Genomic DNA, 57,671 nt, shown 5'->3' with positions numbered 1-57,671 from the left:
TTGAATCGAGGCTCCCTGACGCTGCAAACGATGCGCTTGCCTAGTCAAGCTGCCCGTATGGCATGGATCGCACAGCAGCTCAACTCACTACCAGGACACGGCATCATTTATACCCTTACTATCCGCGATGCTAATCAGCTAGCAGATTGGCTCAAGGCCAAGGGCTTTGCAGTAGAAGCCTACACAGGTAAGACGGGTGATCGGCGTGAGGAGCTGGAGCAAGCGCTGCAAGAGAATCGGGTTAAGGCCCTTGTGGCGACCACCGCGTTGGGCATGGGCTATGACAAGCCGGACCTGGCGTTCGTTATCCATTTTCAGATGCCTGGCTCAGTTGTCGCCTATTACCAGCAAGTTGGGCGGGCGGGAAGAGCGCTGAAATCTGCATATGGCGTGCTATTGAGCGGCGATGAGGAAGAGGGAATTACGGATTGGTTTATCCGTAGCGCATTCCCAACTCGCGAAGAGGTTGACGATGTCTTGGGGGCACTTGATGAAGCGCCGGAAGGACTTTCAATACCTGACCTCATGACCTGCGTGAACATGAGTAAAAGCCGCATCGAGAAGACTATCACGGCACTCTCTCTCGAATCTCCAGCGCCGATCGCCAAGCAAGGTACGAAGTGGCAGCTTACTGCAGCCGAGCTAGGAGACGGATTCTGGGCGCGAGCAGACCGGCTCACCAAATTGAGGCGTGCCGAACTCCAGCAAATGCAGGAATACGTCTCTCGGCCTTTCGGGCAGCATATGGGCTTTCTGATTGATGCGCTTGATGGCGATTCAAGCACTGTCAGCCCACCGTCGTTGCCGCCGCTGTCAGAGGACTTAGATCAGCTGCTGGTTCGGGAAGCTGAGGAGTTTCTTTGTCGCACAAGTCTGCCCATCGAGCCTCGCAAAAAATGGCCCGTGGGGGGAATGCCGCAGTACGGAATTCACACCGCATCCACCATTCCCTATCAAGCACAGCCCGGCAAAGCACTTTGCGTCTGGGGCGATGCCGGTTGGGGTGGCTTGGTTAGACAGGGCAAATACCACGATGGTCGTTTTTCTGACGACCTCGTTGCGGCGTGCGTGAAGATGATTCAGGAGTGGAGTCCTCAGCCGGGTCCGGCCTGGGTGACCTGCGTTCCATCGCTTCGCCATCCCGACTTGGTACCAGATTTCGCTCAGCGCTTGGCTGCTGCCCTGGATCTACCGTTTCACATGGTCATCGCAAAAACAGACGCAAGGCCCGAACAGAAGACGATGGCAAACAGTACGCAACAGGCGCGCAACATCGATGGTTCGCTCGCCCTCAACGGTCAGCCTATTCCTCCCGGCCCAGTCCTCTTGGTGGATGATATGGTCGACTCCCGCTGGACGCTGACGGTGTCTGCTTGGCTGCTGCGCAAGAATGGAAGTGGAGAGGTATGGCCGATGGCCCTTTCACAGACGGGGCACGACGAATGACGCCAATCCTCTCACCAAACACCAAAGCGATCTTGCTGCTGACGGCGCCGCTCATTGCCGGTCGTGGCACGGCATCATCGGATCTGCTCACGCCCGGTGAATACAAACGTCTCGCGCGTCATTTGCGCGAGATCCAGCGCCAGCCTGCGGATCTGCTCTCGCCGGACGCAGCTGAGATCCTGCATGCGTGTCAACCGGTGATTGATGAAAGCCGCCTGCAGAAATTGCTAGGGCGCGGATTTCTGCTGAGCCAAGTTGTCGAGCGCTGGCAAGCACGTGCTATCTGGGTAGTCAGCCGCGCGGATGCAGAGTATCCGCGCCGCCTGAAAGCGCGCCTTCGTGAAGATGCTCCGGCAGTGCTCTACGGTTGTGGCGATATGGCTTTGCTTGAAACCGGTGGGCTTGCCGTTGTTGGATCGCGCCATGTGGACGAGGCCCTCACCGACTACACAATGGCAGTTGGCCGGCTCGCTGCTCGGGCAGGTAGAACGCTTGTCTCCGGCGGTGCCAAAGGCATCGATCAGGCCGCCATGCGTGGCGCCCTTGAGGCGGGCGGAAAAGTTTGCGGCGTGCTGGCGGACAGTCTGGAAAAGACCACCATGAACCGCGAGCACCGCAACCTTCTGCTCGATGGTCAATTGGTGCTGATTTCACCTTACGACCCGAGTGCGGGGTTCAATGTCGGCCACGCGATGCAGCGGAACAAGCTGATTTATGCATTGGCAGACACCTCACTGGTGGTAAGTTCCGACCTCAACAAAGGCGGTACTTGGAGCGGTGCTGTCGAGCAGCTCGACAAACTCAAGTTTGTTCCGGTCTTCATTCGATCGACGGGTGAGTCTTCCACCGGATTGGAGGGTTTGCGGAAGAAAGGTGCGCTTCCCTGGCCTAACCCGCAAGACGTAGATGCCTTCGAGGATGTGTTCAACGTGTCGGTTTCGACACCGACGGCATCCCCACAGACTGGTCTAGCGCTGTTTTCGAACGACGAGTCAACGCCGGCTAATGCCAAGCCAGCGGTGTCTGAACAATGCGAAACCGCGCCATCCCCCCAGGCCGAGAGCGAACCATCGGTGCCGGTCGACGTTATTTCTGCTACGCAGCCCACCGCTGATGTATCCGAAGAACTTTCGCCAGTTAGACCAGAAGTCGCAGCGCCGATAGACGCCGCCAAGGAATCTACGCAGCCGGCATCGACCCCTGCCGAAGTACTCTTCGCGGCCGTTCGCGCAGCGATTCAGCAGCTATTGAGTGTGCCCATGAAGGACACCGAAATAGCGGCCGGGCTAGACGTCTCCAGCGCACAGGCCAAGGTATGGCTACAGCGTCTGGTCGACGAAGGCATATTGGAAAAGCAGAAGAAGCCTGCGGGCTACGTCGTCAAGCAAAAGCGGCTATTTGAGTAACCGATGAATACCAAGCAAGAACATAAGCCGCAGTGTGACGGCATTGATATAGAAGGGTCATGCGTTTGAGCACCCAACAAATCACCCTCGGCCAGCTCGAAAATCACCTCTGGGAATCCGCCAATATCCTGCGTGGTCCGGTGGATGCGGCTGACTTCAAGACCTACATCTTCCCGCTGCTGTTCTTCAAGCGTATCTGCGACGTTTGGGATGAGGAGTACCAAGAGATCGTCGACGAGACTGGTGATGACCAGCTCGGCTGGTTCCCTGAGTCGCATCGATTCCAGATCCCGGATTACTGCCACTGGGAGCACGTGCGTGAAAAGTCGATCAACGTAGGGGCTGCATTGCAGTGGGCAATGCGAGAGATCGAGAAGGCCAACCCTGACACCCTTTATGGTGTCTTCGGCGATGCCCAGTGGTCGAATAAAGAGCGGTTGTCCGATGCCTTGCTCAAGGACCTGATCGAGCACTTCTCCAGGCTGCCGTTGGGCAACAAGAACATCAACTCGGATTTGCTTGGCGACGCCTACGAATACCTGATCAAGAAGTTCGCCGACGCCACCAACAAGAAGGCCGGCGAGTTCTATACCCCACGCAGTGTCGTGCGGCTGATGATCGACATGCTCGATCCCAAGGAGGCCGAGACCATCTACGACCCGGCCTGCGGTACTGGCGGCATGTTGCTAGCTGCCGTGCAGCACGTCAAAGAGATGCACGGCGACGTGAAGCGGCTCTGGGGCAAGCTGTACGGGCAAGAGAAAAACCTCACCACCTCATCCATCGCGCGGATGAACTTGTTCCTCCACGGCATCGAGGACTTCCAGGTAGTGCGCGGTGACACACTGCGTAACCCAGCCTTCTTTGAGGGCGATCGATTAGCCACGTTCGACTGCGTGATCGCCAATCCGCCATTTTCGTTGGAAAAGTGGGGCGAAGAGTTGTGGCTGAATGATCCCTTTGGCCGTAATTTTGCTGGCCTGCCGCCGTCATCCAGCGGTGACTTCGCGTGGGTACAGCACATGGTCAAATCGATGGCTCATGTGAGTGGCCGAATGGCTGTGGTGCTGCCCCAAGGCGCGCTGTTTCGTAAGGGAGTCGAAGGCAGTATTCGCCAGAAGTTGCTGGAAATGGATCTGGTCGAGGCCGTGATCGGATTGGCTCCCAATCTGTTCTACGGCGCCGGCCTCGCTGCGTGCATTCTTGTGCTGCGCAAGCACAAGTCGGCTGAGTACAAAAAGAAAGTGCTGATCGCTGATGCCTCGCGGCTATTCCGCCGGGGGCGTGCACAAAATTTTCTGGAGTCTGAGCACGCTGCTGAAATCCTTGGTTGGTATCGCGGCTTCTCTGATGTGCAGGATGCGGTCCGCGTGGTCAGTCTCGATCAGATCAAGGCCGAGGACTGGACGCTGAACATCTCGCGCTACGTCCTGCCACCACTGCAAGAAGATATTCTGCCGTTACCCGACGCTATCACTGCGTTCAAGGAGGTGCTTGTTCGTTGTCGCGAGGCTGAAGAGCGGTTTGCGCAGGTCATGACTGAAGGGGGATGGCTGAAATGAGTCACCCAAGCAACCGCATTAGCCAACAAGAACTCGAAAGGTATCTGTGGGGCGCCGCCGTCCTGCTGCGCGGCCTGATTGACGCTGGCGACTACAAGCAGTTCATCTTTCCGCTGTTGTTCTACAAGCGCGTTTCTGATGTTTGGAATGAGGAGTACCAGGCGGCACTGGCCGATTCGAACGGTGATTTATCATACGCGCAGTTCGCCGAGAATCATCGTTTCCAGATCCCTGAGGGGGCGCACTGGAACGATGTTAGGCAGACCCCGAAGAGCGTGGGCGCGGCCATTCAGAAAGCGATGCGCGCCATCGAATCTGCCAACCCAGATATGCTCGACGGCATCTTCGGTGATGCGCCCTGGACCAATCGCGAGCGCCTGCCCGATGAAACACTGAAAAACCTAATCGAGCACTTCTCGACGCAGACGCTGTCAGTGGCCAATGTGCCTGAGGACGAGCTCGGCAACGCCTACGAGTACCTGATCAAAAAGTTTGCGGACGACTCAGGCCACACCGCCGCCGAGTTCTATACCAACCGCACCGTTGTCCACCTGATGACGCAACTTTTGGCACCTCAGGCGGGTGAGTCGATCTACGACCCTACATGCGGTACTGGTGGCATGTTGATCTCGGCGCTGGACGAAGTGAAGCGCTCGGGCGGCGAGTACCGCTCGCTCAAGCTCTACGGGCAAGAGCGGAACCTGATTACCTCATCCATCGCTCGAATGAACTTGTTCCTGCACGGTGTAGAGGACTTCGAGATCATTCGGGGCGACACTCTGGCCGAACCGAAGCACATTGAAGGCGACCGCCTGCGCCAGTTCGATGTGATCCTGGCTAACCCGCCGTACTCGATCAAGCAATGGAACCGCGAGGCTTGGACCAGTGACAAGTGGGGCCGCAACTCTCTGGGTACGCCCCCGCAGGGCCGTGCTGATTACGCCTTCCAGCAGCATATCCTGACCAGCCTGACCGCAAAGGGGCGTAGTGCCGTGCTTTGGCCGCACGGCGTGCTGTTCCGTAACGAAGAACAGGCTATGCGCGCCAAGATGGTCGAGCAGGACTGGGTCGAGGCCGTCATCGGCTTGGGCCCTAACCTGTTCTACAACTCCCCGATGGAGTCGTGCATCGTCATCTGCAACCGCAAGAAGAGCGCTGCACGCCAGGGTAAGGTGATCTTCATCGATGCTGTGAGCGAGGTCACTCGTGAGCGGGCGCAGAGCTTTCTCAAGCCTGAGCACCAGCAGCGCATCCTGAGCGCATACAAGACCTTTGCGGATATACCCGGTTTCGCCAAGGTTGCCACCCTGGCCGAAATCGGTGCCAATGCGGCCAATCTCTCTATCCCGCTGTATGTGAAGCGCATTGCTTCAGCCATCGCCACTGACAGCAATGGCGACGCGATAACGCTGCGTTCAGCTTGGGACCAATGGCTAACCGATGGGCGTGCCTTCTGGCAACAGATGGACGCGCTGGTGGAAACGCTGGATGGACTGATTATGGAGGACATCGAGCGTGTCTGATAACAACAACTTGAAGCCTGGTTGGAAAGTCTGGCGTTTTGACCAGATGGCAACCAACGTCAATGTCCGCATCGACAACCCATCCGAATCCGGGATGGAGCACTACGTTGGCCTTGAACACCTGGATGCGGACTCACTCAAGATTCGTCGTTGGGGCTCCCCTGATGATGTGGAAGCTACCAAGCTGCTGTTCAAGAAGGGAGACATCATCTTTGGTCGCCGCAGGGCTTACCAGCGGAAGCTCGGCGTAGCTGAGTTCGATGGTATCTGCTCAGCACACGCGATGGTACTGCGCGCCAAGTCTGAAGTAGTGCTGCCCGAGTTTCTGCCGTTCTTTATGCAGAGCGACCTGTTCATGAAGCGAGCAGTGGAAATCTCCGTGGGCTCTCTCTCTCCGACGATTAACTGGAAAACGATGGCGATGCAGGAATTTGCGTTGCCGCCAATCCATGAACAGCAAATCATGGTAGTGGCACTGGCCGCGCTCCAAGAGACTTCCGCTGCATATGCTGATTCACTTGAGGAATCACGTCGGCTTCTGGCGAATATCCGTGACCGTGTTCTTTGGGAAGGTGAGGGGCAAAACCTGCAAGAAACATCAATTGGGTCTATACCAGCTGGCTGGCTGGCAAAAAAACTTGGCGATGTCGTTGACTTCCAAGGTGGCACCCAGCCTCCAGCGAAAGTTTTTGAGTTCGCCCCCTCTCCCACAAATATTCGGCTGATTCAGATCCGCGACTATAAAAGCGATGAATTTAAAACATATATTCCGAGGGCGTTGGCAAGAAAATTTTGTAGTGTTGACGATGTGATGATCGGGCGATATGGGCCTCCTGTATTCCAGATTTTGCGGGGTCTTGACGGTGCATACAACGTCGCGCTGATTAAGGCGCAACCAAGAGATGGGCTCGAAAAGGGATATCTCTATCACTTTTTAAAAGAGCGAGCGCTATTGCAGATGATTGAAGGTTTGTCTCGCAGAAGTTCAGGGCAATCTGGGGTTGATATGGATAAGTTGAAGGCCTATCCCATTCCGCTTCCTCCACTGGAAACCCAGAAACGCCTGAGTCGGTTGTTTGACTCGATGGAGTATTCGCTGGAAGGCATTCAAGCAAGATTGAGTGCCCTTATCCCTCTGCGTGAGCAAATTCTTTCAGCAACAAGGACAGACTAGTGTTCAACGAATCAAACACCGTCGAAGCCTACGTCCGCGACCTGCTCGCCGGCCCCGTCAAGGTTGCTCCTGCTAACAGCGTCCAAGAACCTCAAACCAGCTACGGTCCCAGTCCAAAAGGCATTGGCTGGCGCTACGCCGCCCCGACTGAGGTGCCGCGCCAGATTCAGGAAGTGCTGGTAGAACCTTGGCTGCGTGAGGCACTGATCCGCCTTAACCCCGAGATTACCGCCCAGCCCGACCGCGCCGACGAGGTGCTCTATAAGCTGCGCGCCATCGTGCTGTCGGTGCGCTCGGATGGCCTGATCCGCGCCAACGAGGAAATGACCGCGTGGATGCGCGGCGAGCGCTCGATGCCTTTTGGCATCAATAACGAGCATGTGCCGGTGCGCTTGATCGACCTGGACGACCTCGCGCAGAATCAGTACATCGTCACCCAGCAGTACACCTACCGTGCCGGTCCCACGGAGCGCCGAGCCGATCTAGTGATGTTGGTGAACGGCTTGCCGCTGGTACTGATCGAGGCCAAGACGCCGGTCAAGAAGTGCATCAGTTGGGTTGACGGTGCTGTACAGGTGCACGACGACTACGAGAAGTTCGTGCCGGAACTGTTCGTTTGCAACGTGTTCTCGGTGGCCACTGAGGGCAAGGCTTACCGCTACGGCTCCATCGGCCTGCCGGTAAAAGATTGGGGCCCTTGGCATCTAGATGGTGACGGCGACGATGGCCAGCACCATCCTCTGAAATCCCTCAAGCTGTCCGCTGAGAGCATGTTGCGTCCGCATGTGGTGTTGGACATCCTCGGCAGCTTCACTCTATTCGCCACCAATAAGAAAAAGCAGCGCATCAAGATCATCTGCCGTTACCAGCAGTTTGAAGCGGCCAACAAGATCGTCGAGCGAGTGCTGGCGGGTTACCCCAGGAAGGGCCTGATCTGGCACTTCCAGGGTTCGGGAAAGTCACTATTGATGGTGTTTGCCGCGCAGAAGCTGCGCATGCATGCCGGCTTGAAGAACCCCACCGTGCTGATCGTGGTAGACCGGATCGATCTCGACAGCCAGATCACGGGTACGTTCACCGGAGCGGACATTCCTAATCTGGAAAAGGCGGATAGCCGCGAGAAGCTGCAGCAGCTGCTGGCGCAGGACGTGCGCAAGATCATCATCACCACGATCTTCAAGTTCGGCGATGCCACAGGCAGCCTGAACGACCGCAGCAATATTATCGCCCTAGTCGACGAGGCCCACCGCACGCAAGAAGGCGACCTGGGCCGCAAGATGCGCGAGGCCCTGCCCAACGCGTTTCTGTTCGGCCTGACCGGTACGCCGATCAACCGTGCTGACCGCAATACCTTTTACGCCTTCGGCGCCGACGAAGATGAGAAGGGCTACATGAGCCGTTACGGTTTCGAGGAGTCGATCCGCGACGGCGCGACGCTGAAGCTGCACTTCGAACCGCGACTGATCGACCTGCACATCGACAAGGCGGCACTGGATGCCGCCTACAAAGACCTGACCGGCGGCCTGTCGGATCTGGACAAGGATAACCTCGCCAAGACCGCCGCCAAGATGGCTGTGCTGGTCAAGACGCCCGAGCGCATCCGTAAGGTCTGCGAGGACATCGTCCAGCACTATCAGACCAAGGTGGAACCCAACGGCTTCAAGGGGCAGATCGTCACCTTCGACCGGGAGTCCTGCCTGCTATTCAAGGCCGAGTTGGACAAGCTGCTGCCGCCGGAGGCCACCGATATCGTGATGTCGGTGCAGGCGTCCGACAAGAAGGAGCACCCAGAGTATGCGCCCTACGACCGAAGCCGCGACGAGGAGGAGCGACTGCTGGATCGCTTCCGCGACCCGTCCGACCCACTGAAGCTGATCATCGTCACGGCCAAACTGCTGACGGGGTTCGATGCTCCCATCCTGCAGGCCATGTACCTGGACAAGCCGCTGCGGGACCACACGCTGCTGCAGGCCATCTGCCGGGTCAACCGCACTTACTCCGAGCAGAAGACCCATGGCCTGATCGTCGACTACCTCGGCATCTTTGATGATGTGGCGGCGGCGCTGGAATTCGACGACCAGAGCGTCAAGCAGGTGGTCAGCAACATCCAGGAACTGAAAGACAAACTGCCAGAAGCCATGCAGAAATGCCTGGCCTTCTTTACCGGCTGCGACCGTACATTGGAGGGTTACGAGGGTCTGATCGCCGCCCAGCAGTGCCTGCCCAACAATGCAGTGCGGGACAATTTTGCCGCTGAGTACAGCGTGCTCAACAAGATCTGGGAGGCGCTGTCACCGGACACGGTTTTGGGCCCCTTCGAGAAGGACTATAAGTGGCTGTCGCAGGTATATCAGTCGGTGCAGCCCTCCAGTGGTCACGGCAAGTTGATTTGGCACTCGCTGGGTGCCAAGACCATCGAGCTGATCCATCAGAACGTGCATGTGGACGCCGTGCGGGATGACCTAGACACGCTGGTACTGGACGCCGATCTGCTGGAGGCTGTGCTGTCGAACCCTGACCCTAAGAAGGCCAAGGAGATCGAGATCAAACTGAGTCGGCGTATGCGCAAGCACGCAGGCAACCCAAAGTTCAAACAGCTCTCCGAGCGGTTGGACGCGCTGAAAGACCGCTTCGAGTCTGGGCAGGTCAACAGCGTTGAATTTCTCAAGCAACTGCTGGAGATCGCCAAGGAGACGCTGCAGGCCGAGAAGGAAGTGCCGCCCGAGGAAGATGAAGATCGGGGAAAAGCGGCGTTAACTGAGCTGTTCAACGAGGTGAAGACCTACGAGACGCCGATCTTGGTTGAGCGTGTGGTCGCGGATATCGACGAGATCGTGCGCTTGGTCCGCTTCCCCGGCTGGCAGGGCACGCAGTCTGGCGAGCGCGAGGTCAAAAAAGCGTTACGAAAGGCTCTCTTCAAATACAAGCTGCATGCGGATGAGGAACTGTTCGAAAAGGCTTACAGCTATATCCGCCAGTATTACTAAAAGAGAGCAGGCATGGACGACAAGAAAAACAGCCCGTCTACCAGTACTACCTGGTTCGTCGGCGCGAGCTACGGCAGCAAAGATGACCAGATGCCACGGTTCCTAGAGAAAGGCATCTGGGAGAATGGCTACGACGATAAACTGCTCGACATGGTCCGCGCTATGCAGCCGGGAGAGCGAATCGCCATCAAGGCGGCCTACACGCGCAAGCATGGTCTGCCCTTCGATAATCGGGACCGTACCGTCTCAGTGATGGGCATCAAGGCGATTGGCACGATCACCGAAAATCTGAATGACGGCAAACGGGTGAAAGTGGATTGGGCTCAAGCCGGGCCCGTACGCGAGTGGTATTTCTACACTCATCGGGGAACAGTCTGGCGCGTTCAGCCTGGTGACTGGATGAACGATGCGCTGATTGCATTCGCGTTTGACGGTGTCCCGCAGGATGTGGATCGCTTTCGCAATGAGCCTTTTTGGCGAGAGCGTTACGGTACGATTTCTCCTGAAAAGCAGCGCTTCGCGTGGACGGACTTCTACGAAGCGGTGGCAGAAAAACTGCTGTCCTACAAAGAGAATCGTACTCCACTCATAGAGAGCATCCACGAGATCGCTTCCCGTGTGCCGGGGCTGACCTATCTTCAAGACAAATTTCCCGATGGAACCAGTGGCCCACTTCAGGATATTTGTCCGTTCACTGCGATGGGCACCTTTAACCGGTCCATGACCGATGCCAACCGCAAGAGCATCGCGGGTGAACTTGCCAAGTTTCTGGGTGTGACGGTGCCAGTGCCGCCTTCATTCGAAGGCATTCCTGTTCTGAACAACCAGCGCTCTTGGTTTTTTTCCTATGCCGACAAGCGTGGCGCTGGTGACATTGATGCCTTGTGGCATGTCTTCGCTGCCGCCAGTAAGTTGGAGGAGAGCGATCAATCGGAAGACAGAGACGCATTCATCCAAGCCTATGATGCTGCTACTCAGGTGTGGGGCGTGGCATGGAATCTTTCAACTGGCCTGTACTGGGCGCATCCCTGGGATTTCTTGACTCTTGATAGTCAGTCACGTCACTACATCAATAAGCGGCTTGGATTGAATATCGAGATCACTGCTCAACAAGGTCCCTGCGATGGGCAGGCTTATCTGAAGCTACTCGACAACTTGCGTTCGCGCTTCAGTGAGGACGACTATCCCGTCCACAGTTTCCCGGACCTCTCGCTTGCGTCCTGGATGTACAAGGATCCGGTCGACGAGTCTGTATCTACTGGCGATGGCGGTAGCACCGCCACAGAAGAGCAGCAAGCTGAGGGGGGCGTTCATGAAGCCTTCCAGGTGGCCGCGCCCATCGTCCCTTACTCAGTGGAAGATATTCTCAAGGAGGGCTGCTTCCTTGATCGGGCCGAAATCGATCTTCTGCTCGACCGCCTACGAACCAAGAAAAATCTAATCCTGCAAGGGCCTCCGGGCACCGGTAAGACTTGGCTGGCCAAGCGACTGGCGTTTGCCTTGATGGGGCAGAAGGACGACAGCAAAGTCCGGGCAGTGCAATTCCACCCGAATCTGTCCTACGAAGATTTTGTGCGTGGCTGGCGCCCAACTGGTGAGGGAAAATTGTCCCTTGCTGATGGGGTGTTCATGGAAGCCATCAAGGCTGCTCGAAAGGAGCCGTCATCTAAGTTCCTCGTCGTGATCGAGGAGATCAACCGTGGCAATCCTGCCCAGATCTTCGGCGAGTTGCTGACGCTGTTAGAGGCAGGGAAACGCACACCCAGCGAGGCGCTTGAGTTGTGTTACCCGGACGCCGATGGCGTGCGACGACCGGTTCATATCCCTGAGAACCTGTACGTAATCGGTACGATGAACATTGCAGACCGTTCGCTGGCACTGGTGGATTTAGCGCTGCGCCGTCGTTTTGCATTCGTCGGACTGGAGCCAAGACTGGGCTCGGTTTGGCGACAGTGGGTGGTCAAGTCGTGCGGCATTGATGAAGCACTGGTAACCGAAATTGAACAACGTATTGCCGATCTGAATGAGCGTATCGTGTCAGATGCTCGGCTTGGGAAGCAGTTCCGTATCGGCCACAGCTATGTAACACCAGTACATCGTGTTGAAGCCGGGGATACCAAAAAATGGTTCCGGCAAGTAGTGGAAACGGAGATTGGTCCGCTGCTGGAAGAGTATTGGTTCGACGCGCCCGATGAAGCACATAAGGCGACTGCGCAGTTGATACAGGGATGGTAATGACTGCCGTTGCAGAGCAGGTAGAAAACTTACCTATAACCCCTGAGGGGTTCATCGGGCGTATTCCGGTGCGTAACCTCTGGCTGCTGATGCTCTATGCCTCTGACCTGTTTCGCACCAGCGGCATCGGCAAGGTCGGCTTGGAAGATAGCCCAGACGAGTTACCGGATTTAGTTGCGGAGATTCTTGCTCATGCGGTTGAGGAGCGACAGCGGCGCAGCTTGAGTCTTGGATATCGATCTCGTAACGCGGTGATCAATCGTGTGCGTGGCCGGATCGATGTGCTGGCTACCGAGCGCCACCAGTTGATGGACAGAGGTCTTGTGGCGTGTCGATTCGATGAACTTACCATCAATACTGCACGAAATCGTTTCGTGCGCGCAGCATTGGAGTCTATCTCCAGAATCGTGAGCAGGAAGGATATTGCACATCGGTGTCGTGCTCTTGCGGCTGGCATGAAGGCGATGGGTGTATCGGGCGACGCGCCGACCCGCGCCCAGATGAGCACCGATCGCTTTAGCCGTAACGATGCGGACGACCGGTTCATGGTGGCGGCCGCAAAGCTGGCATTCGATTTAGTGCTACCTACGGAGGCCTCGGGTACGAATGTGCTCTCCCTGCCAGATCGAGAAGTAACTTGGGTGCGCCGCTTGTTTGAGCAGGCGGTGGGCGGCTTCTACGAGGTTGTGTTGAGCCCGTTCGGCTGGAAGGTGCTGCGCGGCGGCAAGATGAACTGGCAAATCGAGCAGAAGACGACGGGAATCGACAAGATTCTGCCGACGATGCGAACTGACGTCGTGCTCGACCACCCGTCAACCGGGCAGCGGATCGTCATCGATACCAAGTTCACCTCGATTGTGACGAGCGGTTGGTACCGTGAGGAAACTCTGCGCAGTGGATACGTGTACCAGATCTACGCCTATCTGCGCTCTCAGGTTGGGTGCGGCGATGCGCTTGCAGATCGCGCGAGCGGATTGTTGTTGCATCCTGCGATCGGTCAGATGGTCGACGAGACAGTAGTAATCCAGGGGCACAGCATTCGATTCGCTACCGTGGATCTGACGGCGTCGACGGCAGATATTCGCTTACAACTGCTACGGTTCTTTGTCCCGATTAAGTCAATGATGACGAGCCCATGAAAAGCATCCGCTTGATCGACATTGGGCAAGCATCGGCGCATAAAGCTCAAGCACTTATTCTGGGATCGCCTTAAGCTGCGATTCAGTGTGTTGCCCAAAGGCATTAGAGGGAACCTTCCAGTGACTGTCATCACTACCCCCGAATTCTTGAAATGCCGGCAAGCCTGTCATCAGCGTTTGCGCCAAGCGCTGGGGCTGACTGCGCTCGGGCTGCTGATGGTCGCAGCCATGCAGTTGCTCCCTGCGAAACCCATCCTAGCGGTTGTCCAGCAGATCGATCTTCGCTGGCTAATTGCGTTGCTACCAGCCTTTTTGCTGCTGCTTGGGTTACTCGCATGGTGCGTCTTTTTTTTTCACTGGATGCATCTGCGGAGTTATGCGGGGGTAGTCGATTCACTTCAGAAAGCCCTCGCCACCCGTGAACTGTCGACGGCTCGACATGCGCTGGACATCATCCGGAAGCAGGCCGGGCAGAGCCCACTGAACAGAAGTGTGCTGCAGGTACTTCAGCCACAGCTGGAGCAGCACCTAGACGGACTGACCCGGCAGCACCTTCAGCGGCACCTGGCAGTCGATGTGGAAAACGCACGCAGCCAGTACCGGCAGCATCTACAAGCCATCCGTAGCCGGAAACCACTGATCCAGACGGAAACCACTGTGCGCGAAACCCTGCAGCGCCTGCAGCAGCGTTACGAGCAGCTTAGTGACCAGTGGGATGAGGCTTACGAGAAGTTTTCCTGGTGGAACAAGATTAAGTATTCCGATGGCCCAGATTTCAGCGAAATCGACCAGGCCATCAGGCAGCTCAAAAAGATGCATGAACGGTTGAAAGCTGATTACGCCGACGAATTTATCCGCCTCGATAAGCACTTTACTGAGCTCGAGAACCGTGCCGAAGCACGCATCAAGGCTAGCGAGCACGAGATTGAGCAGTTCATTGCCCATGGAGTAACACGGGAGCAGGAGAAGGAACTGCCGCTCAGGGCCGGGTTTATGCTCTCAGCCATGTCGGTACCGTTTTCCCTGTGGGGTGACCTCGCCACCGCTGGCAATATTTACGATGCCCTGCGAAGGGTCAACGGCAACTATGTTGACATGAGTGATGGCGAAATCTGGTTGGAAACCCTGTTTATGCCTGGTGAGAGCCTGGCCGGACTGACCTCGCTAGCAAAGGGGGCCTATTTTGAACAGCTGGTGGCGGCTGATAGCGGCGGTGCTCTGTTCGAACACTTCAATAATCCCGGAACCGATATTGTCATCGACGGAGTGGCTTACCAGCTTAAATCCACTTCCAGTGCCGCCTATGTCAACAGCGTTGACGTCGACATCCCAATCATTGCCACCTCGGAAGTAGCCGAGCAGACCCGTGCGATCGACTCAGGCTTCAGTAATATTGAGTTGGAGCATTCCGTAGACCTCGCACTCGGTGGCTCAGTGATTGACACCAAGGACACCGCCCTTGATGCACTGCTTACTGGCGTCGGCGGGCTCGGTATGTTTGCCACCATCCAGGGTATCAATCATGCTGCAGAACTCTACGAAAACGGCGGCGACGGTGTAGAGTCGCTTTTTGCCGGTGCAGGTGTTGCTATTGAAGGTACCGCGCGTGCGCTGGTTGGTACTGCAGAGCTGGGCTACAAGGTACTCGCCTCAGCCCCCAGCCGTTTTGTCGGCCGCACATTGCTTGCCGGATTGAAAAGGCTCGATGACAAAATGATGGAGGCTGGCTCTAAGTCCGAATGAGTAGCCCCGCCTATGAGCGACCCAATCGGCTAGTAAATGGCGCCAATCAGAATAATGGCAATAGCGATGAGCTTGATGTACGTCACAGAGCGGCACTTCAAGGCGTCGAAACTCATTTCTTGCCTGCAAAAAATAAAACGACTGGTGTCAGTGCGAGCGGCATTCCGCCGCCCGCTCCGGTGCATTGCCATCCTCAGTGAGATTTTTTATCTGTGGTTTGCACTAGTCGGTTAAGGATCCAACACGCAAGTGCTACTGCAGCCAGCAACAGCGGAAAGCGCACCATCAAAATCACTAGCAGTATTATCGTCAGGCAGCCAGCCAGGATCCCGGCAAACATGAGCGCGGCTGCGAACGTGCGTAGCAGTAGCTTCATATCGCCTCCTTACAGGTAGCCCAGTTCTGCCAGTGACACGCAGTCTTCGTCCCCCACCACAATGTGATCGAGCGTGCGCACACCGACGAGATTCAGCGCGTCCTGCAGTTTCGTGGTGAGGTTTCGATCCGCCATGCTGGGCTCAGGGTCACCCGAAGGGTGGTTGTGCACCAGGATCAGGGCGGCGGCGTTGTGCTCCAGGGCGAGCTTCACGACTTCCCTGGGATACACGCTGGCGCCATCGAGAGACCCCCTGAACAGCTCCTCGAACGCAATCACCCGGTGCCGGCTGTCGAGCATGAGCAGGGCGAACACCTCGTGCTCATAATCAGCCAGCAGCGCCTGCAGATGACAGAACACCTCCTTAGGCGACGTCAGGGCGCGTCCCTTGCGTAGGCGCAGACTGGCCAGTTGCTTGGCCATCAGCAGGATGTCGTTTTCCGTCACCGGCGACTCGACCAGGTAGGTGCCGATCGTGTCACTGGCTTTCAGCTTGTGCAGGCGCATGTAGGCCTCCTTGGTCTTGGTCTGTGGGTGGTGTTTGACGAGCAGCCTGTGCATCGAGCTTTTCAGCCAGGCTAGGTTTGGTGGGATTGGGTGGGCAGTGCGTTGCTGCAGCCTGTGCTTCACCTTCGACGTAGAACTCTTCAACGATGGCGCTGGCATCCTCTTCGCTATCTTCGAACGCACCGTTGCCAAAGCCTCGCCTTGCTGCCTCATCCAAAGCGGCTTGATCAAAGCCCGCAGCTTGCCGGCGTGAGTCGAGTTCATTGGCGGTCACCAGTGCTTCAGCCATGTCCATGCCGCCGCGTACCGTCAGGTATGTGTAGAAGATCGGTGTGCCATGGCTTTGGCGAGTCGATTTGCCACGCAGGCGCAGCTCCAACGGCAGACAGGCCAGGCGGTTGCCCGAGATGGCCTGGAAGTAATGCAGGCGAGCAGCTAGGGTGCGGATGCTGTTGAAACCGGTGGTGCGAAACACAAAGCTGCCCAGCGGATCCTCATCGCCAATGACCACGTTCAGTCGGCCATAGGGCTTGCAGGCACCGCCTTTCGCCAGCGGGCAGGCATCGGGTGAAGGACAAGGCATCGACTGCATGCCGTCCTGGGTGACCCGCTTGCAGGTTTCACCGTTGCCCACGCAGACAGGGCGTCCAGACTGTCGATCGAACAGGGTGTAGTCGGCCCGAAAATTCAGCTCGGGTTCGTTGAACAGCAGCCGTACAGGAATGCTGCGCAGCTTGTCGTCCTTGCCCTGACGCAGTTCGTCATTGAGCGGGTGCAGCAGCCAGCCGTCCTTACCCTGTACCTGGGACGTGATCGTGAACTGATCATCCTTCTCCGGCAGGCGCTTGCCGTTCTTTTCGATGACCTTGCCGATGGAAATGCGCCCGAGTACCGGTGGAGTGATTGCCAGACCTTTGAGCATGGTGAGTCTCCTGGAAATGGAAAAAGGCCAGCCACGCAGCGCGAACTGCATGGACTGGCCAAGAGGAGGGAAGGGATGGAAGTGTTGGTTTTCAGCCGACCAGGAAGCGTCGCGCACCTGGTTTGAGCAGTGGGTACTTGGCCTGCAGGTAGGGCTTTTCCTGGAGCAGTTGAGCGACATTTAGGCCGATACTGTCCTTGGTCTTGCGCCAGGAGACGTAGCCGCTGGAAAACTCCGCCCGGCTGGCGTCGCCCATGGCCTGCTGCAGCATCTGCTTGAGCTCGGCCTCGCGCTTTTCCCTGTCGGCAATCGACTGACGAACGGCCTTCAGCTCGATGTATGCAGCAGAGAGTCCTGCATGCTGACTGAAGTCGACGACCTGGCCGTTGTCCTCCGGGTAGAGGCAGCGCAGGGCTGATTCAGCGGAAGCCGTGCCATCGGCTGGCGGTGGCGTATCAGTCTCCACGTGCTGCCAGAACTTTCGCTCCAGCTCGATCAGGCGAGCGATCATCTGCTCGTCCCGCTCGATGCGGTGGATCTCCAAAGTCTGGCCACCCAGCAGTACCGCTACATCCGCCGCCTGCTTGCCGGTGACGGCGAGCTGGTGCATCACCTGCAGCTGCACATACTCAGGCACGCCCTCTTTCCAGAGGCGTGCCCCGTTTATGCCGGCTGTCTTGCATTCGAGGATCTGCACATCGTCGGCCCCGATTACCTCGCGGTCGATGTTGGCCAGCATCCAAGGCAGCTCAGGATCCGGGTGCTGCAGCACGGCATTGATGCGCCGTACCTTGTTCTTTGTGCGCTTGCTGTAGTGCCAGGCCACGATGGGCTCCAGGACGTTGCCCCAGTACATCGGGCTTTCCTCATCATGCGGATCAGCCTTTGGCAGGCCGGCATCGCGGCCGGTCTTCTCCATCCAGAGCTCCAGCTGCGACTTATAGGGGTTGAGGCCAACGGCGGCGGCTGCATCCGAACTGCCGATACCTTGCTTGCGGATCTGCAACCAGTCTTCGCGTGGCAGTTCCTTGGTGCTGACCAGGCGCAGAGCCGGACGGGTTTTGCTGGTGCTGCGATTCAATGAAGTAGCTTTCATAGCGTTCACCTTGCAGAAATAAAAACGCCCGACCTGCAACGACGCGGGTCGGGCGTTATGGGGTGGATTAGGTAAAAGGTCAGGCGACCAGTTGCAGGGCTGTATCCAGAGCGCGTTGCTTGATCTGTGCGCCCTGGCCGAACCAGGCGGAGTCGAGGCGATACTCGGTGCTGCGTGCCCGGCGCTCGTGATCGACGTACTCGGTCACGGCATTGAGCAAGCCCCAGGCGGTCCCGCGAGCCGATTCCAGCTGGCTGCCCCGGCCACGGCTTTCATACAGCTCCTGCACTTTGCGCAGAGCGCGCTCGTTGGGCAGTTGCTCCGGCAAGGCGCCGGTCGGGTTGGTTTCGCACATCACGTTCATAAAGAAGCCCAGCGCCTCATGCCACTGCACCTTGCGTTCAGCCAGGTGGCGCATGCGGTACATGAAGTCATCCCATTGCGAGACGGCGATGCCGAGCTGCTTCTTCACCAGATCGCCGTCAAAGCGGGTGCTGTGCGGCACCTTGATCGCACGGCTGGTGCCGTCAAGGGCGATGGTGAGAGTGTTGTTGCAGACAACACGGATAGTCGTGGGCGTTGCGGTGGTAGCCAGTGTGCCGTCGCAGGAAGTCGCGAGCAGCAGATAGCCATTCACCTGGTCGCTGCCCTTGAGTGCAGCACCTTGGCCGGTACGTGCCAGCGCCCAGAACTTGCGCCCGCCCTTAAGCACGCCAGCGGTTTCCAACTCGTAGCCGGAGACCTCGGTCAGGCCGCGGTAGAACTCCAGCACCTCGCGAGGCTGCACGGTGTGGTAACGCTGCGAAACCACCGACAGCGGTGCCTTTGTGTCCGAGCGGTAGAGCACCTTCTGCTCTGGGAACGAGTGGATCGCGCCCAGATGGCCGATGGCGTCCGACTTGAAGTGCACGGGGCTTTCCAGGATCTGCCAGTCCATGCCGGCTTCACGTTGCCAGACTTCGATGGGCTGTTTCTGCGGCAGGTTGTTACCCAGACCATGCCACGGAGTAGCGCCAACGTAGGCCATTTGTTCGATTTGATGAGCCATGACGAATTTCCTTTGGGTGCATGCCGGCATAAAGCGCCGCGCAGAGCGCAGCACCGGCAATCAGTGAGAGATAAGGGAGAAGGGAGAAGGGAGAAGGGAGAAGGGAGAAGGGAACGGTGGCCTGATCAGGCCGGCAGATTGAAGCGGTGACCGCAGAGCAGGCAGAGGTTGTGGGCCAGGACATGGCGGTCGAGCGATTCGCCAAGCTGAGCGCCGAGCGCACAACCGCCGACGCCGCCGGCCAAGCCGCCGAGGATGGCGCCAGATACTGAGCCGAGTGTGATGCCGACAGGGCCGGCGATTACGCCGAGGGCTGCGCCGGACTTGCCGCCTGCCAGGGCAGCGCTGACGCCACGTGCGAGGCCGCCAACAGCGCCGATGGCCGCGCCGGCTTTCATGGCGTGATGAAAAGAAGCGACTTTGGGTGAGTGACAGCGAGGGCACTGCAATGACATGGGATGATCCTCCTTAGTGCTGATGTCATTGCGGTAATGTGTTGCTGAGATTTTTTCGAGTTAAATCGGCTTAATCGATGGCAATTGATTTTGCTCTCACGACAGCAGTCGACCCAAAGTAGTTGGTCGCAGCGGACTGCTTGACCTGGGCAAACCTTGAAATCTCTGGTGGCGGGCAACTAGCGCGTCTGTTCCTGCCAGCCACGAGTCGTCAGCAATCGGTTTTGAACTGCTGGTCGCGACGGCCCTTCTTGGCCACTCGCATTGCTGACTCCAAAGCATGAGTATCAAGGCAACGGCAAGTTCGCGTTCTTTACAGCCCCCCTGAATGTGACCGATGATGCAAAAATGGAACTGTTGGGGCTGCCATTTTTGGTGGCGATAGCGCATAGGGAGGGTGTCTTGACCACATCGGCTGGCGCCGCAGAGATACTGCTCGTCGCAAACAAACCTGGCTTAACGGAGACTGGCGGAGGCCACGGCGCTAAGGGCGTGGACTTTCAGCGCTGGTGGGCAGTGCTCCGTATGGTGGAAATGGAGCAGGCGAATGAGCCGGATTTTTTGCTTCTTTTTGAGTCCGTGCAGGATGTCACGGAGCTGGACTCAGTAATCTCTCCCGCGCGTGTCCGTGTTTATCAGGTGAAGAAGAAGGATCGTGGAGAGTGGAGCTGGTCTGTACTCACTGGGATATCTTCGCCTCCGAAAAAGATAAGCCTGAAGGCAGCATCGAAGGCGGCAGCACCTTCGTTTACAACGGTCAGTGGCAGCGCACTGGGGAAGCTTCAGCTCAGTCTTGGGGCCTTCGACACACTTCCTGTCGAAGCGTACTTCATCTCAAACGCTGGCTGCGATATCCCCCTTGCTTCCGGAGGAAATGCCGCAACGTCGATGCCTTGCTCGCTGGCAGATTTCGCCCCTGAGCATGTGCATTTATTGACTCAGGCCCTGCATTCGCTTTGTGCACCCGGCTCACCTGCTCCGGATCTAACGAAGCTCAGGTTAAAGAAGGTCGCCATTCACCCCGATGAGCCCAGCAGTCACGTAATCAAGTCGGCTCTGGATTTATTGACGGTGCGCAGCCCCCATCATGCGGGCCAGGCCGCGTCGTTCGTGGAATCTCTTGTAACGAAGATTTCTCCTCTGGGCCGTCATACCGATACTTGCTCAACCTTTGACGACCTTGTGAAGCAGCGTGGGTTCTCAAAACAGGAGTTTATGTCTGCGCTCGGAGCACTGGAGAGCATCCCAGATCACTCTGCCTACTTAAACGACTGGCTCGCGCAATTACAGAAGGAGGGCATGGATTTCATGGTGGTGACTGCTATGCGCGCGGAGGCAGCCCGAGTCGTTCGAGAGCGGCTCACGGGCTCAACACTGTCCGCCGTTCAGCCTCTTCATGATTTCTGTGACTCGTGGCTCGACTCCAATACGCACGGACCTGACCTGCGTCCGTATTTCGAGGCGGCGTTATCAGCGCTGAGAGTGGAGTTCAGCGGCTTTCGCGATGCAGAACTCCTAGCACGCTTTGCGATGAGGGCTATTAAAAAATGCGTGGACCCGAACTGAGACTACTCGTTCGTAGCCTGAGAACTAAGAACTATGAAAAGCTTCCGATTCGAAAACATCTGGCTGCTCTCGCATCGCGACAAGAAAGCAAGGCACGTCAACTTTCACCCGAAGAAGAATCTGTTGAGGGGGAGGAACCACACGGGCAAGACGAGTCTGATTCGGAGCCTCTTTGAGACTCTTGGAGCCAAGCCTCAGGGCAAGCTTGAGGCGTGGGATGAAAGCACAGCCTCCCTCCTCGAATTTTCTATCGATGGTCGTCACTTCTTTGCGCTTCACCAGAATGGACGGCGCGCATTGTTCAATGCCGATCGCGAGATGATTGTTGCGACCTCGAATTTTGGAGAGTGGTCTCAGAGCTTCTGTGAAGTCACTGATTTCAACCTGGTGTTCACCGACAAGAAAGAGTCTGAGATTCGGCCCGCCGACCCTGCATGTTTCTTCTTACCCTTTTATGTAAACCAGGACGGCAGTTGGCAGTCTGAGTGGAACACCTTTGGCGGGCTTAAAAGATTCAGCTCCCCTTGGGGCGCTATTTTGGAGTATTTCACCGGTGTGTGCCCTCCAGAGTACTACCGTGCTAGAGCTGAGAGGGCTCAAGAATCTAAGGTTCTTGAGGAACATCGGCGTGAGTACAAGCTCCTTGAGCGAGCTATAGAGCGATTTAGCCGTACGTTGCCCTTATCTGGGCCCAAGGTCAGCGCCGAAAATTTTGCAGATGAGATTGCACTATTAACCCAGGAGGTCAACGAGCTCAATCAGAAGCAGGAATTGCTACGAAGTGCGGCTGTCCGCGAACAAGATTTGCTGTCGAGTCTGGAGCAACAGATTCGACTGGCCGACGATGCGCTTGCTGCGTATGACCATGATGCGAAGTACTTACGTGCCGAAAACTCTGAGTCGCTGATTTGCCCGACTTGCAAGGCTGAGCACACAAAGTCGTTCCTCGATTTGCTCAATTTCGCCGAGGACGCGCGAGTGCTCCGTGAGCTCGCTGGACGTCTTAGGGATGACGCAAACCAAGTGCGGCATCGATGCGGCACCGCGTTGGCAAAACTGAGCACACTCAACGAAAACTATCAGCGTATATCTAGGCTTTTAGATACGCGCAAAGGAGAACTCAAGTTCCAAGACGTCGTCGGCAGCATGGGCGCAGAGAGTGCTTTCGCTGCCTTCGAGGTTGAGCGCAAGCAGCTGCAAGAGAGCATCGATAAGGCTCTCAGCGCGGTTGACGCCTTGGACGAGAAAATGAAGTCGTTGCGTGCTCCGAAAAGAACGCGAGCGATATTGGATGACTTTAGAACCTTCTATGTGAACGGACGTGTTGCACTGAAGTTACCCTCTGTTGATGCATCGAAGATGAAACTTACCGGTCGCCCGGATCTATCTGGAAGCGGAGGTCCTCGGTCGATTCTCGCCTACTACGCCGCCTTATGGCGAACCTGCCAAGGCGCGACGGGCACGTATGACATACCAGTCGTCATTGACTCACCAAACCAACAAGCTCAGGACGACATCAATCTTCCAGCTGTGCTTCAGTTCATCGCCAAGGAGTTGCCAAAGGACATGCAGCTAATTGTCGGCTTAGAAACCTCAACAGATTTTATTTTCGATAAGGAAATACACCTAGACGTTCAGTACTCGATGTTGCGTGAGGATCAATGGGCAGAGGCCGAGCACATTGTCGAGCCAATGCTCAAGGAAATGTACTCAACGATGAAAGCCGATGCCGATGAGCTGGACGACGAGATGGCAGATCGGTGATTTTATGTCTGGGTTGTTATGTGCTTTGGTCGGCAGCAGACCATCCATCAGCGTATCGAAACGACCTTTCTGTTCCGATTTTCCTTGATAGCTGACATCGAAAGATTGCCGGAAGCTGCTTGCTGGATGTGCTCGCTCCACCAAGCCATCATCGGGCGTCTGCGCTCAATGTAATCCGCTCGGTTGTAGGCGCTGCGAACCTCGTCCTTGTCTACATGGGCAAGCGCTACCTCGATCAGTTCAGGCTCAAAGCCTTGTTCGTTGAGGATGGTGCTGGCCATTGAGCGCATGCCATGACTGACTAGGCGTCCTTCGAAGCCCATGCGTTTCAGCGCCATGTTAGCGGTCTGACTGTTGCAGTGGGTGCGAGGGTTCCGGTCTGCTGGGAAGACGTATTCCCGGTGCCCACTGTAGGGTTTGATTGCTTCCAATAACGCGAGAGCTTGTTCCGTGAGCGGAATGATGTGCGTGCGGCGTTTCTTCATCCGCTCGGCTGGGATCGTCCAGATTTTCTTTTCGAAGTCGATGTCTGCCCAGCGAGTGGTTGCGGCTTCTGCTGGCCGGGTCATGGTGTGAAGTTGCCATTCGATCAGGCAACGGGTCGTTCTTTTTATGCTGGCATTAGCAACTGCCAACATGAGCTCGCTCAACTCATCGGGAGCAAGTGCCGCCATGTTCTTCTTTTTCGGTTTCTTGAAGACGGAGCGAATCCCGCTAAGTGGGTTTGCATGAATCAGTCCTGAGTTGACCCCGTAGGTCATGATCTCGTTGAGTCGCTGTGACAGCCGCTTAACGGTCTCAAGGCTGCCTTTGGTTTCGAGTGGCCGAAGCAGGTTGATGACCTGTGGTGCATTAATGGCTGAGATCGGGGTCGTGCCCAGGTCTTGGAAAACATGCAGCGTCAGTGAGCGCCAGATATCCTCGGCGTAGGCCTGTGTCACGGAGTCTTTTTTCAGCTCATACCAGGCGGTAGCTACGCTCTGGAACGTGTGCTCGGTTGCAGCCTTCTTGGCTCGTCCCGTCGCTTCCCGATGCTCTTTCGGGTCTACTCCCAAGGCAAGCAGCTCTCTCGCTTCAACTGTCATTTTCCTGGCCTGCGCCAGAGAGAGTTCGGGGTAAATGCCAAGCCCCATGTTGATGCGCTTTTTAGTTATGGGGTGGTGGTAATTAAAGTTCCACAGCTTTGAGCCAATGATTCTCACTCGCAATTGAAGGCCGCCGCCATCGCTCAGGACGTAATCCTTATCTCTGGGCTTCGCAGCTTTAATTTTGGCTTCAGATAGACGTGTGCTTTTGGCGCCCATTGGTATTCCAGGAGGAAATTCTGTATTCCTGAAATTAGCATCTGTATGCCTGGAATACCATTAGGAATACAGAAATGCACGGATGCTATTGGACGTCCTAGGACGCTATAAGCGCTGAAAGCCCCGTATTTTCTGGCTTTCAGGCACAAAAAAAGACGTCCGTGGACGTCTTTAGATGCAAATTTGGTGGAGCCGGGGGGATTTGAACCCCCGTCCGCCAGTACTCCGCTTTCGGGCCTACATGCTTAGCCGTGTCTATTAAGTTAACCCTCAGCGACCCGACGGGCAGGGTGCTTTGGGCGAGCTGTGTAAGTTTTAGCCGATTCGTCCACAGCGTACTGCACGGCGATCCTGTTCTGTATGACAATCATTTCGGGTTTACAGGCATCCCCTGATGATTGCTGGAGCCGAAGCTACCAGAAGGAAGGCTAGCGCCGCTTACGCAGCGAGAGCGTATTCCCCGTAGGTTTCGTCATTGGCAACTATAGAAAGTTGCAACAGTGGATTTACGACTTCTGTTACCAAGTCGGCATGCCCCTAGAGTTTCATCACCGGCGTCGAATCCTAATCGGCCCCAATTCTGTGCTCTCAAGAGTCAGGTCGCGGAGTGTACTCCAATCAATGACCTGCGTCGACCTCATGCGCGGCACGGTCTGCGTTGGGCAGGCCGCGCGCGTCATGGCGTAGTCGGGGTCACTTGGCGCCTTCGCTGCCCGAGCCCATGGTTTTCAGCTCTGAAATGGTCTTGGAGGTTTCGGCGATGCATTTCTTGTCATCGCCGGCTTTTTGCGCGGCGTCACCGGCTTTCCAGGAGTTGGCGATTTCTTCCTTTTTCTCCGGGCTGAGGTTGGTGGCGGACGAGGCCTGTGCGTCTTTGAGGATTTGCAGGTTGGTGCCGCACAGGTCATCGGCAGCGAATACCGGGGAACCCAACAGTGCAGCGGTCAGAAACAATCCAGTCAGTGCTGTGCGCTTCATGTGTATCTCCTTAAGCCTGTGGACTCGGTATGGCGGCTCGATGGCGCCGATGGCCGAGATGGAAAGCAAGCGTCCGGTGTGCGGCGCTTAAAGAGATGGACTGTGTGTCATTACAGGGGTTCTATTTATTTTCCGGGTGGTGCGAAAAAGCCATGTTGCAGGATGTGACAGGGAAACGGGGCGATGTCCGCCCCGTGGGTGTGCATCAGGCCGGGCGTGGCGTGGTGACCCTGTCCACCAGATAGACCAGGCCGTGGTAGTCGATGCCGCCGTGGCGGGTCAGGCCGATTTCGCAGGTGCGGCTGGTGGAGATGCCTTCGCTGCAATATTGCACGGCGTCTTTCAGCGTTCTTAATGAGTGCGCGTTCAGTTCCGGGGTGGTGAAGCCTTTGTCGCCGGCGAAGCCGCAGCAGTGAATGCCTTCGGGGATGACCACGTTGACGCTGCACAGCCGCGCCAGTTCGATCAGTGCCTGGCTTTCGCCCAGATGCTGGGTGCTGCAGGTGACGTGGACGGCGATGGCTTCCCGTTGCGGGGTGAACACCAGTTTGTCGAGCAGGTGGGTGCGAATGAAGCGCACCGGGTCGTAGAGGTCCAGGCGGGTGTCTTTCAGGTCCTGCACCAGGCGCAGCGTGCACGGGCTGGTGTCGCAGTAGATCGGGTCGAGGCCACCGCGGCTGGCTTTGGTCAGTGCGGCGAGCAGTTGCTGGCGCTTTTCCTCGGCCTGTTCGTTGTAGCCCTTGGAGGCAAACGGCTGGCCGCAGCAAAGGCTGTCCTGATCGTCGGGGAACACCACTTGATAGCCGGCTTTTTCCAGCAGGCCACGGGTCTTGTCCAGCAGGGACATTTGCTCGTGATCGGTGGCTGCCGGGCCCATCACCCGTGAGACACAGGCGGCCAGATACACCACCCGTGGGCGCTGGTCTTCTACCAGCGGGGTGAAGCGGATGGCGTTCTCGGCCTGAGGCATGGCCGGCGTCCACTGTGGCACGCGGCCTGAGGAGGCTTTGGTCAGCGCGGCCGACAGCTTTTCCAAGCGCGGTGCGCCGAGCAGCATGCGTGCGCCGTTGGCGGCGTGCAGGGTGAAGCGCGCGCCTTTGAGGGCGGTGGTGAAGTGGTGGGCTAGCCAACCGGCGGTCTTGCCGTGTGTGGCGTGCTCGGCACGCAGTTTTTTCACCAGTTCGCCGGTGTTGATGCCGACCGGGCAGCGTTGCGCGCACAGGCCGGTGGCGGCGCAGGTGTCGATACCCTGGTAGTGATAGTCGCGCTCCAGGTCGCGGGTATCGATGCCAGCGCGCTTCTTTGCCTGAATGTCGCGCCACATGACGATGCGCTGGCGCGGGCTCAGGGTCAGGCCTTTCGACGGGCAGACCGGCTCGCAGAAACCGCACTCGATGCATTTGTCGACAATGGTGTCGGCGGCGGGCATCGGCTTCAGGTGTTTGAGGTGAATGTCCGGGTCTTCGCTGAGAACCACGTCCGGATTGAGGATGCCGTTGGGGTCGAGCAGGCGTTTGAGCTTCCACATCAACTGGTAGGCGTCGCTGCCCCATTCCAGCTCGACGAAGGGCGCCATGTTGCGGCCGGTGCCATGTTCGGCCTTGAGCGAGCCGTTGAACTCAACCGCCACCAGTTGCGTGACGTCGTCCATGAACGCCGAATAGCGGGCGATTTCTTCCGGGTCATTGAAGCCTTGGGTGAAGACGAAGTGCAGGTTGCCCTCCAGCGCGTGGCCGAACAGGATCGCTTCGTCGTAGTGGTGCTTGTCGAACAGTTCGATCAGGCGGCGCACGCCGATGGCCAGTTGCTCGACGGGGAAGGTCACGTCTTCGATGATCACCGTGGTGCCGGTTTCGCGCACGGCGCCGACCGCGGGGAAGGTGTCCTTGCGGATCGCCCACAAGCGGGCGTTTTCGCCGGGGTCTTCGGTGAAATCGACCTGCTTCTCCACCGGGAAGTGCGCGATGGAGGCCATGATCTGCGCCAGTTGCTCGTGCAGCAGACCCTGTGTTGCCGCGCGGGCTTCGATCAGCAGCGCACAGGCGTTTTCCGAGAGTTCGCGGACGAAGGGCGGCATGCCCGGCTTGTTTTGCACCGAACGCATGCTGCGCCGGTCGAGCAGTTCGACGGCAGACACTGGCTGGGTTTTCAGTACGGTGACGGCGTTGCAGCAGGTTTCCACATCCGGGAACACAATCAGCGCCGAGGCTTTGTTCGGGTGGTCGGGCACGGTGTCGTAGGTCACCGCGCTGATGAAGCCCAGCGTGCCCTCGGAGCCGACCAGCAGGTGGCTGAGGATGTCCAGCGGTTCGTCGAAATCGACCAGCGCATTGAGTGACAGGCCGGTGGTGTTTTTTAGTCGGTATTTGTGGCGGATCTTCGCGGCCAGTTCGGTGTTGGCGCGGGTTTCACGGCCCAGCTCGGCCAAGCGGTCGAGCAGCTTGCCGTGGGTGGCGCGAAAGGCCGCAACGCTGTTGGCGTCCTCGGTGTCCAGACGCGTGCCGTCAGCCAGCACCAGGCGCATGCCGGCCAGGGTGTGATAGGTGTTCTGAGCCGTGCCGCAGCACATGCCGCTGGAGTTGTTGGCGACGATGCCGCCGATTTTCGCCGCGTTGATCGAGGCGGGATCCGGGCCGATCTTGCGCCCGTAGGGTGCCAGCCAGACGTTGGCCTGGGCGCCGATGACGCCCGGTTGCAGGCGAATCTGCTCACCCTGCTGGCGAATCTCGCGGCCGTTCCAGTTGTCGCCCAGCACCAGCAGCACCGAGTCGCTGATGGCCTGGCCGGACAGGCTGGTGCCGGCGGCGCGGAAGGTCACCGGCACGCGGTCGACCTGGGCCAGTTTGAGCAGGTTGACGACTTCCTCTTCGGACTCGACGCGGATCACCAGCTTGGGAATCAGCCGGTAAAAGCTGGCGTCGGTGCCGAAGGCCAGGGTCGACAACGGGTCGTCGAAACGCCGTTCGGCGGGAATCAGGCGCTTCACATCGGCCAGGAAGGAGGCGGGCAGGCTCATACGGTCTTCCTCACGGGTGCCGCGGCATCTGGCGTGCCGCGTGCGTAACGGTCGGGCGCTTACGCGCCCAGTTCACGGACCAGCGAATCGCGGCTGATTTCGCTGATGGATTTGGCACCGGTCAGGACCATGGCCACGCGCATTTCTTTTTCGAACAGGTCGAGCAGGTTCTTCACGCCGGCTTCGCCGTGGGTGGCGAGGGCATAGATGAAGGCGCGACCGATCAGCACGGTGTCGGCGCCGAGGGCGATCATGCGCACCACGTCCAGGCCGCTGCGGATGCCGGAGTCGGCGAGAATCTTCAGGTCGCCTTTGACCGCGTCGGCAATCGCCGGCAGAGCGCGGGCGCTGGACAGTACGCCATCGAGCTGGCGGCCGCCGTGGTTGGAGACGACGATGCCGTCGGCACCGAATTTCACCGCATCACGGGCGTCATCGGGGTCGAGGATGCCTTTGATGATCATCGGGCCGTCCCAGAATTCGCGAATCCACTCCAGGTCTTTCCAGGAAATCGACGGGTCGAAGTTGTTGCCCAGCCAGCCGATGTAGTCAGCCAGGCCGGTCGGGTTGCCACGATAGGCAGAGATGTTGCCCAGATCGTGCGGGCGACCGTTGACGCCGACGTCCCAGGCCCATTGCGGGTGGGTCATGGCTTGCAGGACGCGACGGGTCGGGCCGTTCTTGCCGCTCATGCCGGAGTGCAGGTCGCGGTAACGGGCGCCGGGGACCGGCATGTCGACGGTGAATACCAGGGTTTTGACCCCAGCAGCCTTGGCCCGCTCCAGCGCGTTGCGCATGAAGCCGCGGTCCTTGAGCACGTACAGCTGGAACCACATCGGGCGGTCGATGGCCGGCGCCACTTCTTCGATCGGGCAGACCGACACGGTCGACAGGGTGAACGGAATGCCTTTGGACGCCGCTGCGCGCGCCGCCTGCACTTCGCCCCGGCGTGCGTACATGCCGCACAGGCCGACCGGGGCCAGCGCCACCGGCATGTTCAGGGTTTCGTTGAACAGCGTGGTCTGCAGGCTCAACTCCGACATGTTTTTCAGGATGCGCTGGCGCAAGGCGATTTCGGCAAGGTCCGAAACGTTGTGGCGCAGGGTGTGCTCGGCGTAGGCGCCGCCGTCGGCGTAGTGGAACAGGAATGGCGGCAGCTTGCGTTGTGCTGCAGCGCGGTAGTCGGTGGAAGCAGAAATGATCATGGAGTCTCGCAACGTCAAGTGAGCGGGGCAGCGGCCGGGCGCGCATGCACGCGCCCGGCGCTCGTCTCTTAGTGAACCAGCATGCCGGTGAACCAGTACGCCTGGGCGTAGGTGATGCAGCCGACAATCGCGGCGAAGAACAGGCTGTGCTTGAGGGTGAAGCGGAACAGGTCCGATTCCTTGCCCACCATGCCGGTGGCGGCACAGGCAACCGCGATCGATTGCGGGGAAATCATCTTGCCGGTCACGCCACCGCTGGAGTTGGCCGCGACGGTCAGCACGTCACTGACGCCCAGTTGGTGGGCGGTGGTGGCTTGCAGCGAGCCGAACAGGGCGTTGGACGAGGTGTCGGAGCCTGTCAGGAACACGCCCAGCCAGCCGAGGAACGGCGAGAAGAACGGGAACGCGGCACCGGTGCCGGCCAACACCAGCGCCAGGGTCGAGGACATGCCCGAATAGTTCATGACGAAGGCGAAGGCCAGCACCATGCCGATGGACACGATGGCCCAGCGCAGTTCGAACAGGGTTTCTTTGAAAGTGGTAAGACCAGTTTTGAAACCGATGCGCAGCACGAACATGGTCAAGATGGCCGACACCAGAATGGCACTGCCGGAGGCGGCCAGAATGTCGAACTTGTAGACGGCCGGCATGGCGGTCGGGTTAGCGACAATCGGCGCGGCTTTCATCACCAGTTGATCCAGGTGCGGCACCGGGAAGTTCAGGGTCAGTGATGCCAGTGCTCCGCCCGGGGCGAACAGCGCCTTGAACGGTTTCAGGGTCCAGATCGTCACGATGACGGTGAGGATCAGGAACGGCGACCAGGCCTTGATGATGGTGCCGCTGGAGTACGGCGATTTTTTCTGGGTGCGCGGCTGGCCGAAACCGCCGGTGCCGCCGCCCATGACCATGGCGCCGCCGGAGGTGCTGGCGACTTGCATGTCGGTGGCGCGCGCCGGTTGCCAGACTTTCAGGAAGAAGGTCAGGGCGACCAGGCTGACCAGTGCCGAGGTGATGTCCGGCAGCTCAGGGCCGATGAAGTTGGAGGTCAGGAACTGCACGATGGCGAAGCTGCCGCCGGCAACCAGTGCAGCTGGCCAGGTTTCCTTGACGCCTTTGACGCCGTCCATCATGAACATCAGCCAGAACGGCACGAACACCGACAGCAGTGGCAGCTGACGACCGGCCATGGCACCGATCTTGAACGCATCGATGCCCGACACCTGGCCGGCGACGATGATCGGAATACCCAGCGCGCCGAAGGCCACCGGTGCGGTGTTGGCGATCAGGCACAGGCCGGCGGCGTACAGCGGGTTCAGACCCAGGCCTACCAACAGCGCTGCGGTGATGGCCACTGGCGCACCGAAACCGGCGGCACCTTCAAGGAATGCACCGAAGCAGAAACCGATCAGCAGCACCTGCAGACGCTGGTCGTCGGTGATCGACATCACCGAACTGCGGATGATTTCGAACTGGCCGCTCTTGACGGTGAGTTTGTAGAGGAACACCGCCGCAATGATGATCCACGCGATCGGCCACAGGCCGTAGAGGAAGCCGTAGATCGCCGAGGCGATGGCCATGTCGGCGGGCATCTGGAAGGCGAAGATCGCGATCACGACCGAGAGAAGCAGGGTAATGGTGCCTGCGATGTGTCCTTTGAGCCGGAACACGGCCAGCGCAAGGAAGAAGAACACGATAGGGATGACTGCAACCAGTGCCGAAAGGCCCAGGCTGCCAAGAGGTGTGTATAGCTGTTGCCAGGTTTGCATGTAGGAGGCCCCTAATTGTTGTGGTTAGGCCCGGTGTCCATGTCTTACGTGCGCGGCTCCTGCAGGTGGCAACGGTTTTCACTGTCGTCCTGCCGGTGCTGACGAACGAGTCGCACAGCTCACCAGCTCAAGCGTTCCGCCGTCGCGAACTGCCTGCGGCGTGTCGTGGTGGATGACCACTAGTCGCCGGCATCGATGGATTGGTAATACCAATTTACAATGTCTGGACGCTAGGTTAAAAGCCTTGGCATTGGTGTGTCAATTTCAGGCCCTACAACTTTTGTAGCACCCTTCCTGTTTTTGTCTTGGATCGGTGATTTGTCCTACATCTGCTGGGTGAATGTCTGATCACAATCAGCGAGAATATGCGCCCCCAAAAACAGCTGGGGATGTGGAGTGAAGGGGTATGGCCTTTGACCAGGTGCGTCAGCGCCGCTTGTCAGACGACATCGTTGAACAGCTTGAGAAGATGATCCTTGAAGGCACGCTGAAGCCGGGCGGGCGCTTGCCTGCCGAACGCGTGCTGGCCGAGCAGTTCGGTGTGTCGCGCCCGTCGCTGCGCGAAGCGATCCAGAAACTGACCGCCAAGGGCCTGTTGGTCAGCCGTCAGGGCGGCGGCAATTATGTGGTCGAAAGCCTGGGTTCGACCTTCAGCGATCCGTTGCTGCATCTGCTGGAAAGCAGTTCTGAAGCACAACGCGATCTGCTGGAGTTCCGTCACACACTCGAAGCGTCATGTGCCTATTACGCGGCGATTCGTGCGACCGATGTCGACCGCACGCGCCTGCGTGAAGCATTCGATGCTCTGCAGGATTGCTACAGCCGGGTGGATGAGGTCAGTCGGGCGGAAGAAGGTGCGGCGGATGCCAATTTCCATCTGGCCATCGCCGAGGCCAGCCACAATGCCGTGTTGCTGCACACCATTCGCGGCCTGTTCGATCTGCTGCGGCGCAACGTGGTGACCAACATCGGCGGTATGTACAAACAGCGCTCGGAAACCCGCGACATGCTGATCAGTCAGCACCGTGAGTTGTATCTGGCGATCATCGAAGGCCGGGCCGAGGATGCCCGTGAGGTGTCCAGCCGCCATCTGCTGTATGTGCAGGAGGTGCTGGAAGAGGTGCGCCAGGAAGTGCAGCGCAAGGCCAGGGCAGAGCGGCGTAACGGTATTTGAGGCGAGTGTCACGTTCCCCCTGTAGGAGCTGGCTTGTCCTGCGACCGGCGGGGAACCCGTCGTAAATCCTGTGCACGCGGTGTACCTGACACTGCCAATGTGCATGGGTGTACGACTGCTGCGCAGTCGGTCGCAGGGCAAGCCAGCTCCTACAGGGGGAGCGTGGAGCAATTCAGAGGACCTGTTTAGTCTTCCTTGCCCTTGTTGCGCACGGCCCGTTGCAGTTCGCGATTGGAGTCGCGTTCCCGCTCGGTGTCCCGCTTGTCGTATTCCTTCTTGCCTTTGCCCAGAGCGATTTCGCACTTGATCAAGTGCTGCTTCCAGTAAAGGGAGAGGGCGACGGCGGTGTAGCCTTTTTGCGCAACGGCGGCGTTGAGTCTTTCGAGCTCGCGCTTGTTGAGCAGCAGTTTACGGGTGCGTGTCGGGTCAGCGATGACGTGGGTGCTGGCAGTCGTCAGCGGTGTGATATGGCTACCCATCAGCCAGGCCTCACCGTCCTTGAGCAGCACGTAACTGTCCACCAGCTGCACCTTGTTGGCACGCAGGCTTTTTACTTCCCAACCGGCCAGGACCAGACCGGCCTCGAACTTGTGTTCGATGAAGTAATCGTGACGCGCCTTTTTATTTTGCGCGATGGTCCCTGTGGGATGTTTCTTGAGCTTGGCCATAGGCGACGCATTATAGGGACCAACGGCGTCGGCGGCTACGGTGAAGCAGCGTGCTTGAGCACATAGTGTGAATCCCGGACAATGCGCGATCTTTTTTGCGGGTTGGGCGCGTCAACGATGTCGAAGGACAAGGTATCGGTCCACGGAAGCTGGGCCAGTCGCTGGGTGTTCATCCTTGCGGCAACAGGCTCTGCCGTGGGTCTGGGCAGCATCTGGAAGTTCCCCTACATGGTCGGCGTGTATGGCGGCGGCGCGTTTGTGCTGGTGTTTCTGGCCTGCATCGCGTTGATCGGCATTCCGGTGATGATCGCCGAAACCCTGATCGGCCGCCGTGCCCGGCAGAGTCCGGCCAACGCCCTCAAGGTGCTCGCACAGGAAGCGGGGCACTCGGCGAAGTGGTCGTGGGGGGCCTTCGCCGGGATGATCACGGCGCTGCTGATTCTTTCTTTTTATAGTGTCGTCGGTGGCTGGTCGCTGGAGTACATCATCGACGTCGGCAAGGGCGATTTCCAGGCGGTGACGCCAGACGGTGTCGGTGCCTTCTTCGGCGAGATGATCGCCGATCCGTGGCGCCTAGTCGGCTGGCACACGCTGTTCATGCTGCTGTCGGCGATCACCATCGCCAAGGGTGTCAATGAAGGGCTGGAGCGCAGCCTGCGTATCCTGATGCCGCTGTTGTTCGTGCTGATGGTGATTCTGCTGGGCTACAGCCTGACCACCGGGCATTTCATGGAAGGCCTGCACTTCATGTTCGACTTCACGCCGGAGAAGCTCCTCGACGGTCTGTTGCCAGCCATGGGCCACGCGTTCTTTTCGCTGAGCGTAGGCGTCGGTTCGATCATGATCTACGGTGCATACATGACCAAGGAAGCGTCGATCAGCGCGACCGTGGTGGGTGTGGCGCTGCTGGATACATTCGTCTCGCTGCTGGCGGGGCTGGCGCTGTTCCCGATCGTGTTCGCCGCCGGGCTGAATCCCAGCGAAGGGCCGGGCCTGATGTTCGTCACCCTGCCGTATGCCTTCGGTAACGTGGCCTTCGGCACCGTGATGGGCGTGATTTTCTTCGTGCTGGTGGCGGTAGCCGCGTGGAGTTCGGCGATTTCGTTGCTGGAGCCGATGGTGGCTTATCTGGTGGAGCGCACCAAGGTACGTCGCGGCTGGGTCACGTTCTGGCTGTCGTTCATCTGCTGGTTTGTCGGACTGGGGACGGTGTTCTCGTTCAACATCTGGAAGGAAGCCAAGTTTTTCGTGAACGAAGGCGGCGCGTTCCACCTCTACCAGTGGGGTGCAGCAGCGGGGCTGGACTTCTTTGGTGTGATTGATTTCTTCACCTCGCGGATCATGCTGCCGCTGGGTGGATTGTGTTTCGTGATCTTCGCAGGTTGGGTGATGGGCCGTGAGGCAGTGCGCGACGAGTTGTCGGTGCGCAGTCCGGTACTGTTCGCTCTGACGTTCTTTTTGATGCGCTACGTAGCGCCGATCGGCATTCTGATCGTGTTTGCCGCTCAGCTTTGGAAATGACGCTGACATGACTACGCATATTCAACGTTCGGCCCTGTTGCCGTACCCCGCCCAGGCGCTGTACGACCTGGTCAATGACGTGGCTCGCTACTCCGAGTTCCTGCCCTGGTGCTCCGGCACCACGGTGCTGGAAAAGAGCGACACGGCGATGCGGGCGCGGGTCGAGGTGGCGAAGGGTGGCTTGAGCCAGCACTTTGTCACCCGCAATACCCTGACGCCGGGGCAGATCATCGAAATGAACCTGGAAGAGGGGCCGTTCAGTCAGTTGCACGGCGTCTGGACGTTCAAGGCGCTGGGCGAGAAAGCCTGCAAGATCAGCCTTGATCTGTCCTTCGACTATTCCGGTCCTATCGTGCGGGCGACACTCGGGCCTTTGTTCAATCAGGCGGCCAACACGCTGGTCGATGCATTTTGCCAGCGCGCCAAAGAGCTGCATGGCTGATTCGATGATTCGTTTTGAAGTGGTGTACGCAACGGCTGAAGAGCAGGCGCTGCTTTCGCTGGAGGCAGCGCCGGGCACCACGGTACGCGCGGCAGTGTTGGCATCGGATCTGGCTCAGCGTTTTGCCGGGCTGGATCTGGCGCAGTGCCCGCTGGGCATTTTCGGCAAGGTGGTCGCTCATCCTGAAACACAGGTAGTGGAAGAGGGCGACCGGATCGAAATCTACCGACCGTTGCTGGCTGATCCCAAAGAGGTACGTCGCTTGCGCGCTGAAAGGGCTGCCAAGGCGAAAAAGCAGGCCGGATCGATTTAAGTTTTGCATGGCTGCAATTGGCAGAAATAAAAAAGCCCGGACATGTCCGGGCTTTTTTTGTGTGGCGTTTCGCTGGATGGCTGACGGATCAGCGCGGGTTGGTGTCCAGCGGTTCCTGCGTTGGAACGGGAACGGTCTCGACCTTGTCGACGTCGTTCTGGATCTGTTCGAGCAGCGAGCCAGGTTTTGGCGGCTCTTCTTTCTTCGGCTGTTCCCCAGTGTTTGCGGGGGTGACAGTGGTGTCGGTGCTCTTGCCGAGGATCGCTTCGTCACGGCTGACGCCGGGTTTGAAGTCACCGGACAGGCTGACCAGTTGGTCGCTGCCGTTGAAGATCAGGCTGATGCGCTCCTGCTGGCGTTCACCGCCACCGGGTTGCAGGCTGTACAGATAATCCCAGCGATCAGGGTGGAAAGTATCGGCCAACAGCGGGTTGCCCATGATAAACCTTACTTGCCGACGGGTCATTCCGGGGCGTAACTGGTCTATCATGTCCTGCGTGACGACATTGCCCTGTTGGATGTCGATTTTATAAACCCCGGGGAATGAACAACCGGCGAGTGCGAGCAGTCCCACGAAGGTGAAACTGGTTAGCAAGAGCTTGGTGTTTTGCATCGGTGGGCGACTTCCACTATCTTGGCTGGGACAACGTAAACCCCGATCATACCTGCATTAAGAGAAGCTGCGAAGCAGCGTCTGCGAGAAAGCTGACCATGGTTGAAAATAGCGAACTACGCAAAGCTGGACTTAAAGTGACCCTGCCACGGGTCAAGATCCTTCAAATGCTCGACTCTGCAGAGCAGCGCCACATGAGCGCGGAAGACGTTTACAAGGCGCTGATGGAGGCCAACGAAGACGTCGGTCTGGCGACGGTTTACCGTGTTTTGACTCAGTTCGAAGCAGCCGGGTTGGTGGTTCGCCACAACTTCGACGGCGGTCACGCCGTATTCGAACTGGCCGACGGCGGCCACCACGACCATATGGTCAACGTGGACTCCGGCGAGGTGATCGAGTTCTTCGACGAAGAAATCGAGAAGCTGCAAAAAGCCATCGTGGCTCGCCACGGCTTTGAGCTGGTGGATCACAATCTGGTGCTCTACGTACGCCACAAAAAGGCATAAGTCTTTTTTTGATACAAAAACAAAGGCGACCCTCGGGTCGCCTTTGTTCGTTCTGGATGAGGCGAATGACCTGTGGGAGGGAGCCCTGCTCGCGAAGGCGTCCGACCCGGCAATGCAGTGTCACCTGTCCCACCTGTTTCGCGAGCCTAGCCCCCTTCCGCGGGCTGGTATGCAAACTGCGCGACACCGCTTGTCATCACGACTTCGCTGCCACCACCATTTTCTTCGCGTGGGCCAGGGACTCCTTGGTCAAGTCGATGCCACCGAGCATCCGCGCCACTTCTTCCACGCGTTCGCTTTTGCTCAGCTTGGCGACGGCTGTGCGGGTAGCGTCCTCTTCACGGACCTTGTGTACGAACAGGTGCTGATGGCCTTGAGCGGCAACCTGCGGCAAGTGGGTGACGGTCATGACTTGCCCGCGCTCGCCAAGTCGGCGCAGCAGTTGGCCGACGATTTCCGCAGTCGGGCCGCCAATGCCCACATCGACTTCGTCGAACACCAGAGTGGGTATGCGTGAGGTCTGAGCGGTAATGACTTGAATCGCCAGGCTGATACGCGAAAGCTCACCACCGGACGCCACTTTCGCCAGCGCCTTGAGCGGTTGGCCCGGGTTGGCGCTGACCAGTAGTTCGACCTGTTCAAGGCCGTTAGGCGACAGCTCTTTATCTGCGTTTTCCCGTAGCTCGATGGTGAAGCGACCGCCAGGCATGCCCAGTCGCTGGATTTCCTGTTCGACGGCATGGGCCAGGTCCGGCGCCGCGCGGTGGCGAAGGTCGCTCAGCTCCCGGGCTTTTTCCTGGTAATGGCGAGCGTAGGAACCCAGTTCGTGCTGAAGGCGCTCGATGGCTTCGTCGTTGGCGTTGAGGGTTTCAATCTCGTCCAGCAGCTTCTGGTGCAGCGCCGGCACTTCGGTCGGCTGCACCCGGTGTTTGCGCGCGAGTGTATAGATGGTGTCCAGGCGCTCCTCGACCTGCTGCAGGCGAGCAGGATCAGCATCGAACCGGTCCAGAAAGCGATTGATCTCGCCGACGGCTTCTTCGACCTGAATCTGTGCGCTGGCCAGCAGATTGGTCGCTTCGTTCAAGGAGTCCGGCTGGTTGTTGACGCTGCTCAGCCGATTGAGGCTGGCGGTCAATGCGTTGAGCACATTGCCCGAATCGCTCTCGCTGCATTGCTCGACCACTTGTCGGCAAATACTCAGCAGGCTTTCGGCGTTGGTCAGGGTGGTGTGTTCCTGCTCCAGATATTCGAGTTCGTTCTCGCCCAGGCTCAGGCCTTCCAGTTCTTCGAGCTGATAGCTCAGCAACTGGTGCTTGGCCCGCTGCTCGTCTCCGGAATTGGTCAGGCGCTCCAGTTCCAGGCGGGTCTGCCGCCAGCGCTGCGCGGCCAGTTGTACCTGCCGGGCGAGGTCGGTGGCGTTGGCGTATTCGTCCAGCAGTCGGCGATGAGTGTCGGTCTTGAGCAGTGACTGATGTTCATGCTGGCTGTGGATATCGATGAGCAGCTCGCCAAGCGCTTTGAGGTCGCCCAGCGGGCAGGGTGTGCCATTTATATAGGCGCGCGAACGACCCTCGGCCGTGATCACGCGGCGCAGGATACACGGGCCGTCGTTTTCCAGATCGCGCTGCTGCAACCAGTCCTGTGCTTCCGGGATGTCCGATACATCGAATGTCGCGAGGATGTCCGCCTTGTCGGCTCCAGGCCTCACAACGCCGCTGTCGGCGCGATCGCCCAGGGTCAGGCCCAGCGCGTCGAGCATGATCGACTTGCCGGCGCCGGTTTCCCCGGTGATCACGCTCATGCCGCGATCCAGCTCGAGATCGAGGTGTTCGACGATGGCGTAGTTGTGTATGGACAGGTGCACCAGCATAGGGGCGGCTCCCAGAAAATTGTCTGGTTATTTATACAGTGTTTTGCTTTGGCGTGACAATCCTGGGGCTTAGCTCGATTTGATTGCACGCCCGCTCTTTTTAGTCCGCTTGCGCCGTTTTTCCAGTTGATGCGTCGAGTCGTGATCAAGTCGGAAAATTTGTAGGGCTATTCACCGGATCCTGTATCGAAAGCCCTTGAAGCCGAAAATTCAGGCCCCATATAGCCGGGCAGAAGCGTGAGTCGAGCTCACGGACGTAATTGGAAGGAGAAAACGATGGCTGACGAACAGAACCCGGATACGCAAGCTCAGGACCAGGCTGCCGAGGCAGCGAGTTCCGGAGAAGATTTGGCAACCCGTGTGCAAGTGCTGGAAGAACAGCTGGCAACCGCTCAGGACCAGTCTCTGCGTGCTGCTGCGGATCTGCAGAACGTCCGCCGCCGTGCCGAGCAGGACGTGGAAAAGGCGCACAAGTTCGCGTTGGAAAAATTCGCCAGCGACCTGCTGCCGATCGTCGACAGTCTGGAGCGTGGCCTGGACCTGTCGAACCCGGATGACGAAAGCATCCGTCCGATGCGTGAAGGCATCGAGCTGACGCTGAAGATGTTCAACGACACCCTCAAGCGTTTCCAGCTGGAAGCGATCGATCCGCACGGTCAGCCGTTCAACGCCGAGCATCACCAGGCGATGGCGATGCAGGAAAGCGCCGATGTCGAGCCGAACAGCGTGCTCAAGGTGTTCCAGAAGGGCTATCAGCTCAACGGTCGCCTGCTGCGCCCGGCCATGGTTGTGGTCAGCAAGGCGCCGTCGCCAGTTGCTCCGTCGATTGACGAACAGGCTTGAAATCAGCTGATTGACCCCCATTAACGGGTCAAGCGCTTAAAAATTTACCGCAATTTGTAAACGCAGTTGCGGCAACCAAATTAAAGTTTCGGGAGAGTCAAACATGGGCAAGATTATCGGTATCGACCTGGGGACCACCAACTCCTGCGTCTCCGTGCTGGAAAACGGCGTAGCCAAGGTTATCGAGAACGCTGAAGGCGCGCGTACCACCCCTTCGATCATCGCTTACGCCAACGACGGTGAAATCCTCGTCGGTCAGTCGGCCAAGCGTCAGGCGGTCACCAACCCGCACAACACCCTGTACGCGGTGAAGCGTCTGATCGGCCGTCGTTTCGAAGAGAACGTCGTACAGAAAGACATCGAGCTGGTGCCTTACAAAATCGTAAAGGCCGACAACGGCGACGCATGGGTTGAAGCCAGCGGCAAGAAAATGGCACCTCCGCAAATCTCTGCGGAAGTCCTGAAGAAAATGAAGAAAACCGCCGAAGACTACCTCGGCGAAGCGGTCACCGAAGCGGTCATTACCGTTCCGGCTTACTTCAACGACAGCCAGCGTCAGGCCACCAAGGACGCCGGCCGCATCGCGGGTCTGGACGTCAAGCGCATCATCAACGAACCGACCGCAGCTGCTCTGGCTTACGGTATGGACAAGGCGAAAGGCGACCACACCGTCATCGTTTATGACCTGGGTGGCGGTACCTTCGACGTGTCGGTCATCGAGATCGCTGAAGTCGACGGCGAGCACCAGTTCGAAGTGTTGGCCACCAACGGCGACACCTTCCTGGGTGGTGAAGACTTCGACATTCGTCTGATCGACTACCTCGTCGACGAATTCAAGAAAGAAAGCGGCATGAACCTCAAAGGTGACCCGCTGGCGATGCAGCGTCTGAAAGAAGCTGCCGAAAAAGCCAAGATCGAGCTGTCGTCCAGCCAGCAGACCGACGTCAACCTGCCATACATCACTGCAGACGCCACCGGTCCTAAGCACCTGAACGTGAAGATCTCCCGCGCCAAGCTGGAATCGCTGGTTGAAGACCTGGTTCAGCGCACCATCGAGCCTTGCCGTATCGCTCTGAAAGACGCCGGTATCGACGTTGGTGCGATCAACGACGTGATCCTGGTCGGTGGTCAAACCCGTATGCCACTGGTTCAGAAAACCGTGACTGACTTCTTCGGCAAAGAAGCCCGTAAAGACGTCAACCCTGACGAAGCGGTCGCCATGGGCGCTGCGATTCAAGGTGCGGTACTGGCCGGTGACGTGAAAGACGTTCTGCTGCTGGACGTCAGTCCGCTGACCCTGGGTATCGAAACCATGGGCGGCGTGATGACCGCGCTGATCGAGAAGAACACCACGATTCCGACCAAGAAATCGCAAGTGTTCTCGACTGCCGACGACAACCAGAGCGCCGTGACCATTCACGTGCTGCAAGGTGAGCGCAAGCAGGCTTCCTCGAACAAATCGCTGGGCAAATTCGACCTGGCCGAGATTCCACCGGCTCCACGCGGCGTGCCTCAGATCGAAGTGACCTTCGACATCGACGCCAACGGCATCCTGCACGTCGGCGCGAAAGACAAAGCCACCGGCAAGACTCAGTCGATCGTGATCAAGGCTAACTCGGGTCTGTCGGACGAAGAAATCCAGCAAATGATCCGCGACGCTGAAGCGAACTCGGAAGAAGACCGCAAGTTTGAAGAGCTGGCCGCTGCCCGTAACCAGGGTGATGCACTGGTTCACTCGACTCGCAAAATGGTCGCTGACGCCGGTGATAAGGTCGCTGCCGAAGAGAAGACCGCTATCGAAGCTGCCGTGGTTGCCCTGGAAGCCGCCGTCAAGGGTGACGACAAGGCTGCCATCGACGCCAAGGTCGAAGAGCTGTCGAAAGTCTCCGCTCCGGTTGCTCAGAAGATGTACGCCGAGCAGGCCGAGAAGCCTGAAGCCGGTGCTCAGGCAGCTCAGGAAGAGCACAAGGCTGACGACGTTGTCGATGCCGAGTTTGAAGAAGTGAAAGACCACAAGTAAGCGCAGGCTCACTTGATCGCCCACTGACCACTTTGCTGGTGGTCGCTGGTAGGATGTCGCCGCGCGGGAGCTTGCTCCCGCGTTGGCGTGTCTGGAACAGACGAAATTTTTAAGGCCGGCGAGCTCGTTTCGCGGGCCTTGTGGCAAGCCGGAAGCTCCTGCAATCCGGCTGTTCTGCCGCTTTTCTCGGTCGTTCGAAGGCCGTTGAACGAAGACCAGGATCGTTGAATTGACGTGAGTTGGGTCCGGGCCTGAAACAGGGCTCAACGAGTTCGGCAAGCTCAGGAGGGTTTTGTCGAACGTCCTCAAGAGTGCAGAGAACTTATGTCAAAGCGTGACTATTACGAAGTATTGGGGGTGGAGCGCGGCTCCAGCGAGGCGGACCTGAAAAAGGCGTACCGTCGCCTCGCCATGAAGTATCACCCCGACCGCAATCCCGGCGACAAAGCCTCGGAAGATGCCTTCAAAGAGGCCAACGAGGCCTATGAAGTCCTGTCCGATGCCAGCAAGCGCGCGGCCTACGATCAGTATGGTCATGCCGCCATGGATCAGGGCATGGGTGGCGGCGGTGCCGGATTTGGCGGCGCCAACTTCTCCGACATCTTCGGTGATGTGTTCAGTGATTTCTTCGGTGGTGGTCGTGCCGGCGGCGGTGGTCGCGGCGGTGCGCAGCGCGGTAGCGACCTGCGCTACACCCTTGAGCTGAATCTGGAGGAAGCGGTGCGCGGGACCACGGTCAGCATCCGTGTGCCGACGCTGGTCAACTGCAAGCCGTGCGACGGCAGCGGTGCCAAGAAAGGCTCTTCGCCTGTCACGTGCCCGACCTGTGGCGGTATTGGCCAGGTGCGCATGCAGCAGGGCTTCTTCTCCGTTCAGCAGACCTGCCCGCGTTGCCATGGCAACGGCAAGATCATTTCCGATCCGTGCGATTCGTGCCATGGCGAAGGTCGTGTCGAAGAGTACAAGACGCTGTCGGTCAAGGTGCCGGCGGGTGTCGATACCGGCGACCGCATTCGTCTGTCTGGCGAAGGCGAGGCGGGTGTGCAAGGTGGTCCTACGGGCGACCTGTATGTCGTGATCAACGTGCGTGAGCACGATATTTTCCAGCGCGACGGCAAGCATCTGTACTGCGAAGTGCCGATCAGCTTCACTGACGCTGCCTTGGGTGGCGAGCTGGAAGTGCCGACTCTGGACGGTCGCGTCAAACTGAAAATCCCGGAAGGCACCCAGACCGGCAAGCAGTTCCGTCTGCGCGGTAAAGGTGTGGCTCCGGTCCGTGGTGGTGGTCCTGGCGACCTGATGTGCCGGGTTGCGGTGGAAACGCCGGTCAATCTGAGCCGTCGTCAGCGCGAGCTGCTGGAAGAGCTGCGTTCTTCGCTCGAAGGCGACAGCTCGCATTCGCCCAAGGCCAGCGGCTGGTTCGAAGGCGTGAAGCGTTTCTTCGGCGATCTCTGAGGAGCAGGGCATGCGACGTATTGCTGTGATGGGCGCCGCCGGGCGGATGGGCAAGAACCTGATCGAAGCCGTTCAGGAGCGTGCTCCGCTGACGGGGCTGACGGCTGCGATCGTTCGTCCTGGCAGCACCATGATTGGTGCTGACGCAGGCGAGCTGGCTTCGCTGGGTCGTATCGGCGTGCAACTGACCGGCAACCTGGAGCAGGTGGCCGATGAGTTCGATGTACTGATCGACTTCACCCTGCCGGACGTGATGCTGAAAAACCTGGCTTTCTGCCGCAAGGCGGGCAAGGCCATGGTCATTGGCACCACGGGTCTGAGCGCTGAGCAGAAGCAGTTGCTGGCTGATGCAAGCAAGGACATCCCGATTGTCTTCGCCTCCAATTTCAGTGTCGGCGTGAACCTGTCCTTCAAGCTGCTCGATCTGGCAGCGCGAGTGATGGGGGAGGATGCGGACATCGAAATCATCGAAGCGCATCACCGCAACAAGGTGGATGCGCCGTCGGGTACGGCAGTCAGCATGGGTGAAGTGGTGGCCAATGCACTGGGACGTGACTTGAGCAAGGTCGCGGTCTACGGGCGTGAAGGCTACACCGGTGTTCGCGAGCGCGAGACCATCGGTTTCGCGACTGTGCGGGGTGGCGATGTGGTCGGCGATCACACCGTGCTTTTCGCTGCGGAAGGCGAGCGCCTGGAAATCACCCACAAGGCGTCCAGTCGCATGACGTTCGCCAAGGGTGCAGTGCGTGCCGCGTTGTGGCTCGACGGCAAATCGTCGGATCTGTACGACATGCAGGACGTGCTGGATCTGCGCTGATTCACACATCCGCACACGCAACAATGCGGGCGGATATGGGGTTTTCCCTGTATCCTGCCCGCAGTTTCACCCCGCTACGCGATGTCCTGTCGCATTCTCCAGCCTTAAAGGCGTTTTAGCGGTGGATTAAAAATCACTTTTTCTGTAAGCTACAGCTTTAGTGTGTCCACTAAAAGCGCGCAGATAATTCGATGAAAAAAAGCGGGGTGACGTGTCAATACGTCATTCCGCTTTTTTACAACCTGCGATCGCCCCTTCAGGCTTTATTACGGGAGGTCTTCTTGACTAAGCCAGCCATACTCGCCCTTGCTGATGGCAGCATTTTTCGCGGCGAAGCCATTGGAGCCGACGGTCAAACCGTTGGAGAGGTGGTGTTTAACACCGCAATGACCGGCTATCAGGAAATCCTTACCGATCCTTCCTATGCCCAGCAGATCGTCACCCTGACTTACCCTCACATCGGCAACACCGGCACCACGCCGGAAGACGCCGAGTCTGATCGCGTGTGGTCGGCGGGCCTGGTGATTCGTGATCTGCCTCTGGTCGCGAGCAACTGGCGCAACAAGATGTCCCTGTCGGATTACTTGAAAGCCAACAACGTCGTTGCCATCGCCGGCATCGATACCCGTCGCCTGACCCGCATCCTGCGCGAGAAAGGCGCACAGAACGGCTGCATCATGGCCGGTGACAACATTTCCGAAGAAGCGGCCATCGCAGCAGCGCGCGGCTTCCCGGGCCTGAAAGGCATGGATCTGGCGAAAGTCGTCAGCACCAAAGAAAGCTACGAGTGGCGCTCCAGCGTCTGGAGCCTGCAGACCGACAGCCATCCGGAAATCCCGGCCGCTGACCTGCCGTACAACGTCGTGGCTTACGACTACGGCGTCAAGACCAACATCCTGCGCATGCTGGTCGAGCGCGGCTGCCGCGTGACCGTGGTGCCGGCACAGACTCCGGCCAGCGAGGTCCTGGCGCTGAATCCGGATGGCGTGTTCCTGTCCAACGGTCCTGGCGATCCGGAGCCTTGCGACTACGCGATCCAGGCCATCAAGGACGTGCTGGAAACCGAAATTCCGGTCTTCGGTATCTGCCTGGGTCACCAGTTGCTGGCTCTGGCGTCCGGCGCCAAGACCGTCAAGATGGGCCACGGCCACCACGGTGCCAACCACCCGGTTCAGGATCTGGACACCGGCGTCGTCATGATCACCAGCCAGAACCACGGTTTTGCGGTAGACGAAGCCACTCTGCCAGGCAACGTTCGCGCCATTCACAAGTCTCTGTTCGACGGTACCCTGCAGGGTATCGAGCGTACCGACAAAGACGCGTTCAGCTTCCAGGGTCACCCTGAGGCGAGCCCGGGCCCGAACGACGTCGCGCCGCTGTTTGATCGCTTCATCACAGCCATGGCCAAGCGCCGCTAAGCGGCTGACTTGCGACTGTAGGCAGGTGCCCGCGGCGGGCCGGACTCGATCCGAAAGCCCGCCCGGCCACCTCAGAGAATGTTCAAGACGGCTTGCCGACTGACATAGGATTCGAGTGACAACCCATGCCAAAACGTACAGACATTAAAAGCATCCTGATTCTCGGCGCTGGCCCGATCGTGATCGGCCAGGCCTGTGAATTCGACTACTCCGGCGCCCAGGCCTGTAAAGCCCTGCGCGAAGAGGGTTACCGCGTCATCCTGGTGAACTCCAACCCGGCCACCATCATGACCGACCCGGCGATGGCGGACGCGACCTACATCGAGCCGATCAAATGGGCGACCGTCGCCAAGATCATCGAGAAGGAGCGCCCGGACGCGCTGCTGCCGACCATGGGTGGCCAGACCGCTCTGAACTGCGCACTGGATCTGGAGCGCGAAGGCGTTCTGGAGAGGTTCGGCGTGGAAATGATCGGTGCCAATGCCGACACCATCGACAAGGCTGAAGACCGTTCGCGCTTCGACAAGGCGATGAAGGCCATTGGTCTGGAATGCCCGCGTTCCGGCATCGCCCACACCATGGAAGAGGCCAATGCGGTCCTCGAGAAGCTGGGCTTCCCGTGCATTATCCGTCCGTCCTTCACCATGGGCGGCACTGGTGGCGGTATCGCCTACAACCGTGAAGAATTCGAAGAAATCTGCGCCCGTGGTCTGGACCTTTCGCCGACCAAGGAACTGCTGATCGACGAATCGCTGATCGGCTGGAAAGAGTACGAGATGGAAGTGGTCCGCGACAAAAAGGACAACTGCATCATCGTCTGCTCCATCGAAAACTTCGACCCGATGGGCGTGCACACCGGTGACTCCATCACCGTTGCTCCGGCACAGACCCTGACCGACAAGGAATACCAGATCATGCGCAACGCCTCGCTGGCGGTGCTGCGTGAGATCGGCGTTGAAACCGGTGGTTCCAACGTGCAGTTCGGTATCTGCCCGGACACTGGCCGCATGGTCGTGATCGAGATGAACCCGCGTGTATCCCGTTCGTCGGCGCTGGCTTCGAAAGCCACCGGCTTCCCGATCGCCAAGATCGCAGCCAAACTGGCTATCGGCTACACCCTCGACGAGCTGCAGAACGACATCACTGGCGGTCGTACCCCGGCCTCCTTTGAGCCGTCGATCGACTACGTCGTCACCAAACTGCCGCGTTTCGCCTTCGAAAAATTCCCGAAAGCCGACGCCCGCCTGACCACCCAGATGAAGTCTGTGGGCGAGGTCATGGCCATCGGCCGTACCTTCCAGGAATCCCTGCAGAAAGCCCTGCGTGGTCTGGAAGTCGGTGCCTGCGGTCTGGACCCGAAAGTCGACCTGGCCAGCCCGGAAGCCGGCAGCATCCTCAAGCGCGAACTGACCGTGCCGGGTGCCGAGCGTATCTGGTACGTGGCTGACGCATTCCGCGCCGGCATGAGCTGCGACGACATTTTCGCCCTGACCAACATTGATCACTGGTTCCTGGTGCAGATCGAAGATCTGATCAAGGAAGAAGAGAAGGTCAAGACCCTGGCTCTGTCGGCCATCGACAAGGACCTGATGCTGCGTCTGAAGCGCAAGGGCTTCTCCGACCAGCGTCTGGCCAAGCTGCTGGGTATCACCGACAAGAACCTGCGCCGTCATCGCCACAAGCTGGAAGTGCTGCCGGTCTACAAGCGCGTCGACACCTGCGCCGCCGAGTTCGCCACCGACACCGCTTACCTGTACTCGACCTACGAGGAAGAGTGCGAAGCCAACCCGTCGACCCGCGACAAGATCATGATCCTGGGCGGCGGTCCGAACCGTATCGGTCAAGGCATCGAGTTCGACTACTGCTGCGTACACGCCGCTCTGGCGCTGCGTGAAGACGGTTACGAGACCATCATGGTCAACTGCAACCCGGAAACCGTGTCCACCGACTACGACACTTCCGACCGTCTGTACTTCGAGCCGTTGACCCTGGAAGACGTGCTGGAAATCTGCCGTGTCGAGAAGCCGAAAGGCGTCATCGTCCACTACGGCGGCCAGACTCCACTGAAACTGGCGCGTGCGCTGGAAGAAGCTGGCGTACCGATCATCGGCACCAGTCCTGATGCCATCGACCGTGCAGAAGACCGCGAGCGCTTCCAGCAGATGGTTCAGCGTCTGAACCTGCTGCAGCCGCCAAACGCCACCGTGCGCAGCGAAGAAGAAGCGATCCGCGCTGCCGGCGGCATCGGCTATCCGCTGGTCGTGCGCCCGTCGTACGTACTGGGCGGCCGCGCCATGGAAATCGTCTACGAACTGGACGAGCTGAAACGTTACCTGCGTGAAGCCGTACAGGTCTCCAACGATAGCCCTGTGCTGCTCGACCACTTCCTCAACTGCGCCATCGAAATGGACGTGGATGCGGTCTGCGACGGCACTGACGTGGTGATCGGCGCGATCATGCAGCACATCGAACAGGCGGGTGTTCACTCCGGTGACTCCGCGTGCTCGCTGCCGCCGTACTCGCTGCCGGCTCACGTGCAGGACGACGTCCGCGATCAGGTGCGCAAAATGGCGCTGGAGCTGGGCGTGGTCGGTCTGATGAACGTTCAGCTGGCACTGCAGGGCGACAAGATCTACGTGATCGAGGTCAACCCGCGTGCTTCGCGTACCGTGCCATTCGTTTCCAAGTGCATCGGTACCTCGCTGGCGATGATCGCCGCTCGCGTCATGGCTGGCAAAACCCTGAAAGAACTGGGCTTCACCAAAGAAATCATCCCGAACTTCTACAGTGTCAAGGAAGCCGTCTTCCCGTTCGCCAAGTTCCCTGGCGTCGACCCGATCCTCGGCCCAGAGATGAAATCCACCGGTGAAGTCATGGGTGTGGGCGACACCTTCGGTGAGGCGTTCGCCAAGGCGCAGATGGGCGCCAGCGAAGTGCTGCCGACCGGCGGTACCGCGTTCATCAGCGTCCGTGACGACGACAAGCCGCTGGTGGCGGGTGTTGCCCGTAACCTGATCGAGCTGGGCTTCGAAGTGGTTGCCACTGCCGGCACCGCACGCGTCATCGAAGCAGCCGGTCTGAAGGTTCGTCGCGTCAACAAGGTGACCGAGGGTCGTCCTCACGTGGTCGACATGATCAAGAACGACGAAGTGTCGCTGATCATCAACACCACCGAAGGTCGTCAGTCGATCGCTGACTCCTACTCGATCCGTCGCAACGCGCTGCAGCACAAGATCTACTGCACGACGACCATCGCGGCGGGTGAAGCCATCTGTGAAGCGCTGAAATTCGGTCCGGAAAAGACCGTTCGTCGCTTGCAGGATCTGCATGCAGGACTCAACGCATGAGCATGACCAAATATCCGATGACCGTTCAGGGCGCTCGCGCCCTGGAAGACGAGCTGATATTTCTGAGCAAGACCGAGCGTCCGCGGCTGAGCCAGGCGATTGGTGAAGCTCGCGAGCTGGGCGACCTCAAGGAGAACGCCGAATACCATGCTGCCCGTGAGGAGCAGGGCATGGTCGAGGCGCGTATTCGCGATATCGAAGGCCGTTTGCAGAACTCTGTCGTGATCGATGTCACCACCATCGCCCATACCGGCAAGGTGATCTTCGGCACGACTGTGGAGCTGGAAAACACTGAGACCGGTGATCAGGTCACCTATCAGATCGTTGGAGAGGACGAGGCCGACGTTAAGAAGGGCAAGCTTTCCAGTGGTGCACCGATCGCGCGCGCCATCATCGGCAAGGAAGAAGGTGACACGGTTGTCGTCAAGACTCCGAGCGGTACGGTCGAATACGAGATCGTTGAGGTGAAGCACATCTGAGTGCTGATGGCCTCGGATTCCAGTCAGGGCGCGAATTGCGCCACTGACTGGGGTCACCGTTACTTGTAGCGGTGAATGTTGGACAGTTGTTTGTTGGGTTGCGGGTTCTTGCGATAGATCAGTGCCATCTTGCCGATGGTCTGTACCAGCTCCGCGCGGCCTTGTTTGCACAGTTCGTCGATCACGACGCGACGCTCGTCGCGGTCTTCCAGCTTGATCTGGACCTTGATCAGCTCATGATCCGCCAAGGCGCGTTCGAGTTCGGCCAGCACACCTTCGCTCAGGCCATTGCCGGCAACCATCAAAACCGGCTTCAGGTCATGTCCAATGGATTTGTACTGTTTCTTCTGCTCGTTATTGAGCGGCATAATCTGACCCTTTTCGTCTGATTCTGTAAAATTGGTGGCCATTTTACCCGAGGGGCCATGGCTACGCCCAGTCAATCACGACGCTAATCATCGAGGTGCCCCGTGGCGCAGCGTTCCAAGAGCAGCCATAACTGGCTGAGAGAGCATTTCAACGATCCTTTCGTCAAACAGGCGCAGAAGGACGGCTACCGCTCGCGTGCGAGTTACAAGCTGCTGGAGATCCAGGAAAAGGACCGCCTGATCCGTCCCGGCATGACCGTGGTCGACCTCGGCGCAGCGCCTGGAGGGTGGTCGCAGGTGACCAGTCGTCTGATTGGCGGGCAGGGCCGCTTGATCGCTTCCGACATCCTGGAGATGGACAGCATCCCGGATGTGACCTTTATTCAAGGAGATTTCACCGAGGATGCAGTGTTCAAGCAAATCCTCGCGGCGATCGGTAATACTCAAGTAGATCTTGTGATTTCCGATATGGCCCCCAATATGAGTGGATTGAGCGCTGTGGATATGCCACGCGCCATGTTCCTTTGCGAGTTGGCGCTCGACCTGGCGGGTCGGGTTCTGCGTCCGGGTGGTGATTTTCTGATCAAGATCTTCCAGGGGGAAGGTTTCGACGCTTACCACAAGGATGTTCGCAAGATGTTCGACAAGGTGCAGATGCGCAAGCCTACATCGTCCCGCGACCGGTCCCGCGAGCAATACCTGCTGGGGCGCGGTTTCAAGGGCGGTTACGAAGCGCCGGGCGGTTTTGAGTAAGGGCAATAGCTTTTTTCAAATGGCTTTATTTACGAAGCGTAACGAACATCTTGTTGTCAATGTTTCACAAAGGGTTACAGACGCCGCCTGCCATGCCTGTAGGATCTGTAGTAAGTTAGGCCGGTGAATATCATGCGAAGCACGCTCCATCGTCGAGCTTGCTTCAGAGGGTAGCTAATTGAACGATATGGCAAAGAATTTGATCCTGTGGTTGATCATCGCGGCGGTTCTCGTGACCGTGATGAACAACTTCTCCAGCCCGAACGAGCCGCAGACCCTCAACTACTCCGAGTTCATCCAGCAGGTGAAGGATGGCAAGGTCGAGAAAGTTGCCGTTGACGGTTACGTCATCACGGGCAAGCGCAGCGACGGCGACACCTTCAAGACCATCCGTCCGGCGATTCAGGACAATGGCCTGATCGGCGATCTGGTCGACAACAATGTCGTGATCGAGGGCAAGCAGCCTGAGCAGCAGAGCATCTGGACCCAGTTGCTGGTTGCCAGCTTCCCGATCCTGGTGATCATTGCCGTGTTCATGTTCTTCATGCGCCAGATGCAAGGTGGTGCCGGAGGCAAGGGCGGGCCGATGAGCTTTGGCAAGAGCAAGGCACGCCTGCTTTCCGAAGATCAGGTCAAGACTACGCTGGCTGACGTTGCCGGTTGCGACGAGGCCAAGGAAGAAGTGGGCGAACTGGTCGAGTTCCTGCGCGATCCTGGCAAGTTCCAGCGTCTGGGCGGTCGTATCCCGCGCGGCGTGCTGATGGTCGGCCCACCAGGTACCGGTAAGACCCTGCTCGCCAAGGCGATTGCTGGCGAGGCAAAAGTACCGTTCTTCACCATTTCCGGTTCCGACTTCGTTGAGATGTTCGTGGGTGTCGGTGCAAGCCGCGTCCGTGACATGTTCGAGCAAGCCAAGAAACACGCGCCTTGCATTATCTTCATCGACGAGATCGATGCCGTTGGTCGCCATCGTGGCGCCGGCATGGGCGGCGGTCACGACGAGCGTGAACAGACTCTCAACCAGTTGCTGGTAGAGATGGACGGCTTTGAAATGAACGACGGCATCATCGTGATCGCCGCTACCAACCGTCCCGACGTTCTCGACCCTGCGCTGCTGCGTCCGGGCCGTTTCGACCGTCAGGTCGTGGTGGGCCTGCCGGACATCCGTGGCCGTGAACAGATTCTGAAAGTGCACATGCGTAAAGTGCCGATGGGTGATGACGTCAATGCTGCCGTCATTGCGCGTGGTACGCCGGGCTTCTCCGGTGCTGACCTGGCCAACCTGGTCAACGAGGCGTCGTTGTTCGCTGCTCGCGTCGGCAAGCGCATTGTCGAAATGAAAGAGTTCGAACTGGCCAAAGACAAGATCATGATGGGTGCCGAGCGCAAATCCATGGTCATGTCGGAGAAGGAAAAGCAGAACACCGCTTATCACGAGGCCGGTCACGCCATCGTGGGCCGTGTCGTGCCTGAGCATGACCCGGTCTACAAGGTATCGATCATTCCGCGCGGTCGTGCGCTGGGTGTGACGATGTTCCTGCCGGAAGAAGATCGCTACAGCCTGTCCAAGCGTGCGCTGATCAGCCAGATTTGCTCGCTGTACGGTGGCCGTATCGCTGAAGAAATGACCTTGGGCTTCGACGGTGTCACCACCGGTGCGTCCAACGACATCATGCGTGCCAGCCAGATCGCCCGGAACATGGTCACCAAATGGGGCTTGTCGGAAAAACTCGGTCCGCTGATGTATTCGGAGGAAGAGGACGGCGGTTACCTGGGTCGTGGCGGCGGTGGTCAGAATGCCAGCCTGTCTGCGGACACGGCGCGTCTGATTGACTCTGAGGTGCGCAGCATCATCGATCAGTGCTACGGCACGGCGAAGCAGATTCTCACCGACAACCGCGACAAGCTCGACGCAATGGCCGACGCGCTGATGAAGTATGAAACCATCGATGCCGAGCAGATCGATGACATCATGGCGGGTCGTACTCCTCGTGAACCGCGCGACTGGGAAGGTGGTTCCGGTGCTTCCGGTACGCCTACAGCGCCAGCCGGCCCGCGTCCGGAAACTCCGATTGGCGGCCCGGCGGCTGACCACTAAGGCCTGACATGACTTCTTCGCTTCACCCGACCCGGTTGCCTTGCGGCAACCGGGTTCTTGATTTGTCCCGGACTCACGTCATGGGCATTCTCAACATCACCCCTGATTCCTTCTCCGATGGCGGTCGTTTTGCTCAGCGTGATGCCGCGTTGCGGCATGCCGAGGCGATGGTCGCTGCTGGCGCCACGCTGATCGATGTCGGCGGCGAGTCGACCCGGCCGGGTGCTCGCGCTGTTTCTTCCGTGGAAGAGCTGGAGCGCGTCGCGCCGATGGTCGAGGCTATCGCGCGCGAACTCGACGTGGTGATTTCGGTGGATACCTCCACGCCCGCTGTCATTCGCGAAACCGCAAGGCTGGGTGCAGGGCTTATCAACGACGTCCGTTCGCTGCGCCGTGACGGTGCCCTGGATGCTGCTGTCGCGACCGGTCTGCCGGTGTGTCTGATGCACATGCTCGGCGAGCCTACCGACATGCAGGATGATCCGCAGTATGTGGATCTGGTCGGGGAGGTGACGACATTCCTTGAAGAGCGCATGGCGCAGTGCATTGCCGCAGGCATACCTGCCGAGAAAATCGTTCTCGACCCCGGCTACGGCTTTGCCAAGACCCTCGACCACAATCTGAGCCTGTTCAAGCATATGGAAGCGTTGCATGTGCTGGGACGGCCGCTGTTGGTGGGCGTGTCGCGCAAGAGCATGATCGGCAAGACGCTCGACAGGCCGGTCGATGGCCGTCTGTTTGGTGGTCTTGCGTTGGCAGCCATGGCCATGATCAAGGGCGCGAGGATTCTACGTGTGCATGATGTCGCCGAAACGGTCGATGTCGTGCGGATGATTGCTGCCGTCGAATCGGCAAAATAAGAAATTTGGAGCACCCATGACCAAGAAATATTTCGGCACCGACGGTATCCGCGGTCGCGTAGGTCAATTCCCGATTACCCCTGATTTCATGCTCAAGCTGGGCTGGGCCGCCGGCATGGCGTTCCGCAAGATGGGCGCCTGCCGCATTCTGGTCGGCAAGGACACACGGATTTCCGGGTACATGTTTGAATCGGCTCTGGAGGCCGGTCTTTCTGCGGCAGGCGCCGATGTGATGCTGCTCGGTCCAATGCCGACGCCGGCCATTGCTTACCTGACCCGCACGTTCCATGCCGAAGCCGGCATCGTGATCAGTGCCTCGCACAACCCGCACTACGACAACGGCATCAAGTTCTTCTCCGGCCAGGGCACCAAGCTGCCGGACGAGATCGAGATGATGATCGAAGAGCTGCTGGATACGCCGATGACGGTGACCGAGTCGGCGAAGCTGGGCAAGGTGTCGCGGATCAACGACGCAGCAGGTCGCTATATCGAATTCTGCAAATCCAGCGTGCCGACCAGTACTGACTTTGCCGGCCTCAAGCTGGTCATCGACTGCGCACATGGCGCGACGTACAAGGTGGCGCCGAACGTCTTCCGTGAGCTGGGTGCGCAGGTGACTGTGCTCTCTGCTGCACCGAACGGCCTGAACATCAACGAAGACTGTGGCTCGACGCACATGGATGCGCTGCAGGCCGCCGTGGTCGCCGAGAAGGCCGATCTGGGCATCGGTTTCGACGGTGACGGCGACCGGGTGTTGATGGTGGATCACACTGGCGCCGTGGTCGACGGTGATGAGCTGCTGTTCATCATCGCTCGCGATCTGCACGAGCGTGGGCGTCTGCAAGGTGGTGTGGTTGGCACGTTGATGAGCAACCTCGGGCTTGAGCTGGCCCTGGCAGACCTGAACATCCCGTTCGTGCGCGCCAATGTCGGCGACCGCTATGTGATCGCCGAGCTGCTGGAGCGCAACTGGCAGGTGGGTGGGGAAAATTCCGGTCACGTGGTCTGCTTCCAGCATACGACGACGGGGGATGCGATCATCGCGGCGCTACAGGTTCTGCTCGCGCTGAAACGTACCGGTCGCACGCTGGCCGAGTCGCGTCAGGGGCTGCGCAAATGCCCGCAGGTGCTGGTCAACGTCCGTTTTGACGGTGGTGACATCGACCCTGTGCAGCATCCTGCGGTCAAGGAAGCTTGCGCGCGCGTGACGGCGGCCATGGGCGGTCGTGGTCGGGTATTGCTGCGCAAGTCCGGGACAGAGCCTCTGGTGCGTGTGATGGTCGAAGGCGAAGACGAAACCGTGGTCGCTGGATACGCTGACGAGCTGGCAAAACTGGTTGCTGAAGTTTGCGCCTGATTTCGGCTTGCCAGTGTTGAAACTGTTGGGTAACATCTGCGCCCACTTTGACCGACGAGGTACAGCATGCGTCGCCCTATGGTAGCTGGTAACTGGAAGATGCACGGTACCCGCGCCAGCGTCGCTGAGCTGATCGAGGGCCTGGCGAATCTGGCCCTCCCGAGCGGTGTCGATGTCGCGGTATTTCCCCCAAGTCTGCATGTCAGCCTGGTTGTGGATTGTCTCGAAGGACAGTCGATTTCTGTAGGTGCGCAGAACTGCGCCCACGAAGCGGGACAAGGTGCGCTGACCGGTGAGATTTCACCGACTCAGCTGGCAGATGCAGGTTGCAAGCTGGTGCTGGTAGGTCATTCGGAGCGTCGCCAGATCATGGGCGAAGGCAACGAAGTCCTGAATCGCAAATTTGCGGCGGCCCAGGCAAGCGGTCTGATTCCGGTGTTGTGCATCGGTGAGACCCTTGCAGAGCGCGAAGCCGGCAAGACGCTTGAGGTTGTCGGGCAACAGCTCGACAGCATCATCGAAGAGCTGGGTATCGAAGCTTTTGTGAATGCTGTAATTGCCTACGAGCCGGTCTGGGCCATTGGTACCGGACTGACAGCCTCGCCGGAGCAGGCGCAGGAAGTGCACGCAGCCATTCGTGCGCAGTTGGCGAAAGAGAATTCGGAAGTCGCGCAAGGTGTGCGTCTTCTATATGGCGGCAGCGTGAAGGCGGCCAATGCGGCTGAGCTGTTCGGCATGCCGGATATCGATGGGGGGCTCATTGGTGGAGCTTCCCTGAATGCAGATGAGTTCGGTGCGATCATTCGTGCCGCGGGAAACTGAAAAATGCTGGAAACAGTCGTAGTCGTTCTTCATCTGCTGGGTGCCCTGGGCGTTGTTGTCCTGGTTTTGCTGCAGCAGGGTAAAGGTGCGGACGCTGGTGCGTCGTTCGGAGCAGGTGCATCAAATACTGTCTTCGGAGGCCAAGGTTCCTCTACCTTTCTTAGTAAGTTTACTGCTATACTTGCCGCCTGTTTCTTCATGACCAGCTTGGGGTTAGGTTACTTTGCTAAAGACAAAGCTCACCAACTGACTCAAGCAGGTCTGCCAGATCCAGCGGTACTGGAAGTGAAGCAAAAGCCGGCAACAGATGACGTTCCTGTACTGGAAGGTCAGCAAAAACCAGCCGCTGCTCCAGCTGATGTACCTGCTGCTCCAGAGCAGAAGTAACACGGGATTCGCGGTCGCTGTAAGGGCTGCAAAAGAGTTGTAATGCCGAGGTGGTGGAATTGGTAGACACGCAACCTTGAGGTGGTTGTGCCCATAGGGTGTAGGGGTTCGAGTCCCCTTCTCGGTACCAATTGAACAAGTCAGCCCGCAGTTGCGGGCTTTCTTGTAGGTGGAATGTGTCGGATTGACCCAAATCGGGATCGGTCGTATACTTCCGCCCCAGCTTTGACGCGGGGTGGAGCAGTCTGGTAGCTCGTCGGGCTCATAACCCGAAGGTCGTTGGTTCAAATCCAGCCCCCGCAACCAGTTATCGCGGAGCCCCTTTTAAGGGGCTTTTTGTTAGCTGGACACTTTACGACGCCGCTGTTCAACGGCGTTTTTCATGATGGGCGCTTTGCCCATTTTTTATTTGCACAGCATGCACGAGGGGGTTCAGGTGTCGAGCAAGCTAGAACAGTTGCAGGCCTTGTTGGCCCCGGTGGTCGAGGCTCTTGGCTATCAATGTTGGGGGATCGAATTCATCTCCCAGGGCCGGCATTCACTGCTGCGTATTTATATCGATAAAGAAAACGGCGTTCTGGTGGAGGACTGCGAAGCGGTCAGCCGTCAGGTCAGTGGCGTTCTGGATGTCGAAGATCCGATCAGCTCCGAATACACGCTCGAGGTGTCCTCTCCTGGCATGGATCGCCCGCTGTTCACGATCGAACAGTTTGCCGCGCATGCCGGGGAACAAGTGAAAATAAAGCTGCGCTCGCCCTTCGAAGGTCGACGTAACTTTCAAGGTCTTCTCCGCGGGGTGGAGGAGCAGGATGTCGTGGTGCAAGTGGATACCCACGAATACCTGTTGCCGATCGATCTGATCGACAAGGCCAACATTATTCCCACGTTTGACTAAAGACGTGCCAGATACTGCGGATCCCGCGGATCCAATGGCTTGCGAAAGGCGAGGCGTACGATGAGCAAAGAAGTACTGCTGGTTGTTGAGTCGGTATCCAATGAGAAAGGGGTACCGGCCGGTGTGATTTTCGAAGCGCTTGAGATTGCGCTGGCTACGGCCACCAAAAAGCGTTTCGAAGACGAAGTTGACCTGCGTGTGGAAATCAACCGCCACACAGGCGCATACGAAACTTTCCGTCGCTGGACGGTCGTCGAGGAAGCCGATCTTGATGATCCGGCGATCGAGACCTGGCCAAGCAAGGCTGCCGAAACTCATCCCGGCGCCAAGGTCGGCGACGTTGTAGAAGAAAAGATCGAATCCATCGAGTTCGGCCGCATCGCTGCCCAGACTGCCAAGCAAGTCATCGTGCAGAAAGTTCGCGAAGCCGAGCGCGCTCAAGTCGTGGACGCCTATCGTGAGCGTCTGGGCGAAATCATTTCCGGTACTGTTAAAAAAGTTACACGTGACAATGTCATCGTCGACCTTGGCAACAATGCCGAAGCGCTGCTGGCGCGTGAAGACATCATCTCGCGGGAAACCTTCCGCGTTGGCGTCCGCGTCCGTGCACTGCTCAAAGAGATCCGCACTGAAAACCGTGGCCCTCAGCTGATCCTCTCGCGCACCGCGCCGGAAATGCTGATCGAACTGTTCCGGATCGAAGTTCCGGAAATCGCCGAAGGTCTCATCGAGGTGATGGCTGCCTCCCGTGACCCGGGCTCGCGTGCAAAAATTGCCGTTCGCTCCAAGGACAAACGTATCGACCCGCAGGGCGCTTGCATCGGCATGCGTGGTTCGCGTGTCCAGGCGGTTTCCGGCGAGTTGGGCGGCGAACGTGTGGATATCGTGCTCTGGGACGACAACCCGGCTCAGTTCGTCATCAACGCCATGTCCCCTGCCGAAGTGGCAGCGATCATCGTCGATGAAGACGCTCACGCCATGGACATCGCTGTCGGTGCGGACAACCTGGCCCAGGCGATTGGTCGCGGCGGTCAGAACGTACGCCTGGCGAGTCAATTGACTGGCTGGACCCTGAACGTGATGACCGAGTCGGACATCCAGGCCAAGCAGCAAGCGGAAACCGGCGACATCCTGCGCAACTTCATCGACGACCTGGAAGTCGACGAAGAACTGGCTCAGGTGCTGGTCGACGAAGGCTTCACCAGCCTGGAAGAAATTGCCTACGTACCGTTGGAGGAAATGCTCAACATCGACGGCTTTGACGAAGACATCGTCAACGAGCTTCGTGCTCGCGCCAAGGATCGTTTGTTGACCAAAGCCATCGCTACCGAGGAAAAGCTGGCAGACGCCCATCCGGCCGAAGACCTGCTCTCGCTTGAGGGTATGGACAAGGATCTGGCGATGGAACTGGCGGTGCGCGGCGTAAT

Annotated in this window: 46 protein-coding genes, 2 tRNA genes and 1 other RNA gene (1 of these 49 running past the window's edge); 33 read left to right on the top strand and 16 right to left on the bottom strand. The window is 58.5% G+C overall.

Annotated elements, in window-relative coordinates:
- The 9 genes from ACIPL0_RS21020 to ACIPL0_RS20980 all read left to right on the top strand — a co-directional run.
- Positions 1-1,446, top strand: the 3' portion of a protein-coding gene (locus ACIPL0_RS21020) for a RecQ family ATP-dependent DNA helicase (protein WP_400731595.1). It extends 633 nt beyond the left edge of the window; the window shows 1,446 of its 2,079 coding nt (coding positions 634-2,079); its start codon lies beyond the left edge, outside the window; its stop codon occupies positions 1,444-1,446.
- Entirely contained in the window at positions 1,443-2,852 is a 1,410-nt protein-coding gene (locus ACIPL0_RS21015; RefSeq protein ID WP_400731594.1) for a DNA-processing protein DprA, read from the top strand. Before ACIPL0_RS21020 ends, ACIPL0_RS21015 begins: the two co-directional genes overlap by 4 nt.
- Positions 2,853-2,911: 59 nt before the next feature.
- Complete coding sequence (locus tag ACIPL0_RS21010) at positions 2,912-4,414, top strand: N-6 DNA methylase (RefSeq protein WP_400731593.1); 1,503 nt, start codon at positions 2,912-2,914, stop codon at positions 4,412-4,414.
- Entirely contained in the window at positions 4,411-5,937 is a 1,527-nt protein-coding gene (locus tag ACIPL0_RS21005; protein ID WP_400731592.1) for an N-6 DNA methylase, read from the top strand. The genes ACIPL0_RS21010 and ACIPL0_RS21005 overlap by 4 nt, the downstream gene beginning before the upstream one ends.
- Entirely contained in the window at positions 5,930-7,111 is a 1,182-nt protein-coding gene (locus tag ACIPL0_RS21000; RefSeq protein ID WP_400731591.1) for a restriction endonuclease subunit S, read from the top strand. Before ACIPL0_RS21005 ends, ACIPL0_RS21000 begins: the two co-directional genes overlap by 8 nt.
- Positions 7,111-10,098 (top strand): type I restriction endonuclease subunit R, encoded by a 2,988-nt coding sequence (locus ACIPL0_RS20995; protein WP_400731590.1) that lies wholly within the window; start codon positions 7,111-7,113, stop codon positions 10,096-10,098. Before ACIPL0_RS21000 ends, ACIPL0_RS20995 begins: the two co-directional genes overlap by 1 nt.
- A gap of 12 nt (positions 10,099-10,110) precedes the next feature.
- On the top strand, positions 10,111-12,333 hold the full coding sequence (locus ACIPL0_RS20990) for an McrB family protein (protein WP_400731589.1): 2,223 nt from the start codon (positions 10,111-10,113) through the stop codon (positions 12,331-12,333).
- Complete coding sequence (gene mcrC / locus ACIPL0_RS20985) at positions 12,333-13,472, top strand: 5-methylcytosine-specific restriction endonuclease system specificity protein McrC (protein WP_400731588.1); 1,140 nt, start codon at positions 12,333-12,335, stop codon at positions 13,470-13,472. Before ACIPL0_RS20990 ends, mcrC begins: the two co-directional genes overlap by 1 nt.
- A 120-nt stretch (positions 13,473-13,592) precedes the next feature.
- Positions 13,593-15,215 carry a hypothetical protein gene (locus tag ACIPL0_RS20980; protein WP_400731587.1) on the top strand — a complete coding sequence of 541 codons (1,623 nt, stop codon included), beginning with the start codon at positions 13,593-13,595 and terminating at the stop codon, positions 15,213-15,215.
- A gap of 193 nt (positions 15,216-15,408) precedes the next feature.
- On the opposite strand, the gene ACIPL0_RS20975 is transcribed toward ACIPL0_RS20980, so the two are convergent.
- The 6 genes from ACIPL0_RS20975 to ACIPL0_RS20950 form a co-directional block, all read right to left on the bottom strand.
- Positions 15,409-15,591, bottom strand: coding sequence for a hypothetical protein (locus tag ACIPL0_RS20975; protein ID WP_400731586.1), 183 nt, complete (start codon positions 15,589-15,591; stop codon positions 15,409-15,411).
- Positions 15,592-15,600: 9 nt separating this feature from the next.
- Positions 15,601-16,098 carry a DNA repair protein RadC gene (gene radC, locus ACIPL0_RS20970; RefSeq protein WP_400731585.1) on the bottom strand — a complete coding sequence of 166 codons (498 nt, stop codon included), beginning with the start codon at positions 16,096-16,098 and terminating at the stop codon, positions 15,601-15,603.
- On the bottom strand, positions 16,070-17,020 hold the full coding sequence (locus ACIPL0_RS20965; protein ID WP_400731584.1) for a hydrolase or metal-binding protein: 951 nt from the start codon (positions 17,018-17,020) through the stop codon (positions 16,070-16,072). Before ACIPL0_RS20965 ends, radC begins: the two co-directional genes overlap by 29 nt.
- Before the next feature lie 91 nt (positions 17,021-17,111).
- Positions 17,112-18,116: a YqaJ viral recombinase family protein gene (locus tag ACIPL0_RS20960; protein ID WP_400731583.1), complete on the bottom strand. Its 1,005-nt coding sequence runs from the start codon at positions 18,114-18,116 to the stop codon at positions 17,112-17,114.
- A gap of 79 nt (positions 18,117-18,195) precedes the next feature.
- On the bottom strand, positions 18,196-19,164 hold the full coding sequence (locus ACIPL0_RS20955) for a DUF932 domain-containing protein (RefSeq protein WP_400731582.1): 969 nt from the start codon (positions 19,162-19,164) through the stop codon (positions 18,196-18,198).
- 125 nt (positions 19,165-19,289) lie between these two features.
- Positions 19,290-19,619 (bottom strand): hypothetical protein, encoded by a 330-nt coding sequence (locus ACIPL0_RS20950; RefSeq protein ID WP_400731581.1) that lies wholly within the window; start codon positions 19,617-19,619, stop codon positions 19,290-19,292.
- Between the two features lie 264 nt (positions 19,620-19,883).
- On the opposite strand from ACIPL0_RS20950, the gene ACIPL0_RS20945 reads away from it, so the two are divergent.
- A complete protein-coding gene (locus tag ACIPL0_RS20945; RefSeq protein ID WP_400731580.1) occupies positions 19,884-21,185 on the top strand; it encodes a dsDNA nuclease domain-containing protein in 1,302 nt (433 codons plus the stop codon).
- 33 nt (positions 21,186-21,218) lie between these two features.
- On the top strand, positions 21,219-22,949 hold the full coding sequence (locus ACIPL0_RS20940) for a hypothetical protein (RefSeq protein WP_400731579.1): 1,731 nt from the start codon (positions 21,219-21,221) through the stop codon (positions 22,947-22,949).
- A gap of 47 nt (positions 22,950-22,996) precedes the next feature.
- Here the strand turns inward: ACIPL0_RS20940 and ACIPL0_RS20935 are convergent, their stop codons facing one another.
- From ACIPL0_RS20935 to ACIPL0_RS20910, 6 genes are all read right to left on the bottom strand, one after another.
- Positions 22,997-24,253 carry an integrase domain-containing protein gene (locus ACIPL0_RS20935; protein ID WP_400731578.1) on the bottom strand — a complete coding sequence of 419 codons (1,257 nt, stop codon included), beginning with the start codon at positions 24,251-24,253 and terminating at the stop codon, positions 22,997-22,999.
- 184 nt (positions 24,254-24,437) lie between these two features.
- Positions 24,438-24,829, bottom strand: a transfer-messenger RNA (tmRNA) gene (gene ssrA / locus ACIPL0_RS20930).
- 117 nt (positions 24,830-24,946) lie between these two features.
- A complete protein-coding gene (locus ACIPL0_RS20925) occupies positions 24,947-25,231 on the bottom strand; it encodes a hypothetical protein (RefSeq protein WP_400596281.1) in 285 nt (94 codons plus the stop codon).
- A 205-nt stretch (positions 25,232-25,436) separates the two neighbouring features.
- Positions 25,437-28,247 (bottom strand): FAD-binding and (Fe-S)-binding domain-containing protein, encoded by a 2,811-nt coding sequence (locus ACIPL0_RS20920; RefSeq protein WP_400596279.1) that lies wholly within the window; start codon positions 28,245-28,247, stop codon positions 25,437-25,439.
- Between the two features lie 59 nt (positions 28,248-28,306).
- The gene (gene lldD, locus ACIPL0_RS20915) at positions 28,307-29,452 is read right to left on the bottom strand and encodes an FMN-dependent L-lactate dehydrogenase LldD (RefSeq protein WP_400596277.1); all 1,146 of its coding nucleotides are present in this window, start codon (positions 29,450-29,452) and stop codon (positions 28,307-28,309) included.
- 68 nt (positions 29,453-29,520) lie between these two features.
- A complete protein-coding gene (locus ACIPL0_RS20910; protein ID WP_400596275.1) occupies positions 29,521-31,218 on the bottom strand; it encodes a lactate permease LctP family transporter in 1,698 nt (565 codons plus the stop codon).
- 406 nt (positions 31,219-31,624) lie between these two features.
- On the opposite strand from ACIPL0_RS20910, the gene ACIPL0_RS20905 reads away from it, so the two are divergent.
- A complete protein-coding gene (locus tag ACIPL0_RS20905) occupies positions 31,625-32,392 on the top strand; it encodes a GntR family transcriptional regulator (protein ID WP_400596273.1) in 768 nt (255 codons plus the stop codon).
- A gap of 185 nt (positions 32,393-32,577) precedes the next feature.
- Here ACIPL0_RS20905 and smpB read toward each other — a convergent pair whose 3' ends face one another.
- The gene (smpB, locus tag ACIPL0_RS20900; RefSeq protein WP_400596271.1) at positions 32,578-33,060 is read right to left on the bottom strand and encodes an SsrA-binding protein SmpB; all 483 of its coding nucleotides are present in this window, start codon (positions 33,058-33,060) and stop codon (positions 32,578-32,580) included.
- A gap of 117 nt (positions 33,061-33,177) precedes the next feature.
- Between smpB and ACIPL0_RS20895 the strand changes: the two genes are divergently transcribed.
- Genes ACIPL0_RS20895 through ACIPL0_RS20885 form a run of 3 tightly spaced genes read left to right on the top strand, consistent with a single transcriptional unit; the run spans position 33,178 to position 35,336 of the window.
- A complete protein-coding gene (locus ACIPL0_RS20895) occupies positions 33,178-34,581 on the top strand; it encodes a sodium-dependent transporter (protein WP_400596268.1) in 1,404 nt (467 codons plus the stop codon).
- A 7-nt stretch (positions 34,582-34,588) separates the two neighbouring features.
- On the top strand, positions 34,589-35,023 hold the full coding sequence (locus ACIPL0_RS20890; RefSeq protein ID WP_400596266.1) for a type II toxin-antitoxin system RatA family toxin: 435 nt from the start codon (positions 34,589-34,591) through the stop codon (positions 35,021-35,023).
- Positions 35,016-35,336 (top strand): RnfH family protein, encoded by a 321-nt coding sequence (locus ACIPL0_RS20885; RefSeq protein WP_400596264.1) that lies wholly within the window; start codon positions 35,016-35,018, stop codon positions 35,334-35,336. Before ACIPL0_RS20890 ends, ACIPL0_RS20885 begins: the two co-directional genes overlap by 8 nt.
- Before the next feature lie 88 nt (positions 35,337-35,424).
- On the opposite strand, the gene ACIPL0_RS20880 is transcribed toward ACIPL0_RS20885, so the two are convergent.
- Entirely contained in the window at positions 35,425-35,949 is a 525-nt protein-coding gene (locus ACIPL0_RS20880) for an outer membrane protein assembly factor BamE (RefSeq protein WP_400596262.1), read from the bottom strand.
- Between the two features lie 98 nt (positions 35,950-36,047).
- Between ACIPL0_RS20880 and fur the strand changes: the two genes are divergently transcribed.
- The gene (gene fur / locus ACIPL0_RS20875; RefSeq protein ID WP_400596260.1) at positions 36,048-36,455 is read left to right on the top strand and encodes a ferric iron uptake transcriptional regulator; all 408 of its coding nucleotides are present in this window, start codon (positions 36,048-36,050) and stop codon (positions 36,453-36,455) included.
- A 196-nt stretch (positions 36,456-36,651) separates the two neighbouring features.
- Here fur and recN read toward each other — a convergent pair whose 3' ends face one another.
- A complete protein-coding gene (gene recN, locus ACIPL0_RS20870) occupies positions 36,652-38,325 on the bottom strand; it encodes a DNA repair protein RecN (RefSeq protein ID WP_400596258.1) in 1,674 nt (557 codons plus the stop codon).
- A gap of 276 nt (positions 38,326-38,601) precedes the next feature.
- Here recN and grpE point away from each other — a divergent pair, with 276 nt between their 5' ends.
- The 7 genes from grpE (at position 38,602) to greA (ending at position 48,704) form a co-directional block, all read left to right on the top strand.
- Positions 38,602-39,168, top strand: coding sequence for a nucleotide exchange factor GrpE (grpE, locus tag ACIPL0_RS20865; protein WP_400596256.1), 567 nt, complete (start codon positions 38,602-38,604; stop codon positions 39,166-39,168).
- Between the two features lie 103 nt (positions 39,169-39,271).
- Complete coding sequence (dnaK, locus tag ACIPL0_RS20860; RefSeq protein WP_400596254.1) at positions 39,272-41,188, top strand: molecular chaperone DnaK; 1,917 nt, start codon at positions 39,272-39,274, stop codon at positions 41,186-41,188.
- A 324-nt stretch (positions 41,189-41,512) separates the two neighbouring features.
- A complete protein-coding gene (dnaJ, locus tag ACIPL0_RS20855; protein ID WP_400596252.1) occupies positions 41,513-42,643 on the top strand; it encodes a molecular chaperone DnaJ in 1,131 nt (376 codons plus the stop codon).
- A 10-nt stretch (positions 42,644-42,653) separates the two neighbouring features.
- Positions 42,654-43,460, top strand: a complete 807-nt coding sequence (gene dapB / locus ACIPL0_RS20850) for a 4-hydroxy-tetrahydrodipicolinate reductase (protein ID WP_400596250.1) — start codon at positions 42,654-42,656, stop codon at positions 43,458-43,460.
- Between the two features lie 281 nt (positions 43,461-43,741).
- Positions 43,742-44,878, top strand: a complete 1,137-nt coding sequence (gene carA, locus ACIPL0_RS20845; protein ID WP_400596248.1) for a glutamine-hydrolyzing carbamoyl-phosphate synthase small subunit — start codon at positions 43,742-43,744, stop codon at positions 44,876-44,878.
- A gap of 125 nt (positions 44,879-45,003) precedes the next feature.
- A complete protein-coding gene (carB, locus tag ACIPL0_RS20840) occupies positions 45,004-48,225 on the top strand; it encodes a carbamoyl-phosphate synthase large subunit (RefSeq protein WP_400731577.1) in 3,222 nt (1,073 codons plus the stop codon).
- A complete protein-coding gene (gene greA, locus ACIPL0_RS20835) occupies positions 48,222-48,704 on the top strand; it encodes a transcription elongation factor GreA (RefSeq protein ID WP_400596244.1) in 483 nt (160 codons plus the stop codon). Before carB ends, greA begins: the two co-directional genes overlap by 4 nt.
- Before the next feature lie 59 nt (positions 48,705-48,763).
- On the opposite strand, the gene yhbY is transcribed toward greA, so the two are convergent.
- The gene (gene yhbY, locus ACIPL0_RS20830) at positions 48,764-49,072 is read right to left on the bottom strand and encodes a ribosome assembly RNA-binding protein YhbY (protein WP_400596242.1); all 309 of its coding nucleotides are present in this window, start codon (positions 49,070-49,072) and stop codon (positions 48,764-48,766) included.
- A 102-nt stretch (positions 49,073-49,174) separates the two neighbouring features.
- Between yhbY and rlmE the strand changes: the two genes are divergently transcribed.
- The 10 genes from rlmE to nusA form a co-directional block, all read left to right on the top strand.
- The gene (gene rlmE, locus ACIPL0_RS20825) at positions 49,175-49,825 is read left to right on the top strand and encodes a 23S rRNA (uridine(2552)-2'-O)-methyltransferase RlmE (protein WP_400596240.1); all 651 of its coding nucleotides are present in this window, start codon (positions 49,175-49,177) and stop codon (positions 49,823-49,825) included.
- A 187-nt stretch (positions 49,826-50,012) separates the two neighbouring features.
- Complete coding sequence (ftsH, locus tag ACIPL0_RS20820; RefSeq protein WP_400596238.1) at positions 50,013-51,923, top strand: ATP-dependent zinc metalloprotease FtsH; 1,911 nt, start codon at positions 50,013-50,015, stop codon at positions 51,921-51,923.
- 8 nt (positions 51,924-51,931) lie between these two features.
- Entirely contained in the window at positions 51,932-52,783 is an 852-nt protein-coding gene (folP, locus tag ACIPL0_RS20815) for a dihydropteroate synthase (RefSeq protein ID WP_400596236.1), read from the top strand.
- A 16-nt stretch (positions 52,784-52,799) separates the two neighbouring features.
- A complete protein-coding gene (gene glmM, locus ACIPL0_RS20810; protein WP_400596234.1) occupies positions 52,800-54,140 on the top strand; it encodes a phosphoglucosamine mutase in 1,341 nt (446 codons plus the stop codon).
- A gap of 66 nt (positions 54,141-54,206) precedes the next feature.
- Positions 54,207-54,962 carry a triose-phosphate isomerase gene (gene tpiA, locus ACIPL0_RS20805; protein WP_400596232.1) on the top strand — a complete coding sequence of 252 codons (756 nt, stop codon included), beginning with the start codon at positions 54,207-54,209 and terminating at the stop codon, positions 54,960-54,962.
- A gap of 3 nt (positions 54,963-54,965) precedes the next feature.
- Positions 54,966-55,349, top strand: a complete 384-nt coding sequence (secG, locus tag ACIPL0_RS20800; protein WP_400596230.1) for a preprotein translocase subunit SecG — start codon at positions 54,966-54,968, stop codon at positions 55,347-55,349.
- A 44-nt stretch (positions 55,350-55,393) separates the two neighbouring features.
- A tRNA-Leu gene (locus ACIPL0_RS20795) sits at positions 55,394-55,479 on the top strand.
- Between the two features lie 99 nt (positions 55,480-55,578).
- Positions 55,579-55,655 (top strand) — tRNA-Met (locus ACIPL0_RS20790).
- Between the two features lie 130 nt (positions 55,656-55,785).
- The gene (rimP, locus tag ACIPL0_RS20785) at positions 55,786-56,244 is read left to right on the top strand and encodes a ribosome maturation factor RimP (protein WP_400596549.1); all 459 of its coding nucleotides are present in this window, start codon (positions 55,786-55,788) and stop codon (positions 56,242-56,244) included.
- Between the two features lie 60 nt (positions 56,245-56,304).
- A partial coding sequence (nusA, locus tag ACIPL0_RS20780) for a transcription termination factor NusA (protein WP_400731576.1) occupies positions 56,305-57,671 on the top strand: 1,367 nt, incomplete at its 3' end.

This window comes from Pseudomonas sp. NPDC090208 (assembly GCF_044746785.1).
In the GTDB taxonomy this organism is placed as follows: Bacteria; Pseudomonadota; Gammaproteobacteria; order Pseudomonadales; family Pseudomonadaceae; genus Aquipseudomonas.
The sequence above is the reverse complement of the archived record's forward strand: the minus strand, read 5'-3'. Positions and strand labels throughout refer to the sequence as shown.

What these genes read in the sequence shown, in the direction of transcription:
- ACIPL0_RS21015 (WP_400731594.1), top strand. Translation starts at nt 1,443, where the DNA reads ATGACGCCAATCCTCTCACCAAACACCAAAGCGATCTTGCTGCTGACG.
- ACIPL0_RS21010 (WP_400731593.1), top strand. Translation starts at nt 2,912, where the DNA reads ATGCGTTTGAGCACCCAACAAATCACCCTCGGCCAGCTCGAAAATCAC.
- ACIPL0_RS21005 (WP_400731592.1), top strand. Translation starts at nt 4,411, where the DNA reads ATGAGTCACCCAAGCAACCGCATTAGCCAACAAGAACTCGAAAGGTAT.
- ACIPL0_RS20990 (WP_400731589.1), top strand. Translation starts at nt 10,111, where the DNA reads ATGGACGACAAGAAAAACAGCCCGTCTACCAGTACTACCTGGTTCGTC.
- mcrC (WP_400731588.1), top strand. Translation starts at nt 12,333, where the DNA reads ATGACTGCCGTTGCAGAGCAGGTAGAAAACTTACCTATAACCCCTGAG.
- ACIPL0_RS20975 (WP_400731586.1), bottom strand. Translation starts at nt 15,591, where the DNA reads ATGAAGCTACTGCTACGCACGTTCGCAGCCGCGCTCATGTTTGCCGGG.
- radC (WP_400731585.1), bottom strand. Translation starts at nt 16,098, where the DNA reads ATGCGCCTGCACAAGCTGAAAGCCAGTGACACGATCGGCACCTACCTG.
- ACIPL0_RS20965 (WP_400731584.1), bottom strand. Translation starts at nt 17,020, where the DNA reads ATGCTCAAAGGTCTGGCAATCACTCCACCGGTACTCGGGCGCATTTCC.
- ACIPL0_RS20960 (WP_400731583.1), bottom strand. Translation starts at nt 18,116, where the DNA reads ATGAAAGCTACTTCATTGAATCGCAGCACCAGCAAAACCCGTCCGGCT.
- ACIPL0_RS20955 (WP_400731582.1), bottom strand. Translation starts at nt 19,164, where the DNA reads ATGGCTCATCAAATCGAACAAATGGCCTACGTTGGCGCTACTCCGTGG.
- ACIPL0_RS20950 (WP_400731581.1), bottom strand. Translation starts at nt 19,619, where the DNA reads ATGTCATTGCAGTGCCCTCGCTGTCACTCACCCAAAGTCGCTTCTTTT.
- ACIPL0_RS20940 (WP_400731579.1), top strand. Translation starts at nt 21,219, where the DNA reads ATGAAAAGCTTCCGATTCGAAAACATCTGGCTGCTCTCGCATCGCGAC.
- ACIPL0_RS20935 (WP_400731578.1), bottom strand. Translation starts at nt 24,253, where the DNA reads ATGGGCGCCAAAAGCACACGTCTATCTGAAGCCAAAATTAAAGCTGCG.
- ACIPL0_RS20925 (WP_400596281.1), bottom strand. Translation starts at nt 25,231, where the DNA reads ATGAAGCGCACAGCACTGACTGGATTGTTTCTGACCGCTGCACTGTTG.
- ACIPL0_RS20920 (WP_400596279.1), bottom strand. Translation starts at nt 28,247, where the DNA reads ATGAGCCTGCCCGCCTCCTTCCTGGCCGATGTGAAGCGCCTGATTCCC.
- lldD (WP_400596277.1), bottom strand. Translation starts at nt 29,452, where the DNA reads ATGATCATTTCTGCTTCCACCGACTACCGCGCTGCAGCACAACGCAAG.
- ACIPL0_RS20910 (WP_400596275.1), bottom strand. Translation starts at nt 31,218, where the DNA reads ATGCAAACCTGGCAACAGCTATACACACCTCTTGGCAGCCTGGGCCTT.
- ACIPL0_RS20905 (WP_400596273.1), top strand. Translation starts at nt 31,625, where the DNA reads ATGGCCTTTGACCAGGTGCGTCAGCGCCGCTTGTCAGACGACATCGTT.
- smpB (WP_400596271.1), bottom strand. Translation starts at nt 33,060, where the DNA reads ATGGCCAAGCTCAAGAAACATCCCACAGGGACCATCGCGCAAAATAAA.
- ACIPL0_RS20895 (WP_400596268.1), top strand. Translation starts at nt 33,178, where the DNA reads ATGTCGAAGGACAAGGTATCGGTCCACGGAAGCTGGGCCAGTCGCTGG.
- ACIPL0_RS20890 (WP_400596266.1), top strand. Translation starts at nt 34,589, where the DNA reads ATGACTACGCATATTCAACGTTCGGCCCTGTTGCCGTACCCCGCCCAG.
- ACIPL0_RS20885 (WP_400596264.1), top strand. Translation starts at nt 35,016, where the DNA reads ATGGCTGATTCGATGATTCGTTTTGAAGTGGTGTACGCAACGGCTGAA.
- ACIPL0_RS20880 (WP_400596262.1), bottom strand. Translation starts at nt 35,949, where the DNA reads ATGCAAAACACCAAGCTCTTGCTAACCAGTTTCACCTTCGTGGGACTG.
- fur (WP_400596260.1), top strand. Translation starts at nt 36,048, where the DNA reads ATGGTTGAAAATAGCGAACTACGCAAAGCTGGACTTAAAGTGACCCTG.
- recN (WP_400596258.1), bottom strand. Translation starts at nt 38,325, where the DNA reads ATGCTGGTGCACCTGTCCATACACAACTACGCCATCGTCGAACACCTC.
- grpE (WP_400596256.1), top strand. Translation starts at nt 38,602, where the DNA reads ATGGCTGACGAACAGAACCCGGATACGCAAGCTCAGGACCAGGCTGCC.
- dnaK (WP_400596254.1), top strand. Translation starts at nt 39,272, where the DNA reads ATGGGCAAGATTATCGGTATCGACCTGGGGACCACCAACTCCTGCGTC.
- dnaJ (WP_400596252.1), top strand. Translation starts at nt 41,513, where the DNA reads ATGTCAAAGCGTGACTATTACGAAGTATTGGGGGTGGAGCGCGGCTCC.
- dapB (WP_400596250.1), top strand. Translation starts at nt 42,654, where the DNA reads ATGCGACGTATTGCTGTGATGGGCGCCGCCGGGCGGATGGGCAAGAAC.
- carB (WP_400731577.1), top strand. Translation starts at nt 45,004, where the DNA reads ATGCCAAAACGTACAGACATTAAAAGCATCCTGATTCTCGGCGCTGGC.
- greA (WP_400596244.1), top strand. Translation starts at nt 48,222, where the DNA reads ATGAGCATGACCAAATATCCGATGACCGTTCAGGGCGCTCGCGCCCTG.
- yhbY (WP_400596242.1), bottom strand. Translation starts at nt 49,072, where the DNA reads ATGCCGCTCAATAACGAGCAGAAGAAACAGTACAAATCCATTGGACAT.
- ftsH (WP_400596238.1), top strand. Translation starts at nt 50,013, where the DNA reads ATGGCAAAGAATTTGATCCTGTGGTTGATCATCGCGGCGGTTCTCGTG.
- folP (WP_400596236.1), top strand. Translation starts at nt 51,932, where the DNA reads ATGACTTCTTCGCTTCACCCGACCCGGTTGCCTTGCGGCAACCGGGTT.
- glmM (WP_400596234.1), top strand. Translation starts at nt 52,800, where the DNA reads ATGACCAAGAAATATTTCGGCACCGACGGTATCCGCGGTCGCGTAGGT.
- tpiA (WP_400596232.1), top strand. Translation starts at nt 54,207, where the DNA reads ATGCGTCGCCCTATGGTAGCTGGTAACTGGAAGATGCACGGTACCCGC.
- secG (WP_400596230.1), top strand. Translation starts at nt 54,966, where the DNA reads ATGCTGGAAACAGTCGTAGTCGTTCTTCATCTGCTGGGTGCCCTGGGC.